General features: G+C 72.1%; 55 protein-coding genes (1 of these 55 cut by a window edge). 37 read left to right on the top strand and 18 right to left on the bottom strand.

All coding sequences use genetic code 11. From position 1 onward, the window contains the following. Window positions 1-67 precede the first annotated feature (67 nt). From bamA to GWK15_RS26560, 9 genes are read left to right on the top strand one after another with little or no spacing between them, the layout of a single operon-like run. Window positions 68-2,380, top strand: a complete 2,313-nt coding sequence (gene bamA / locus GWK15_RS09930; protein ID WP_168041123.1) for an outer membrane protein assembly factor BamA — start codon at window positions 68-70, stop codon at window positions 2,378-2,380. 18 nt (window positions 2,381-2,398) lie between these two features. Further along, window positions 2,399-3,163, top strand: coding sequence for an OmpH family outer membrane protein (locus GWK15_RS09935; protein WP_168041124.1), 765 nt, complete (start codon window positions 2,399-2,401; stop codon window positions 3,161-3,163). 4 nt (window positions 3,164-3,167) lie between these two features. Next, window positions 3,168-4,211, top strand: a complete 1,044-nt coding sequence (lpxD, locus tag GWK15_RS09940) for a UDP-3-O-(3-hydroxymyristoyl)glucosamine N-acyltransferase (protein WP_168041125.1) — start codon at window positions 3,168-3,170, stop codon at window positions 4,209-4,211. Beyond that, window positions 4,208-4,678, top strand: a complete 471-nt coding sequence (gene fabZ / locus GWK15_RS09945) for a 3-hydroxyacyl-ACP dehydratase FabZ (protein ID WP_168041126.1) — start codon at window positions 4,208-4,210, stop codon at window positions 4,676-4,678. Before lpxD ends, fabZ begins: the two co-directional genes overlap by 4 nt. Window positions 4,679-4,680: 2 nt before the next feature. Then, complete coding sequence (gene lpxA / locus GWK15_RS09950; RefSeq protein ID WP_168041470.1) at window positions 4,681-5,523, top strand: acyl-ACP--UDP-N-acetylglucosamine O-acyltransferase; 843 nt, start codon at window positions 4,681-4,683, stop codon at window positions 5,521-5,523. Beyond that, entirely contained in the window at window positions 5,520-6,374 is an 855-nt protein-coding gene (locus GWK15_RS09955) for a UDP-2,3-diacylglucosamine diphosphatase LpxI domain-containing protein (protein ID WP_168041127.1), read from the top strand. Before lpxA ends, GWK15_RS09955 begins: the two co-directional genes overlap by 4 nt. Continuing rightward, window positions 6,371-6,772 (top strand): lactoylglutathione lyase, encoded by a 402-nt coding sequence (gloA, locus tag GWK15_RS09960; RefSeq protein ID WP_168041128.1) that lies wholly within the window; start codon window positions 6,371-6,373, stop codon window positions 6,770-6,772. The genes GWK15_RS09955 and gloA overlap by 4 nt, the downstream gene beginning before the upstream one ends. 12 nt (window positions 6,773-6,784) lie before the next feature. Beyond that, entirely contained in the window at window positions 6,785-8,173 is a 1,389-nt protein-coding gene (locus GWK15_RS09965; RefSeq protein ID WP_168041129.1) for a YcjX family protein, read from the top strand. Further along, complete coding sequence (locus tag GWK15_RS26560; RefSeq protein WP_168041130.1) at window positions 8,170-9,030, top strand: DUF697 domain-containing protein; 861 nt, start codon at window positions 8,170-8,172, stop codon at window positions 9,028-9,030. Before GWK15_RS09965 ends, GWK15_RS26560 begins: the two co-directional genes overlap by 4 nt. Before the next feature lie 94 nt (window positions 9,031-9,124). Here GWK15_RS26560 and GWK15_RS09975 read toward each other — a convergent pair whose 3' ends face one another. Together GWK15_RS09975 and GWK15_RS09980 are read right to left on the bottom strand one after the other, a co-directional pair. Beyond that, window positions 9,125-10,108, bottom strand: coding sequence for a Bug family tripartite tricarboxylate transporter substrate binding protein (locus GWK15_RS09975; RefSeq protein ID WP_168041131.1), 984 nt, complete (start codon window positions 10,106-10,108; stop codon window positions 9,125-9,127). A gap of 28 nt (window positions 10,109-10,136) precedes the next feature. Further along, window positions 10,137-10,526: a flagellar FliJ family protein gene (locus GWK15_RS09980; protein WP_168041132.1), complete on the bottom strand. Its 390-nt coding sequence runs from the start codon at window positions 10,524-10,526 to the stop codon at window positions 10,137-10,139. A 126-nt stretch (window positions 10,527-10,652) separates the two neighbouring features. On the opposite strand from GWK15_RS09980, the gene GWK15_RS09985 reads away from it, so the two are divergent. Beyond that, the gene (locus GWK15_RS09985) at window positions 10,653-11,744 is read left to right on the top strand and encodes an isocitrate/isopropylmalate dehydrogenase family protein (RefSeq protein WP_168041133.1); all 1,092 of its coding nucleotides are present in this window, start codon (window positions 10,653-10,655) and stop codon (window positions 11,742-11,744) included. A gap of 7 nt (window positions 11,745-11,751) precedes the next feature. On the opposite strand, the gene GWK15_RS09990 is transcribed toward GWK15_RS09985, so the two are convergent. Together GWK15_RS09990 and GWK15_RS09995 are read right to left on the bottom strand one after the other, a co-directional pair. Next, window positions 11,752-12,228: a hypothetical protein gene (locus tag GWK15_RS09990; protein WP_168041134.1), complete on the bottom strand. Its 477-nt coding sequence runs from the start codon at window positions 12,226-12,228 to the stop codon at window positions 11,752-11,754. Between the two features lie 7 nt (window positions 12,229-12,235). Then, window positions 12,236-13,042 carry an SDR family NAD(P)-dependent oxidoreductase gene (locus tag GWK15_RS09995; RefSeq protein ID WP_168041135.1) on the bottom strand — a complete coding sequence of 269 codons (807 nt, stop codon included), beginning with the start codon at window positions 13,040-13,042 and terminating at the stop codon, window positions 12,236-12,238. 115 nt (window positions 13,043-13,157) lie between these two features. On the opposite strand from GWK15_RS09995, the gene GWK15_RS10000 reads away from it, so the two are divergent. Beyond that, the gene (locus GWK15_RS10000) at window positions 13,158-14,405 is read left to right on the top strand and encodes a flavin-dependent oxidoreductase (RefSeq protein ID WP_168041136.1); all 1,248 of its coding nucleotides are present in this window, start codon (window positions 13,158-13,160) and stop codon (window positions 14,403-14,405) included. A gap of 6 nt (window positions 14,406-14,411) precedes the next feature. Here GWK15_RS10000 and GWK15_RS10005 read toward each other — a convergent pair whose 3' ends face one another. Continuing rightward, window positions 14,412-15,482 carry a mandelate racemase/muconate lactonizing enzyme family protein gene (locus tag GWK15_RS10005; protein ID WP_168041137.1) on the bottom strand — a complete coding sequence of 357 codons (1,071 nt, stop codon included), beginning with the start codon at window positions 15,480-15,482 and terminating at the stop codon, window positions 14,412-14,414. 89 nt (window positions 15,483-15,571) lie between these two features. Here GWK15_RS10005 and GWK15_RS10010 point away from each other — a divergent pair, with 89 nt between their 5' ends. Further along, complete coding sequence (locus GWK15_RS10010; protein WP_168041138.1) at window positions 15,572-16,573, top strand: hypothetical protein; 1,002 nt, start codon at window positions 15,572-15,574, stop codon at window positions 16,571-16,573. 90 nt (window positions 16,574-16,663) lie between these two features. Further along, window positions 16,664-17,173, top strand: coding sequence for a GNAT family N-acetyltransferase (locus GWK15_RS10015; RefSeq protein ID WP_168041139.1), 510 nt, complete (start codon window positions 16,664-16,666; stop codon window positions 17,171-17,173). A 43-nt stretch (window positions 17,174-17,216) separates the two neighbouring features. Here GWK15_RS10015 and gltX read toward each other — a convergent pair whose 3' ends face one another. Beyond that, window positions 17,217-18,614 (bottom strand): glutamate--tRNA ligase, encoded by a 1,398-nt coding sequence (gltX, locus tag GWK15_RS10020; RefSeq protein WP_168041140.1) that lies wholly within the window; start codon window positions 18,612-18,614, stop codon window positions 17,217-17,219. 116 nt (window positions 18,615-18,730) lie between these two features. On the opposite strand from gltX, the gene GWK15_RS10025 reads away from it, so the two are divergent. Then, window positions 18,731-20,881 carry a ComEC/Rec2 family competence protein gene (locus GWK15_RS10025; protein WP_245211515.1) on the top strand — a complete coding sequence of 717 codons (2,151 nt, stop codon included), beginning with the start codon at window positions 18,731-18,733 and terminating at the stop codon, window positions 20,879-20,881. Between the two features lie 4 nt (window positions 20,882-20,885). Here the strand turns inward: GWK15_RS10025 and lexA are convergent, their stop codons facing one another. After that, window positions 20,886-21,608 (bottom strand): transcriptional repressor LexA, encoded by a 723-nt coding sequence (gene lexA / locus GWK15_RS10030; RefSeq protein ID WP_168041141.1) that lies wholly within the window; start codon window positions 21,606-21,608, stop codon window positions 20,886-20,888. 197 nt (window positions 21,609-21,805) lie between these two features. Here lexA and GWK15_RS10035 point away from each other — a divergent pair, with 197 nt between their 5' ends. Then, the gene (locus GWK15_RS10035) at window positions 21,806-22,669 is read left to right on the top strand and encodes a glycosyltransferase family 2 protein (protein ID WP_168041142.1); all 864 of its coding nucleotides are present in this window, start codon (window positions 21,806-21,808) and stop codon (window positions 22,667-22,669) included. Window positions 22,670-22,672: 3 nt separating this feature from the next. Here the strand turns inward: GWK15_RS10035 and GWK15_RS10040 are convergent, their stop codons facing one another. Together GWK15_RS10040 and GWK15_RS10045 are read right to left on the bottom strand one after the other, a co-directional pair. Next, on the bottom strand, window positions 22,673-24,265 hold the full coding sequence (locus GWK15_RS10040; RefSeq protein WP_168041143.1) for an ABC transporter substrate-binding protein: 1,593 nt from the start codon (window positions 24,263-24,265) through the stop codon (window positions 22,673-22,675). Between the two features lie 17 nt (window positions 24,266-24,282). Next, entirely contained in the window at window positions 24,283-25,887 is a 1,605-nt protein-coding gene (locus GWK15_RS10045) for a GMC family oxidoreductase (RefSeq protein ID WP_168041144.1), read from the bottom strand. A 55-nt stretch (window positions 25,888-25,942) separates the two neighbouring features. On the opposite strand from GWK15_RS10045, the gene GWK15_RS10050 reads away from it, so the two are divergent. After that, the gene (locus GWK15_RS10050; protein WP_168041145.1) at window positions 25,943-27,265 is read left to right on the top strand and encodes a peptidase C69 family protein; all 1,323 of its coding nucleotides are present in this window, start codon (window positions 25,943-25,945) and stop codon (window positions 27,263-27,265) included. Here the strand turns inward: GWK15_RS10050 and GWK15_RS10055 are convergent. The 5 genes from GWK15_RS10055 to GWK15_RS10075 are packed head-to-tail and all read right to left on the bottom strand — an operon-like array spanning window position 27,262 to window position 31,418. Next, on the bottom strand, window positions 27,262-28,479 hold the full coding sequence (locus tag GWK15_RS10055; RefSeq protein WP_338147225.1) for a molybdopterin molybdotransferase MoeA: 1,218 nt from the start codon (window positions 28,477-28,479) through the stop codon (window positions 27,262-27,264). The two genes, GWK15_RS10050 and GWK15_RS10055, sit on opposite strands and share 4 nt — an antisense overlap. Next, window positions 28,469-28,939: a cyclic pyranopterin monophosphate synthase MoaC gene (moaC, locus tag GWK15_RS10060; protein ID WP_168041147.1), complete on the bottom strand. Its 471-nt coding sequence runs from the start codon at window positions 28,937-28,939 to the stop codon at window positions 28,469-28,471. Before moaC ends, GWK15_RS10055 begins: the two co-directional genes overlap by 11 nt. 12 nt (window positions 28,940-28,951) lie before the next feature. After that, window positions 28,952-29,791 (bottom strand): indole-3-glycerol phosphate synthase TrpC, encoded by an 840-nt coding sequence (gene trpC, locus GWK15_RS10065; protein ID WP_245211516.1) that lies wholly within the window; start codon window positions 29,789-29,791, stop codon window positions 28,952-28,954. After that, window positions 29,788-30,813: an anthranilate phosphoribosyltransferase gene (gene trpD, locus GWK15_RS10070; RefSeq protein WP_168041148.1), complete on the bottom strand. Its 1,026-nt coding sequence runs from the start codon at window positions 30,811-30,813 to the stop codon at window positions 29,788-29,790. Before trpD ends, trpC begins: the two co-directional genes overlap by 4 nt. Window positions 30,814-30,818: 5 nt before the next feature. Further along, the gene (locus tag GWK15_RS10075) at window positions 30,819-31,418 is read right to left on the bottom strand and encodes an anthranilate synthase component II (RefSeq protein WP_168041149.1); all 600 of its coding nucleotides are present in this window, start codon (window positions 31,416-31,418) and stop codon (window positions 30,819-30,821) included. 110 nt (window positions 31,419-31,528) lie between these two features. Between GWK15_RS10075 and GWK15_RS10080 the strand changes: the two genes are divergently transcribed. Genes GWK15_RS10080 through GWK15_RS10090 form a run of 3 tightly spaced genes read left to right on the top strand, consistent with a single transcriptional unit; the run spans window position 31,529 to window position 33,878 of the window. Beyond that, window positions 31,529-32,482, top strand: coding sequence for a Bug family tripartite tricarboxylate transporter substrate binding protein (locus GWK15_RS10080; protein WP_245211517.1), 954 nt, complete (start codon window positions 31,529-31,531; stop codon window positions 32,480-32,482). Further along, entirely contained in the window at window positions 32,479-33,681 is a 1,203-nt protein-coding gene (locus GWK15_RS10085) for a mandelate racemase/muconate lactonizing enzyme family protein (RefSeq protein ID WP_168041151.1), read from the top strand. The genes GWK15_RS10080 and GWK15_RS10085 overlap by 4 nt, the downstream gene beginning before the upstream one ends. Next, window positions 33,681-33,878, top strand: coding sequence for a hypothetical protein (locus GWK15_RS10090; protein WP_168041152.1), 198 nt, complete (start codon window positions 33,681-33,683; stop codon window positions 33,876-33,878). Before GWK15_RS10085 ends, GWK15_RS10090 begins: the two co-directional genes overlap by 1 nt. 15 nt (window positions 33,879-33,893) lie before the next feature. Here the strand turns inward: GWK15_RS10090 and GWK15_RS10095 are convergent, their stop codons facing one another. The 3 genes from GWK15_RS10095 to GWK15_RS10105 are packed head-to-tail and all read right to left on the bottom strand — an operon-like array spanning window position 33,894 to window position 38,372. After that, complete coding sequence (locus GWK15_RS10095) at window positions 33,894-34,982, bottom strand: glycosyltransferase family 9 protein (protein ID WP_168041153.1); 1,089 nt, start codon at window positions 34,980-34,982, stop codon at window positions 33,894-33,896. Further along, entirely contained in the window at window positions 34,969-36,483 is a 1,515-nt protein-coding gene (trpE, locus tag GWK15_RS10100; RefSeq protein ID WP_168041154.1) for an anthranilate synthase component I, read from the bottom strand. The genes GWK15_RS10095 and trpE overlap by 14 nt, the downstream gene beginning before the upstream one ends. Continuing rightward, a complete protein-coding gene (locus tag GWK15_RS10105; RefSeq protein WP_168041155.1) occupies window positions 36,480-38,372 on the bottom strand; it encodes a peptidylprolyl isomerase in 1,893 nt (630 codons plus the stop codon). Before GWK15_RS10105 ends, trpE begins: the two co-directional genes overlap by 4 nt. A gap of 150 nt (window positions 38,373-38,522) precedes the next feature. Here GWK15_RS10105 and tpiA point away from each other — a divergent pair, with 150 nt between their 5' ends. From tpiA to eno, 11 genes are all read left to right on the top strand, one after another. Beyond that, complete coding sequence (tpiA, locus tag GWK15_RS10110) at window positions 38,523-39,242, top strand: triose-phosphate isomerase (RefSeq protein WP_211844011.1); 720 nt, start codon at window positions 38,523-38,525, stop codon at window positions 39,240-39,242. A gap of 35 nt (window positions 39,243-39,277) precedes the next feature. After that, window positions 39,278-39,601 (top strand): preprotein translocase subunit SecG, encoded by a 324-nt coding sequence (gene secG, locus GWK15_RS10115; RefSeq protein WP_168041157.1) that lies wholly within the window; start codon window positions 39,278-39,280, stop codon window positions 39,599-39,601. Between the two features lie 90 nt (window positions 39,602-39,691). Continuing rightward, the gene (locus GWK15_RS10120; RefSeq protein WP_168041158.1) at window positions 39,692-41,326 is read left to right on the top strand and encodes a CTP synthase; all 1,635 of its coding nucleotides are present in this window, start codon (window positions 39,692-39,694) and stop codon (window positions 41,324-41,326) included. Window positions 41,327-41,636: 310 nt separating this feature from the next. Continuing rightward, a complete protein-coding gene (locus GWK15_RS26300; protein ID WP_338147226.1) occupies window positions 41,637-42,020 on the top strand; it encodes a nuclear transport factor 2 family protein in 384 nt (127 codons plus the stop codon). Between the two features lie 58 nt (window positions 42,021-42,078). Continuing rightward, the gene (gene argC / locus GWK15_RS10130; protein ID WP_168041160.1) at window positions 42,079-43,056 is read left to right on the top strand and encodes an N-acetyl-gamma-glutamyl-phosphate reductase; all 978 of its coding nucleotides are present in this window, start codon (window positions 42,079-42,081) and stop codon (window positions 43,054-43,056) included. Window positions 43,057-43,363: 307 nt separating this feature from the next. Continuing rightward, window positions 43,364-44,185 (top strand): 3-deoxy-8-phosphooctulonate synthase, encoded by an 822-nt coding sequence (gene kdsA / locus GWK15_RS10135; RefSeq protein WP_168041161.1) that lies wholly within the window; start codon window positions 43,364-43,366, stop codon window positions 44,183-44,185. A 2-nt stretch (window positions 44,186-44,187) separates the two neighbouring features. After that, entirely contained in the window at window positions 44,188-44,385 is a 198-nt protein-coding gene (locus GWK15_RS10140) for a hypothetical protein (RefSeq protein ID WP_168041162.1), read from the top strand. Next, a complete protein-coding gene (locus GWK15_RS10145; RefSeq protein ID WP_168041163.1) occupies window positions 44,382-44,624 on the top strand; it encodes a hypothetical protein in 243 nt (80 codons plus the stop codon). The genes GWK15_RS10140 and GWK15_RS10145 overlap by 4 nt, the downstream gene beginning before the upstream one ends. A 41-nt stretch (window positions 44,625-44,665) precedes the next feature. Next, on the top strand, window positions 44,666-44,968 hold the full coding sequence (locus tag GWK15_RS10150; protein WP_168041164.1) for a hypothetical protein: 303 nt from the start codon (window positions 44,666-44,668) through the stop codon (window positions 44,966-44,968). 90 nt (window positions 44,969-45,058) lie between these two features. Beyond that, window positions 45,059-45,919, top strand: coding sequence for a hypothetical protein (locus tag GWK15_RS10155; protein WP_168041165.1), 861 nt, complete (start codon window positions 45,059-45,061; stop codon window positions 45,917-45,919). A 79-nt stretch (window positions 45,920-45,998) separates the two neighbouring features. Next, on the top strand, window positions 45,999-47,276 hold the full coding sequence (gene eno, locus GWK15_RS10160) for a phosphopyruvate hydratase (RefSeq protein ID WP_168041166.1): 1,278 nt from the start codon (window positions 45,999-46,001) through the stop codon (window positions 47,274-47,276). Between the two features lie 230 nt (window positions 47,277-47,506). On the opposite strand, the gene GWK15_RS10165 is transcribed toward eno, so the two are convergent. Then, window positions 47,507-48,061 carry an NADPH-dependent FMN reductase gene (locus GWK15_RS10165; protein ID WP_168041167.1) on the bottom strand — a complete coding sequence of 185 codons (555 nt, stop codon included), beginning with the start codon at window positions 48,059-48,061 and terminating at the stop codon, window positions 47,507-47,509. A gap of 188 nt (window positions 48,062-48,249) precedes the next feature. Here GWK15_RS10165 and GWK15_RS10170 point away from each other — a divergent pair, with 188 nt between their 5' ends. The 7 genes from GWK15_RS10170 to lpdA all read left to right on the top strand — a co-directional run. Next, window positions 48,250-48,570 carry an FtsB family cell division protein gene (locus GWK15_RS10170; protein WP_168041168.1) on the top strand — a complete coding sequence of 107 codons (321 nt, stop codon included), beginning with the start codon at window positions 48,250-48,252 and terminating at the stop codon, window positions 48,568-48,570. A 71-nt stretch (window positions 48,571-48,641) separates the two neighbouring features. Beyond that, window positions 48,642-50,360, top strand: a complete 1,719-nt coding sequence (locus tag GWK15_RS10175) for a mucoidy inhibitor MuiA family protein (RefSeq protein WP_168041169.1) — start codon at window positions 48,642-48,644, stop codon at window positions 50,358-50,360. A 279-nt stretch (window positions 50,361-50,639) separates the two neighbouring features. Beyond that, window positions 50,640-51,662 carry a pyruvate dehydrogenase (acetyl-transferring) E1 component subunit alpha gene (gene pdhA / locus GWK15_RS10180; RefSeq protein ID WP_168041170.1) on the top strand — a complete coding sequence of 341 codons (1,023 nt, stop codon included), beginning with the start codon at window positions 50,640-50,642 and terminating at the stop codon, window positions 51,660-51,662. Between the two features lies 1 nt (window position 51,663). Continuing rightward, a complete protein-coding gene (locus GWK15_RS10185; RefSeq protein ID WP_168041171.1) occupies window positions 51,664-53,046 on the top strand; it encodes a pyruvate dehydrogenase complex E1 component subunit beta in 1,383 nt (460 codons plus the stop codon). An 18-nt stretch (window positions 53,047-53,064) separates the two neighbouring features. Next, window positions 53,065-54,354, top strand: coding sequence for a pyruvate dehydrogenase complex dihydrolipoamide acetyltransferase (locus tag GWK15_RS10190; RefSeq protein ID WP_168041172.1), 1,290 nt, complete (start codon window positions 53,065-53,067; stop codon window positions 54,352-54,354). Window positions 54,355-54,439: 85 nt separating this feature from the next. Then, window positions 54,440-54,928: a GNAT family N-acetyltransferase gene (locus GWK15_RS10195; protein WP_168041173.1), complete on the top strand. Its 489-nt coding sequence runs from the start codon at window positions 54,440-54,442 to the stop codon at window positions 54,926-54,928. Continuing rightward, on the top strand, window positions 54,928-55,426 hold the start of the coding sequence (lpdA, locus tag GWK15_RS10200) for a dihydrolipoyl dehydrogenase (RefSeq protein WP_168041174.1). Its footprint extends 896 nt past the window's final position; 499 of the gene's 1,395 nt are visible here — the first part of the coding sequence; its start codon is at window positions 54,928-54,930; the stop codon falls past the right edge of the window. Before GWK15_RS10195 ends, lpdA begins: the two co-directional genes overlap by 1 nt.

The following is a 55,426-nucleotide window of genomic DNA, read 5'->3' on the forward strand; positions in this document are numbered from 1 at the left end:
GGCAGGGGGGTGGCACCTCGGTTAGTGTGCGGCCCCCTCGACCGCCCCAAGATCAGGTGTCGATTCGTTGTCCAGGCTGCGCATCCTCCTTCTCGTCGTCGCCGCGCTCGCGCTGGCACTCCCCTCCTCCGCGCAGGCGCCCGGGCGCATTGCCGCGATCGAGATCCAGGGGAACCAGCGCATCGAGGCGGACACCATCCGCTCCTACATGCTCGTGCAGCCCGGCGAGCCGGCCGACGCCGACCGGCTGGACCGCAGCCTGCGCGCGCTGTTCGCGACCGGCCTGTTCCGCGACGTCGAGATCCGTCCCGAGGGCACCCGCGTCATCGTGCGCGTGGTCGAGAACCCGATCGTGAACCGCATCGGATTCGAGGGGAACCGGCGCATCACCTCGGACACGCTGCGCGGCGAGGTGCAGCTGCGCCCGCGGTCGGTCTTCACGCCCGCCGCTGCGCAGGCGGACCGCCAGCGCATCCTCGAGATCTATGCCCGCCGCGGCCGCTTCGGCGCCTCGGTGGAGCCGAAGATCATCGAGCTCGACCAGAACCGCGTCGACGTGGTCTTCGAGATCACCGAGGGCGAGGTCGCGCTCGTCTCGCGCATCAGCTTCATCGGCAACGAGAACTACTCCGACAGCCGCCTGAAGGAGATCATCGCGACGCGCGAGCAGGCCTGGTACCGGCTGCTCTCGACCTCGGACACCTACGATCCCGACCGCCTCGCCTTCGACCGCGAGCTGCTGCGCCGCTTCTACCTGCGCCAGGGCTATGCCGACGTCGAGATCACTGGCGCGACGGCCGAACTGGCCCCCGACCGCAGCGGCTTCTTCCTGACCTACACGATCAGCGAAGGCCCGCGGTACCGCGTCGGCAGCATCGAGTTCCCGAGCACCATCCGCGGCCTCGACACCACCGGCCTGATCAACGAGATCCCGATCTCGGTGGGCGACTGGTACGACGGCGACGCCGTCGAGCGGTCGGACAACCTGCTGACCGACCTGCTCGCCTCGCGCGGCTTCCCCTTCGTCGCGGTCGAGCCGCGCGTCACCCGCGACCGCGATGCCCGCCGCGTCGACCTGAAGTTCGAGATCAACGAAGGCCCGCGCGCCTACGTCGAGCGCATCGAGATCACCGGCAACACCCGCACGCAGGACCGCGTCATCCGCCGCGAGTTCCGCCTCGCGGAAGGGGACCCGCTGGTGGCGCAGCAGGTGCGCCGCTCGCGCGACCGCATCCGCAGCCTCGGCTACTTCTCGGACGTGCAGATCAACACCGCGCCAGGCTCGGCGCCGGACCGCGTGATCCTGAACACGCAGGTGGCGGAACGCTCGACCGGCGAATTCACCCTCGGCGGCGGCTACTCGACGGATGCCGGCTTCCTCGTCGACGTCGGCCTGCGCGAGCGCAACCTGCTTGGCACCGGCATCGACAGCCGCGCCAACGTGACGCTCGCGCAGCGGCGCAGCCAGGTCGACATCTCGGTGACCGACCCGCAGTTCCTCGACCGCAACCTCGCGGCCGGCGCCGACGTCTTCCTGATCCAGCGCAACCTGACAGACACCTCGGGCTACCGGGAAAAGCGGGCCGGCTTCGCGCTGCGCATGGGCTACGAGATCAACGAGCACCTACGCCAGTCCTGGTCCTACTCGCTGGTCGATCGCGACATCTACGACGTGGCGGCCAACGTCTCCCGCTTCATCGCCGAGCAGGAAGGCCGGACGCTGCTGAGCCAGGTCTCGACCACCATCACCTACGACCGTCGCGACAGCCGCATCGAGCCGCGCAGCGGCTACGTGGTGCGCCTGGGCGGCGACCTCGCGGGCCTGGGCGGCGACGTGTCCTATGTGCGCGGCCGCGCCGACGGCCAGTACTACATTCCCTTCGAGCGGCTGCTGGGCGATCCCGAGTTCGTACTGGTGCTGGCGGCCGGCGGCGGCGTGCTCGCCCCCTACGGCGACAGCCAGACCCGCATCGTCGACCGCTTCTTCCTCGGCGGCGAGAACCTGCGCGGCTTCGCCCTCGGCGGCGCCAGCCCGCGCGACGTCTCGACCAACGACAGCCTTGGCGGCGAGATGCTCTGGACCAGCTCGGCGGAGTTCCGCTTCCCGCTGCCGGTGCCCGCCGAACTCGGCTTCGTGGGCCGCGCCTTCGTCGATGCCGGCGGCAACTGGCGCCTGCCGTCCTCGGTGAACGTCTCGGGCTGCCCCACGACCTTCCCGAACTGCCTTCGCGACGATTCCACGCCGCGCGTGGGCGTCGGCGTGGGCCTGTCCTGGCGCAGCCCGATCGGCCTCATCAACATCGACCTCGCCCAGGCCGTCGTGAAGCAGGACTACGACCAGACGCAGGTCTTCCGCATCGGCTTCGGCACCCGTTTCTGAACCAGGATAATGCCTGACATGTCCCGACTTCTCTCCTATGCCCTGGCGGGCGCCATGCTCGCCCTGCCTGCCGCCGCGCAGCAGCAGCAGTGGTTCGTCCCCGGCCAGGGCCAGCAACAGGGGCAGCAGCAACAGCAGCAGCGTCCGCCGCAGGGCCAGCAGCAGCGCCCGCCGCAGGCCCAGGCGCAGCGCCCGGCGCCGACGCCCCCGCCGCTGCCCCCCGGGCAGTCGCCGCCCGCGCCGGTCATCGCCATCGTGGATGTGCCCGAGATCCAGCGCGTCTCCACCGCCTTCACCCAGGTGCGCGAGGCGATCGAGCAGCGCCGCGCCCGGCTGAACGACGACCTGCAGCGCGAGCAGCAGCGCTGGCGCGACGAGCAGCAGCGCCTCGCGAACGAGCGCGCCGGGCTGACGCCGGAGCAGCTGCGCACGCGCGAGCGCGACCTGCAGGACCGCATCACCGACAGCCAGCGCGTGCTGCGCGACCGCGCCCGCGACGTCGAGCAGCTCGCCCAGACCTCGCTGCGCGAGATCGAGCAGGCGCTTGGCATCGTCATCCGCCAGGTGGCGACCAGCCGCAACGTCAACATCGTGCTGCCGCGCCCGCTCGTGATCTTCAACGAGCCGCAGTTCGACCTGACGGAAGAGGTCGCCGCGCAGCTGAACCGCATGCTGCCCAGCGTCACCCTTCCGCCCGAGGCCGGGGCCGAGCAGCCCGCGCGCCCCGCGCAGCAGCAGCCCCAGCAGCGCCAGCAGCAGGGCCAGCAGCAGCGCCGGAACTGAGGCCGTGGGGGCCGATCCGCGCTTCTTCCCGGCGCAGGGGCCCTTCAGCCTCGGCGCGATCGCCGAGGCGGCCGGGGCCCGGCTCGCCGCCGATGCGGCGCGGATCGTCACCGGCGTCGCGCCGCTCGGCCATGCCGGGCCGGACGACGTGGCCTATGCCGAGGGGCGGCGGAACCTTCCCGCCCTGCGCGCGACGCGGGCCGGGGCGGTGCTCCTCGCCCCGGGTTCGGAAGGCGAACTGCCCGAGGGCTGCGTCGCCCTGGTCTGCGACCAGCCGCAGCTCGCCTTCGCGCGCGTCGCCGCCCTGTTCCATCCCCGTCCGGCGCCGGTGCCGGGGATCCATCCGACGGCGGTGATCGCGACTGACGCCAGCATTGGCGCGGGTTGCGAGGTCGGCCCTGGCGCCGTGATCGGCGCGGGCGCCGAGATCGGCCCGGGTTGCATCATCGGCCCGCACGCCGTGGTCGGGCCGGGCTGCGTGCTCGGCGCCGGGTCGGTGCTGCGCGCCCATGCGTCCATGCTTCATTGCCTGGCCGGCGCGGCGGTGGTGCTGAACGAAGGCGCGCGGGTCGGCAACGAGGGCTTCGGCTTCGTCACCACCAAGGCCGGGCAGCACGTGACCGTTCCGCAGGTCGGCCGCGTCATCCTGGGCGACGGGGTGGAGATCGGGGCCAATTCCTGCGTCGACCGCGGGGCCGGCGGCGACACCGTGCTGGGCCCCGGGACGCGGCTCGACAACCTCGTGCAGGTCGGCCACAACGTCCGCACCGGGCGGGGTTGCGTGATCGTCGCGCAGGTGGGCATTGCCGGGTCGGTCGAACTCGGTGACTTCGTGGTGATCGCCGGGCAGGCGGGTATCGCGGGCCATCTCACCCTGGGCGATGGCGTGCGCGTCGGCGCGCAGGCGGGCGTCGCCTCCAGCGTGCCGGCCGGCACCGACGTGGTGGGCAGCCCGGCCTGGCCCGCCAAGGAATTCATGCGGGCGATCATGTGGCTGCGCCGCCAGGCGGCGCCGAAGGGAAACGGAAAGTCGGGCGGGACGCCATGAACGACGAACACACGACGCCGGCCGAGGTCGGCACCCTGCAGATCGCGCAGATCATGCACGCGATCCCGCACCGCTACCCGTTCCTGCTGGTGGACCGCGTCGTCGAGCTGGTGAAGAACGACAGCTGCATCGGCATCAAGAACGTCACGATCAACGAGAACTTCTTCCAGGGCCACTTCCCGACCATGCCGGTGATGCCCGGCGTGCTGATCATCGAGTGCATGGCCCAGACCGCCGCGGTGCTGGTGGTCGAGACGCTGGGCCCCGACTGGGCCGGCAAGCTGGTCTACTTCATGACCGTCGACCAGGCGAAGTTCCGCAAGCCGGTGGTGCCCGGCGACCAGATGCGGGTGCACGTGAAGAAGGAACGCCAGCGCGGGAACATCTGGAAGTTCAACGCCGAGGCGAAGGTGGACGGCAAGGTCGTGGCCGAGGCCACCTATGCCGCGATGATCCTGGACAAGTGAGCATGGCCGAAATCCATCCCACCGCGGCGGTCGCCCCCGGCGCCGTCATCGGTGCGGGCTGCCGCGTCGGCCCCGGCTGCGTCATCGGCCCCGATGTCGTGCTCGAGGACGATGTAGAGCTGATCGCCCATGTCGTGGTCGACGGGCATACGCGCCTCGGCAAGGGCGTGCGGGTCTTCCCGTTTGCCACCATCGGCATGGCGCCGCAGGACCTGAAGTACAAGAACGAACCGACGCGCTGCGAGGTCGGCGCCGGGACGCTGGTGCGCGAGGGCGCGACGATCCATCGCGCCAGCGTCGGCGGCGGCGGCGTCACGGTCGTCGGTGCCGGCTGCATGCTGATGGCGACCGCCCATGTCGCGCATGACTGCGTGCTGGGCGACGGCGTCATCCTCGCGAACAACGTGATGCTCGGCGGGCATGTGCATGTCGGCGCGGGCGCCTTCATCGGTGGCGGCGCCGCGGTGCACCAGACGGTGCGCGTCGGGCGGCTCGCGATGGTCAGCGGCCTCGCCGGCGTGACCAACGACATCCCGCCCTTCGGCTACGTCTTCGGCCTGCCGGCGCGCCTCGTCGGGTTCAACAAGATCGGGCTGCTGCGCCGCGGCGCGTCGCGCGACCAGCTGCGCACGCTGCGGTCGGTGCACAACCTGCTGTTCAAGGATGTCGGCGAGTTCGCCGCGAAGCTCGCCGAGGTCGAGACGCGCTTCGGCGCCGATCCGCTGGTGCAGGAACTCATCGTCTTCGTGCGCGACCCCTCGCGCCGCCGCCAGCTCGTGCGCCCCGGCCGCATGGCCGCGCCGGAACTGGGCGGCACGGATGAGGAGAACGGGGAGGGGTCGTGAGCCCCCCCGAGGGTCCGCTCGGCATCATCGCGGGCGGCGGCGGGCTGCCTGTCCGCGTGGCGGAGGCGGTCGCGGCCTCCGGGCGGCCGGTCGCGGTCGCGGTGCTCGACGGCCATGGCGATCCCGAGGCCTTCGCAGCATTTCCGTCGCAGGCCTTCCGCTGGGGCCTCGCGGCCCAGATGCTCGCCTGGCTGAAGGGCCATGGGGTGCGGCAGGTGGTGCTGGCGGGGACCGTCTCGCGGCCGTCGCTGCTCTCGCTGCGGCCGGATGCGGCGGGGATGAAGCTGCTCGCGCGCATCGGCAAGGCCGCCTTCACGGGCGACGATTCCATCCTGCGCGCGGTGATGAAGGTCCTCGCCGAGGACGGGTTCGAGGTGGTCGGCGCCCAGCAGGTGCTCGCCGGGCTCCTGCCGTCGGCCGCGCTGCTGGCCGGGCCGGCGCCGGACGACCTCGCGCGCGCGGACATCCAGCGCGGCCTCGCGGTCTGCCGGGCGCTCGGCGCCGCGGATGTCGGGCAGGGCTGCGTGGTCCAGCAGGGGCTGGTCCTGGCCGTCGAGGCCATCGAGGGCACGGACGCCATGCTCGACCGCTGCGGCGCGCTGCGGCGCGACGGCCCCGGCGGCGTGCTGGTGAAGTGCGTGAAGCCCGGCCAGTCGCGCTTGGCCGACCTGCCAACCATCGGGCCGCGGACCGTGGAAGGTGCCGTCGCCGCCGGGCTCCGCGGCTTGGCCTTCGAGGCCGACGGCACCATCCTCCTGGATCGCGAGACCACCATCGCCCGGGCGGCGGCAGCGGGGCTGTTCCTGCTCGCCTTCGATCCGGGGGAATTCACGGAAGGAACGACAGCATGAGCCAGGGCCGCTTCCTGCACACGATGATCCGCGTGGGCAACCTCGACCGCAGCATCAAGTTCTACACCGAGCTGCTCGGCATGAAGGAACTCCGTCGCCGCGACGTGCCCGACGGCAAGTACACCCTTGCCTTCCTCGGCTACGGCGAGGGCAACGCCGAGGGCCAGGGCGAGATCGAGCTCACCTACAACTACGGCGTCGAGAAGTACGAGCAGGGCAACGCCTTCGGGCACCTCGCGGTCGGCGTGCCGGACGTGGCGGCGGCCTGCGAAGCCGTGCGCGCCGGCGGCGGCAAGGTGACGCGCGAGGCCGGGCCGGTGAAGTTCGGCACGACCATCATCGCCTTCGTCGAGGATCCGGACGGCTACAAGATCGAGCTGATCCAGCGCATGTCCTGACGCGGGGCGGGGGTGGACCCGCTCTCGCTGCTCCGCGGCCTCCTCGACACCACCGAGGATGCCGCGCGCGCCCTGGTCGGCCGCGAGCGCATCCGTCTCGCGGTCACCGGCCTGTCGCGCGCGGGCAAGACGGTCTTCCTCACCTCGCTCATCGCGAACCTGATTGCCGCGGGGCGCGGCGCGCGGACGCTGCCGGCGCTGTCCGACGCGACCGGCGGGCGGATCCGCCGCGTCTTCGTCGTCCCCGCCGGCACCGAGACCGTGCCGCGCTTCGACCCCGAGGCGCATCTCGGCGCGCTCGCCGCCGATCCGCCGCGTTGGCCGGAACGCACCGAGGACTTCTCCACCCTCTCCATCGCGATAGATGTCGAGCGCCGCACCTCCCTCGGCGGCCTGCTGCCGGAGCGGCGGCTGACGCTCGACCTCATCGACTATCCGGGCGAATGGCTTCTCGACCTGCCGATGCTGCGGCAGGACTACGCCACCTGGTCGGGCGAGACGCTGGCGCGCTTCCGGCGCGGCGTGCGCGCGGCGGCGGCGGCCGAGTTCCTCGCCTTCCTCGATGCCTTGCCGGCCGACGCGCCGGCCGAGGATGCGCTCGCGAAGCGCGGCTACACCCTCTACCGCGATGCGCTGCGCGCCTGCCGCGACGCGCATGGCCTGCGCTTCCTCCAGCCCGGACGCTTCCTCAACCCCGGTCCGCGCGGGGAGGCGCCGCTGCTGTGGTTCTTCCCGCTGCCCGAGGGCGCGCGGGGCGGCCTCGCCGACCTCTGCGCGCGGCGCTACGCCGCCTATCTCGACGACCAGCGCAGCACCTTCCTCGATCCGTATTTCTCGCGCTTCCATCGCCAGGTGGTGCTGGTCGACGTGCTCGGCGCGCTGCATGCGGGGGAGGAAGCCTTCCGCGACACCGGCGATGCGCTTGCCGCCGTCGCGTCGATCATCTCCGGGGCCAACTGGCTCGAACGGCTGCTCGGCGCGGCGCCGACGCGCGTCGCCTTCGCCGCGACCAAGGCCGACCACGTGCCGACGCGCGCGCGGGATGCGCTGGCCGCGCTGGTCGAGCACATCGCCTTCGGCGCGCGCGGCCGCGCGGCGCAGTCGGGGGCCGCGGTGTCCTGCCACGCGGTGGCCGCCGTCCGCTGCACCGAGGACGCGGTCGCCCGGCTCGAAGGCCAGGCCGTCGCGGCCGTGCGGGGGGTGCTTTTGCAGGACGGCCGCGGCGCCACCATCTATCCGGGCGAGGTGCCGATGAAACCGCCCGAACCCGATTTCTGGGATGCCGGCCTGTTCACCATGCCGGAGTTCCGCCCGCCCCGCCTCGACCCGGCGGGGACCTCCGGCATGCCGCATCTCGGCCTCGATGCGCTGCTGGCTTGGCTGATCGGGGATTTGCTGTGAGCGGCCGCCCGACCCCGCGCGTCATCCTCGACGAGGGAACGGCCCCGGCGCCGCGCCTCGATTTCGGCTGGGAGGTGCAGGTGGCGCCCCCGGTGCCGCCGGCGCGCGGCTGGTCGACGATGGCCCTGATCGGCCTCGGGGCGGCGGTGCTGGTCCTGGGTTTCTCGCTGCTCGAAGCCGGGAACTTCGTCGCGGCGCAATTCGCGCAGGCGGCGTGGCTCGGCTGGTTGACCCTGGCCGTTGCGACGGCCGGGTTCGGCCTGGTCTTCGTGGCGATCGGGCGGGAATTACGGGGCTACCTCGCGCTCGGCACCGTCGATCGCGCCCGGGCCGCCGTGGCGCGCGGCGATCCCGCGGCCCTGCGCTCAGCGCTTGCTGCGTGGCAGGCCGGCCTGCCGGAAGGCCGCGCGAAGCCCGGGGATCTCGGCAACATGCCGATCAACGCGGCCTGCGCGCTGGTCGAGGCCAAGACGCTCGCCCCCATCGCGCAGGACGCGGCCGCACTGGGCCGCGCCGCGGCGGTGCAGGCCTTCGCGGTGACGGCGGTCAGCCCCTCGCCGGCGCTCGATGCGCTGGTCTTCGGCTGGCGCGGCATCCGCCTGGTGCGGCAGGTCGCGGCGCTGCACGGCTTCCGGCCCGGGATCGCGGGCACCGTCTCCCTGTTGCGGCGCGTCGCCGTCGATGCGGCGACGGTCGCGGCGACCGATGTCGCGGTGGATGCGGCGGTGCGCGGGCTGCTCAGCTCCAGGCTGGCGGAGCATGTCGCAGGGGAGGCCGCGGCGGGGGCCGTCGCCGCGCGGCGGATGATGCTGCTCGCGCGCGCGGCGGATGAAGCCTGCCGCGTTCTTCCACGCTGAACATCGGGGAGGGCTTTGCCCTCCCCGGACCCCACCCACCAAAGGCCGAAAGGCCTTTGGAAACCGGGACGAAGGACGTACGGCGCCTTCGGCGTCAGCCCTCCAGGCGCACGTTTGCGGCCCGCGCTACCTCGCGGAAGGTCGCGATCTCGGTGCGGATGAAGGTGGCGTATTCCTCGGGCGTCATCGGGTCCGGGACCGCGCCCATCTGAAGGATGCGATCGGCGATCGCCGGCTCGCGCAGGATGGCGACGACATCGGCGTTGATGCGACGGATGATCTCGGCCGGCGTGCCCGTCGGCGCCACCAGCCCCGACCAGCCGGCCGCCTGGTAGCCCGGCACCAGCGTCTCGGCGATGGTCGGCACCTGCGGCAGCTGCGGAACGCGCCGCGCGCTGCACAAGGCGATCGGCTTCACGCGGCCGTCGCGGATATGCGGCAGCGCCGACGCGACGGAATCCGTCATCAGCTTCACATTGCCCGCGATGACGTCGGCGATCGCCGGCCCGCTGCCGCGGTAATGCACGATGTTGAAGCGGATATTGGCGCGCAGCATCAGCAACTCCGCCGCCATGTGCTGGCTCGTCGCCGGCCCGGCCGAGGCCATGTCCAGCGCCCCCGGCTGCGCCCGCGCCGCGGCGGCGAGTTCCGGCATGGTGTTCCACGGCACCGAGGGATGCGCGATGACGAGCAGCGGCACCATCGCGACATTGGTGATGGCGGCGAAGTCCTTCTCGGCATCGTAGGGCACGCGCGGCAGAACCGACGGATTGACGCCGAGCGTGCCCGACGTCCCCGCCGTCAGCGTGTAGCCATCGGCCGGGGCGCGGGCGCCGGCCTCGAGCGCCGGGGCGCCGGCACCGCCCGCGCGGTTCTCCACCACGACGCGCTGCGGCCACCGCTTGGACAACTCGTCCGCCACGAGGCGGGTGATGATGTCGGATGCCTGGCCCGGCGGGAACGGCACGATGATGCGCACGGGCCGGTTCGGCCAGTCGGACTGCGCGTGGGTCACGACGGGCAGCAGGGGCAGGCTGGCGGCGCCGAGCAGCGCCCGGCGGCGGATGGTGTGGGACATGCGGGTTTCCTCCGGAACGGGCCGGAGACTAACCCCGGGCGATCGCATCCTCCAACCGCGCCTGTTCGCGGCGCAGGCCGTCGCGGCGTTCGGCGGCGGCGCGACGGTCGCGCAGCGCGTCCAGCACCTTCTCTTGCGTCCGTGCGGCGGCGAGCGCCCTGCGCTCGGCCTCCAGCGCCGCGCCGGCGCGCACCATAGCGGCCGCCTGCCGTTGCCGCGCGGCGAGCATGCGGGCGAGGAAGTCGCCATAGGTCCGCGGCGCTTCCTCCGGGCGTTCGGCCTGAAGGTCGCGCTCGATGGCCGCGGCGGCGTCCTGCTGCGCGGCCAGCTGCGCCTGTGCCTCGGCAAGGCGCAGCCGGGCGGTGTCCGTGTCGATCTGGCGCAGCCTGGCAAGAAGGGCGAGTGGGTCTCTGGGCACGGGTCGGGTCCTCCGTCCGTGCTTCGCCTGTAGCGGGCGAAAAGTTGCGCCCCGGTGAAGGCGCGACCCTGGCGCGGGGGCGGGACGCGTGGGAGAAGGCCGCAAAGCCGCCCCGAGGAAGCGCCCATGCCCACGCCTGCCAACACCCTCCGCATCGCCGTCCTGCCCGGCGACGGCATCGGCACGGAAGTGACCCAGGCGACGCTCGCGGTGCTCGAGCCGCTGGCGAAGCGGCACAATCTCGGCCTCGACTTCGAGCATCTGCGCGCCGGCGCCTTCTGCTACCGCGACACCGGCACGGCGATGAGCGAGGAGACCTTCGACAAGGCCGCCAAGGCCGACGCCATCCTGCTCGGCGCCATGGGCTGGCCGGAAATACGCACCACAGACGGGACCGAGATCGCCCCGCAGCTCGACCTGCGCTTCCGTCTCAACCTTTATGCCGGCGTGCGGCCCTTCCGCGCGCTGCCGGGCGTGCCGGTCGCCCTCGCCGATCCGCGTGCGCGCGACATCGACCTGGTGATTGTGCGCGAGAGCACCGAAGGCCTGTTCTTCTCCCGCGACCGCGGCACCGTCACGCACGACATGGCCGAGGAGACGCTGCGCATCACGCGTCCGGTGACCGAGAAGCTCGCGCGCTTCTCCTTCCGCCTCGCGCAGCAGCGCGCCACGCGGCGCGGCCGCAAGGGCAACGTGACGCTGGTCGACAAGGCCAACGTCTTCCGCGCCTTCGCCTTCATGCGCGGCATCTTCAACGAGGTCGCGACGGAATACCCCGATGTCGCGCATGGCGCGCACTACGTCGATGCGATGGCGCTCGACCTGGTGCGCAAGCCCTGGGCCTTCGACGTGCTGCCGACCGAGAACATGTTCGGCGACATTCTGTCCGACCTCGGCGCGGGGCTGGTGGGGGGCATGGGCTTCGCACCATCCGCCGACATCGGGGACACCCATGCGGTGTTCCAGCCGGCGCACGGCACGGCGCCGGACATCGCGGGGAAGGGGCTGGCGAACCCGACGGCGACGATCCTGTCCGCGGCGATGATGCTGGACTGGCTGGCCGGGAAGGGCGCGGGCCAGGCCTATGCCGATGCGGCGGCCGAACTCGACGCGGCCGTGGACGGCGCCTTCGCGGAGGGGCTGCGCACCGCCGATATCGGCGGCAGCGACGGCACGGCGGCGGCGGCGCGGGCCGTGGCGGCGCGCATCGGCGGCTGACGACGCGTCACGGCTGCAGCGGAGTGATGTGCGGGCCACGCACCCCATCATCCAGCGCGCGCAGCACCTCGGGGAACAGGGCGAGCAGTTCGGCGGCGACCTCCGTCGCCGGGCGCAGCGCGCCGCGGCCGACCAGCCGCTGCAGCAGCGTCCTGTCCTGCCGGAACCAGGCGCCCGGACCCAGGCCGCGGCCGGGCTTCAGGCGACCGGAGCCAGGCAGCCAGCCGGCGAAGACCTCCTCGGGCGGGAAGATGCGGCCGTCGATCGCGAAGCCCCCGCCAGGGCAGGCGCCGTAGTCGAGGACGAAGCGCGGACGGCCGTATTTCTCCCACTGGATTTCGAGGATCTGCACCTGACCGCCGACGGTCCGTCGGAAGGTCAGCGTGGCGGGCATCCGGCGGCGGTCGGGGCGGAACCCGGCCGCCTCGGCCACTGGAAGGAAGGCGTCGGCGACGGCCCGGCGCAGCTCCGTCGTCCGCCCCATCGCGGGGTCACCGCTTGGCCTGCAGCCAGACTGCGTCGGCGGCCAGTTCCGGCCAGCCGATCGGGCGCATCGCTGCCGGGGCCTCCGGCGCCGCCGCATCCCACCGCCCGGCGGTGATCCGCTGACCCGTGATGCCCTGCGCGGCGTCCGACAGCAGCCAGGCGAGCGGCGGGCCCATCACCGCCGGGCGCAGCATCTGCTCGCGCGGCCAGCTCGCCCCGGCGCCGATGAAGGGCGTATCGGTCGGCCCGCCCGGGATGAGCACGTTCACGGTGATGCCGGTGCCCGCCAGTTCCTCCGCCCAGACCGCCGAGGCCGCCTCCAGCGCCGCCTTGGTCGACCCATAGGGCAGCACGCGCAGCATGGTGCGGAAGGAGGTCGTGTTGTTCACGACCCGTCCCCAGCCGGCGGCGCGCATCATCGGCAGCGCTTCCCGCAGCAGCAGCATCGGCGCGCGGACGTTGATGGCGAAGAAGCGGTCCCAGGTGGCGGCGTCGAGCTCCTGGATGGAGGGCAGCCGCGTCTCGGCATCGGGGCGGAGGCTCGAAACGCCGATGCCGGCGTTGTTCACCACCGCATCGACCCGCCCGAAGCGCGCAGCGGCGGCGGCCACGCCCTCCCGGCAGCCCGCTTCCGTCCCAAGATCGGCGAGGATCGGGTGCAGCGCCGCCCCCGGATGCTCGGCGGCCAGGGCATCGAGCCCCGCCTGGTCGCGGTCCAGCGCCGCGACGGCGTGCCCCGCCGCCAGCGTCGATTCCACCATGGCCTTGCCGATGCCGCCCGCGGCGCCGGTGATCAGGACGATGCGCCCCATGACCCTTGTTCCCTCCGCAATCCACCCCAGCCTGGATCAGGCGCGGCGATTGGGCCAGGGCTGACCCGGCGCGGCCGCGCGGCTATTGTCCGGCGCGAAAGGGAAGAGGCCGATCATGCGCGTACTCATCGCCGGTGGTGGTATCGGGGGGCTGACCCTCGCGCTGTCGCTCCACCAGGCCGGGATCGATTGCGAGGTCTTCGAGCAGGCGCCGGAGATCCGCCCCCTGGGCGTCGGCATCAACGTGCTGCCCCATGCGATGCGGGAACTGACCGAGCTCGGCCTGCAGCAGCGTGTCGCGGCGGCGGGGATCGTCACACAGGAACTCGCCTACGCCAATCGCCTCGGCCAGATGATCTGGTCCGAGCCGCGCGGGCGGCTCGCCGGCTATTCCTGGCCGCAGGTCTCGATCCATCGCGGCTTTCTGCATCTGGAATTGCTCGCGGCGGCGCAGGAGCGGCTGGGCGATGCGCGCATCCATCTCGGCGCGCGGATGGCCGGCTTCGAGCAGGACGAGGCGGGCGTGACGCTGCGCCTCGATGACGGGCGCGCGGTGCGCGGGGATGTGCTGATCGCCGCCGACGGCATCCATTCCGCCGCGCGTGCGCTGTTCTACCCGAACGAGGGCCCGCCGATCTGGAACGGCGCGATCCTGTGGCGCGCGACCAGCATCGCCGATCCCTTCCTGACCGGGGCGACCATGGCGGTGGCGGGCAACCGCAACGACAAGTTTGTCGTCTACCCGATCAAGGACCTGCCCGACGGGCGGAAACTGACCAACTGGATCGCCGAGCGCCGCGTCGACCCGAACCAGGAATGGAAGCGGGAGGACTGGAACCGCCCCGGCCGCATCGAGGATTTCGAGCAGACCTTCGCCGACTGGCGCTTCCCCTGGCTCGATATCCCCGCGCTGATCCGCTCGGCGCAGTCGGTCTACGAATTCCCGATGGTGGACCGCGACCCGCTGCCGCGCTGGACGCATGGGCGGGTGACGCTGCTGGGCGACGCGGCGCATCCGCTCTACCCGATCGGGTCGAACGGGGCGTCGCAGGGCATCCTCGATGCGCGGACGCTGGCGCTGAAGCTCGCGACGGTCGCTGACCCCGTCGCGGCGATGGAGGCCTATGAGGCGATCCGCCGCCCCGCGACCGCCGCGCTCGTCGCCGCGACGCGCGGCGATGGCCCGGACAGCGTGCTCGACATCGCCGAGGCGCGCGCCCCGGAGGGCTTCGCCGACATCGAGGCGGTGATGCCGCACGCCGAGCGCGCCGAGATCGCCGCGCACTACAAGCGCCTCGCGGGCTTCGAGCCCTCGACGCTCAATGCCCGACCGAGCCTCACGCCGCCGCGCAAGGCGGCGTGACGCGGGTCAGGGGATCGGCTCGTAGCCCAGCCCCGGCGCCGTCGGCACCGGGATGACGCCGCCGCGCGGCACCAGCGCCTCGCCATAGGGCGCGCGCGCGAGGTCGGCGAAGTAGATCTCGATCGGCTCGGCTTCGTCGGTCGCGGCGAGGAAATGCAGCGTCGCGAGCAAACCCGGGCCGAAATAGGGGCAGTGCGGCACCAGGCGCACGCCCGTCTCGCGTGCCAGTTCCGCGATCTCGAGCATCGCGGACATGCCGCCGATCTTGGTGATGGAGGGCTGCGCGACATCGACCGCGCGCGTTTCGAACATCCGGCAGAAATCCTCGACCGTGCCGTTGCACTCGCCGGCCGAGATCGGCACCGGGGAGAGGGCGCGGATGCGCGCGATGGCGGGGATGTCCTCGGGCGGCCAGATCGGTTCCTCGACCCAGGCGGGATCGACCGCGGCGACGTCCTCGCAGAACTGCACCGCCTCGGCCTCGGTGTCCCAGGCGCAGTTGATGTCGAGCATCAGCGGCACGCCCGGTGCGGCGTCACGCGCGGCGCGGATGCAGCGCAGGTCGACCTCGTGCAGCTTGATGTGGCGGTAGCCGCGCGACAGCGCTTCGGTCGTGTTGCGCGCGACGTCCTCGGGCACGCCATAGCGCAGCAGGGAGGCATAGGCCGGCACCTCCCGCCGCGCCGCCTGCCCGAGCAGCGCGTGCAGGGGCTTGCCCGCGGCCTTGGCGCGGATGTCCCACAGCGCGATGTCGATCGCCGAGATCCCGAAGGTGACCGGCCCGTTGCGCCCGAAATTGTGGAAGCGGCGCGCGAGCATGCGCGTCAGACCCGCGATGTCGCGCGCATCCTGCCCGATGCAGGCGGGGCCGATCAGGCGATCGACGGCGTCCTTGGTGGTCTCGACCAGGGTGAAGCCGAAGCCTTCGCCCCAGCCATGGAGGCCGGCATCGGTCTCGACCCGCACCAGCAGCGTGTCCATCGCCTTGAGGTGCAGGTTTCCGCCGACGCCGCCGGCGCTGGCGCCATAGGTGAAGTCGGTGCGGTGATGATGCGTGGTGACGCGCGTGATCTTCATGGTCGTTCCCTTCCGCGTGGCGCGGCTTGCCCCGATACTGCCGCCATGCGCCGGCGGGCAGAAGCCGGGGGCAGAGGGAATTCGTCGGCATGAACGACCGCGAGGCCTGGGAAGCGGTGGGCGACTGGTACCACGCCTGGTTCACCGGGATCGTGCTGACGGCCGTGTCGCGTCGCGGCACGCGCGATGCGGCGGAACTGGTGTTCCGCATCTTCCGCCGCCAGCAGCAGGCGACCTTCCTGCCCGGCTTGAAGAAGCTCGGTCTCGATGGGCTGCCGCCGGCGGTGGCGGCGGCGCGCTACCACTACCTCTCGAACTTCATCGGCGGCGTGGGCGTCGAGTATGTCGAGGAGAGCCCGACCAAGGCCTGGATCCGCTACCCGCCGCCACGCTGGATCTGGCCCGGTGCGACCATCTGCGGCATCCCCTCCGAGGTGAACGCCGCGATGCTGCGCGGCTGGCATGCGAACAACGGCGTGATGCTCGGCCGCCTCGGCCTCGGCTTCGTCTGCACCGGGCAGACGGTGGACGGCGATCCGGGGCTCGAGGGCTACTACGTCGAGCACGACCGGGACCTCCCGCCCGAGGAGCGGCTGCGCTTCGCGCGCGGCGAGCGCATGGCGCGCTTCGATCCCGCCACGGCGCCGCGCCTGCCCGCCGCCGACTGGCCGGCCGAACGGATCGCCAAGGCCAAGCGCGGCTATGCGATGGAATACTGCCGCACCGCGCTGCAGGAGGCGGTGGCGCTGTTCGGGCCGATGGAAGGCGGGCATCTGCTCGGCCTCGCGGCGCGGCTGGTGGCGATGCAACTCCATGCCGAGACGGCGCAGCGGCTGGGCGCGACCTCCTTCGCGGAATTCATGGTCGCCATGGCGATCGCCGAGGGCGACGGGGCCGAAGCGGTGCCGCAGCCGGATGGCAGCGTCATCGTCACGCGGGAGGGGTGCGCGCTGTTGCGCGGTATTGCCGATCCGGACGGGATCATGGCGGCTGCCTGGGGTGAGACCCTGGTCGGCGCGCTCGCGGCAGATGACCGTTTCGCGCGGCTCGAGCGCATCAGCCCGACGACGTGGCGCATCGGCGGGGGCTAGGGCGCCCACGCCACGGCCGAACCCGGCTGCGGCGTTTTGAGCGTGGCGCCGCCCAGCCCAAGGACGTTACCGTATCGAAATCGGGAGGCGATGATGCACGACATCCACCAGGTCACGACCGGTGCGCAGCTGGCCGATACCCGGTCCCTGATGCGGGACTTCGTCGCCTGGCACCGGGAACGGCATGTCGAGGACCTCGCACTCATCGACCGGTACTTCGACGCGGCCGAGTTCGAACGCGAACTTGCCGGACTGCCGGGGAAATACGCACCGGATCGAGGAACCCTCCTGATCGCCTATGCCGATGGCCAGCCGGCGGGCTGCGTTGCGATGCGCGACCTCGGAGGCGGCTTCTGCGAGATGAAGCGGATGTTCGTGCCGGGCGCCTTCCGCGGCCGCGGCATCGGCCGCGCGCTGGCGGGCCGGGTGATCGCCGATGCCACCAGCGCCGGCTACCGGGCCATGCGCCTCGACACCAGCCGGCGCCAGGACGAGGCGATGCGCCTTTACGAAAGCCTGGGCTTCCGACGGATCGAACCCTACTACGCGCTGACCGACGACCTGCGGGACTGGCTGGTCTTCTTCGAACGTCCGCTGTGAGCGGCGGCGCCCGGCAGCCCTGCCGGCGGGCGCCGCGCGCGCGTCACTCCCCTGCCGCGGCCAGGATCCGCAGCGTCGCCTCATCCTTGCCCAGCGCCCAGAGCACCGAATTGATCGGCGGGCTGGTCAGGCTGCCGCAGAGCGCGGCGCGGAGCGGCTGCGCCACGTCCTTCAGCTTCACGCCCTTCACCTCGGCATAGTCGCGCAGCCACTGCTCGAGGTCCGCCTTCTCCCACGGCGCCCCGCTCAGGAACTCCGCGATGTCGCGCAGCCGCGCCTTCACCTCCGGGGTCAGCAGCGCGAGTGCCTTCTCGTCGATCGCGGGCAGCCCCTCGGAGGCCGCGAAGGCCGCGGAGCCAGCCAGTTCCTCCAGCGTGCGCGCGCGTTCCTTGAGGTCGGGCATCAGCATCCCGATGCGCTCGGCGCCGTCGGTGCCGAACAGCACGCCGCGCTTCGCCATCAGTTCGAGCACGGCGCGCGTCAGCCGCGCGTCATCCGCCTGCCGGAGGTAGACGCCATTGAGATGCGTCAGCTTCGCGTAGTCCATGCGCGAGGCGGCGCGGCCGACATCCTTGAGGTCGAAGAGCTCGATGGCGCGGTCGCGCGGCACCACCTCCTCGTCGCCATGGCCCCAGCCGAGGCGCATCAAGTAGTTGCACACCGCTTCCGGCAGGTAGCCCTGGTCGCGGAAGTCGAGCACCGACACCGCACCGTGGCGCTTCGACAGCTTCGCCCCGTCCGCGCCGTGGATCAGCGGGATGTGCGCGAAGTGCGGCCGCCGCCAGCCCATCGCGTCATAGACCATGCACTGGCGGAAGGTGTTGGTCAGGTGGTCGTCGCCGCGGATGACATGGGTGATGTCCATGTCGTGGTCGTCGACGACGACGGCATGCAGGTAGGTCGGCGTGCCGTCCGAGCGCAGGATGATCATATCGTCGAGCTCGGTGTTCGCGACGCGGACCTCGCCCTGCACCAGGTCCTTCACCACCGTCTCACCCTCGATCGGCGCCTTGATGCGGATGGCGTAGGGCTTGCCCTCCTGCTCGGGGCCCGGCTCGCGGTCCCGCCAGCGGCGGTCGTAGCGGGGCGGGCGGCCCTCGGCCATCGCCTTCTCCCGCATCTCGGCCAGTTCCTCGGGCGTCGCCCAGCAGCGATAGGCCTTGCCCATGGCGAGCAGGGCCTGGGCGATCTCGGCATGGCGCGCCTCGCGCGCCGCCTGGAAGACCGGGGGTTCGTCCGGCATCAGGCCGAGCCAGGTCAGGCTTTCCATGATCTGGTCGACCGCCGCCTGGGTCGAGCGTTCCTTGTCCGTGTCCTCGATGCGCAGCAGGTAGGTGCCCTTGTGGTGCCGCGCGAAGAGGTAGTTGAACAGCGCGGTGCGGGCGCCGCCGATGTGCAGGTAGCCGGTCGGCGAGGGGGCGAAGCGGGTACGGACGGTCATGGTGCCTTGGCTCGAACGCGGAGGCGCCCCTTAGACCAGATCGGCGCCCGGCGGTGAACCCGCGGCTGCAAACCTCTCCCGCGCCGTGGGCGGGGCGGGTAGGATGAACGTCCAGGTTGCGGAACCATTCCCTGTCCAGCACCGTCGCGCGAGATCCTGCCCCGATCGCCGCCGCCGCCCTGCGCATCGAGGCGCTGCTGGCGGCCGAGCGGGGGCGGCTCGCGCCCTGGCTCGCGGTCGCGATGGGGGCGGGGATCCTCGTCTACTTCGGGCTGCGGGAGGAACCCGCGGTCTGGTGGGCGGCGCCGGCGCCGCTGCTGGTCGCACTCGCCTGGTGGGTGGCGCGGCGGGCGCCCCATGCCGGCTGGGCGATCGGGCTGGTCGCGGCCGGGTGGCTCGGCTTCGGGGCGGCGCTGCTGCATGCCGCCACGGCCGCGCCCATGGCTGCCCCGCCGGTCCGCGCCATCGTGCTGACCGGCGTGGTGCAGGACGTCGACCTGCTGCCGGAAGGCCGCCGCGTCACGCTGGGCGAGGTGCGCTTCGCGCCGGAGGACCCGCCCCAGCCCCGGACCTTCCGCGTGCGGCTGCGCGCCAACGACCCGGCCCGCCCGGCGCCGGGGGATACGCTGACCGTCCGTGCCCTGGTGCGCGCGCCCTCCTCCCCGGCCTATCCGGGGGCTTGGGATTTCCAGCGCGCGGCCTTCTTCGCCGGGCAGGGCGGCGCCGGCTTCGCCATCGGCCCGGCCGAGGTCGCGGCGGGGGAGGGCGCAGCGCCGCCGCTCGCTGGCCTGCGCGCATCCATCGAGGCCCGCGTCACCGCCGCTGTTCCGGGCGCCTCGGGAGCTGTCGCCGCCGCGCTGTTGACCGGCGGGCAGAGCGCCATCCCCCGCGCCGACCTCGCCGCGATGCGCGATTCCGGGCTGGCGCATCTGCTGTCCGTCTCCGGCCTGCACATCGCCATCGTGATGGGCGTGGCCTTCTGGCTGGTGCGGCTGCTCATCGCCTGCTGGCGCTGGCTGGCGCTGCGCGTGGACGGCAAGGCCTGGGCGGGCGTGGCCGCGCTCGGCGCTGGCGGCTTCTACATGCTGCTCACGGGATCCGAGGTGCCGATGCAGCGCTCCTTCGCCTCGGCCGCGCTGGTCACGCTGGCGCTGCTCGCGGGGCGGCAGGCGATCTCGCTGCGCAGCCTGGCGCTCGCGGCCGCGGCGGTGATGGCGATCGCGCCGGCGCAGTTGCTCGGCCCGTCCTTCCAGATGTCCTTCGCGGCCGTCCTGGCCCTGATCAGCGGGTGGGAGGCGCTGAAGGGACCGATGGCGCGGCTGCGCGGGGAGGGGCAGTGGTGGCGGGGCGCCCTGGTCGCGGCGGCGGCGCTGATCGGGACTTCGGTGCTGGCGGGGCTGGCGACGGCGCCCTTCGGCCTCGCGCATTTCGGGCGGCTGCAATGGTACGGCGTGGCGGCCAACGCGGTGGCGGTGCCGCTGACCTCGGTGCTGGTCATGCCGGCGGGGATGCTCGCCGCGGCGCTGATGCCGCTCGGCCTGGAAGGCCCGGCGCTGGCGCTGATGGGCTGGGGCTGCGAGGCGGTGCTGGCCGTCGCGCGCGAAGTCGCGTCCTGGCCGGGGGCCGCGACCGGGGCACGGCCGATCCCGGCCTGGGGGTTGCTGATCTTCGGCGCGGGGATGCTGTGGCTGTGCCTGTGGCGGGCGCACTGGCGCTGGCTCGGCCTGCCCGCGATGCTGCTGGGGTTGATGAGCCCGGCCCTGCACCGCCCGCCGGACCTGTTCGTGTCGGGCGATGCGCGGCTGATCGGCTTCGCGGCGGATGGCGCGCTGTGGCTGCAGCGGCAATCCGGCGCGTCCAACCTGACGCGCGATTCCTGGCTGCGGGCGCACGGCTTCGCCGAGGCACGGCCGCTGCCGGCGCAGGGCGAGGCCGCGGCGGGCGCGATCCGCTGCGGCCCCGCCGCCTGCACCCTGCGCGCCGTGCCTGACGGGCCGGAGGCGCTGCTGCTGCGCGGCACGCCATCGCCCGAGGCCTGTGGCCGCGCCGCGGTGATCGTCGTGGCCGAACCCGTCCGCGGCCGCTGCTCGGCGAGCCTGGTCGTGGACCGCTTCGCCGTCTGGCGGAACGGTCCACATGCGATCTGGCTGGGCCGGGATGGCGCCGTCGTCGTCTCGGACCGCGCCTGGCGGGGGGCGCGGCCCTGGGTGCCGCCGGTGCCGACGCCCCGGGCGCGGGAGGAACTGCCGCCCGCGCCGGTCGAATAGCGCCTCAGTAGCGGCGCAGCAGCCCCACCAGGCGGCCCTGCACCTTCACCCGGTCGGGGCCGAAGATGCGGGTCTCGTGCCGCGGATTGGCCGGTTCGAGGGCGATGGAATTGCCGCGCCGGCGCAGGCGCTTCAGCGTCACCTCGTTCTCGTCGACCAGGGCGACGACGATGGCACCGTTCTCGGCCGTGTCGGCGCGGTTGATGATGACCGTGTCGCCGTCGAGGATACCTGCGTCGATCATCGAATCGCCCGCGACCTCGAGCGCGTAGTGGTCGCCGCTGCCGATCAACGCGGCCGGCACGTCGACGCTGGCGCCGTTGTCGCGCAGCGCCTCGATCGGCACGCCGGCGGCGATGCGGCCATAGAGCGGCAGCGTGACCGCGGCGTTGTCGTTCGTCTCGGGCGCGGGGCGCGGGGCGACGGTGGCGGCGAAGGGGCCGCGGATGACATTGGGGCCGAGCGGCGCCTCGGGCGCCCTGGGCGCGGCGCGGGCGGGCTTGGGCGCGAGATTCTCCGGCAGGCGGATGACTTCGAGCGCGCGGGCGCGATGGGCGCGGCGGCGCAGGAAGCCGCGTTCCTCGAGCGCCGTGATCAGCCGGTGGATGCCCGACTTCGACTTGAGCGCGAGCGCGGCCTTCATTTCCTCGAAGGACGGGGAGAAGCCCGTCTCACGCAGATGGCGGTCGATGAATATCAGCAGCTCGTGCTGCTTCCGCGTGAGCATCCAGCCCCCTCCTCCTCCGGCCGGCCGCGCGAATCGGGCGGAACAAACCGGCAACTGATATCGCGTTCTAGAAAGGTTCCGAAGTCACAGTCAATTGCATTCGGATGTGGAAGACCTGTGGACAGGTTGCGGGGTACGGCTTTGCGTCTCGCCGCGCCTGTGGGTATTCGCGGGGAATGTCCTGTGCCGATTTATCCTTGATCATTGCCGCGCACCGCCTGCAGGCGATGGTGCCGGCGGCCGTCGCCTCGGTGCTGGACCGGGCCGGGGGGGCGTCGGTCGAGGTCGTCATCGCCTCGGATGACGGCACCGACTACGCCCCGCTGCTGCCGCTGGATCCCCGGCTGCGCTTCACCGCGGTCGGGCCGGTCCGCAGCGGCGCCCATGCCGCGCGGAACCGGGGGCTTGCGGTCGCGACCGGCGCCTTCGTGATGATCCTCGACGGCGACGACGCGCTGGAAGGCCCGCCGGATGGCATCGCGCAGGTGCTGGTCCTGGCGCGCCAGGCCGGGGCGGTGGCGGTGCCGAGCATCGTGCGCGATCCCGCGGGCGCCGAGGTCCGGCGCATGCCGCCTGCGGGCATCGCCACCTTCGGCTTCGCGGCTTGGCGGGAGGCCTTCTCCTCCCTCCACCTCATCGCGCGGCGCGACCTGGTGCAGCCCTTCTCGGACTTCCGGCTGATCGACGACGTGCTGTTCGACCTGCGAGCCCTGGCGGCGGCAGGCGGCGAGGTGCCGGTCGCCGCCGCGCTCGCCTATCGCTACCAGCTGCGGCTGGGCCAAGCGACGGACACGCCCTGGGAACGCTTCGATGCCGAGTACGCCCGTGCGCTCGCCGCGATCCGGGCCGACGGCTTCGGCTTCGGCAGCCATGCCGGGGCGGCGGCGAGGGTGCTGCGGCGCTGGCGGGCGATGAACCGGGTGATCGGGACGCGGCCGGGGCTGGGCGACTATCACCGCGTCGTCGCGGATTATCTCGGCCGCCCTGCGGGGAAGGCCGGTCCCGACGGGCGGCCCTCCACGGGGGATGCGGAGGCCGAGGGGCCGGGCCTCCGCGTCTGACCTTCAGCGCCCGGTGCGGCGGATGTTCCAGAACACCGGGATGCCCGAGGGGATCACGCCCTCGAGGTTCGAGCGATAGGCGATCGGCTGGCTGAACTGGCCCCAGACCACCGCCGGCACGATCTCATAGGCGATGCGCTGGATGTCGGCGGCGATGGCGCGCCGTTCCTCGAGCGACGCGGCCTGCGGGAAGCGTTCCAGCAGCGGCGTCAGGCGTTCGTCGCAATGCCAGCCGGGGAAGTCCTGGCAATTGGTGCCGATGTAGAAATGCGTGAGGGGCGAGGCCAGGTCGAAGCCCTGCGCATGGACGCCGAACAGCGACCACGATGCATCGCGCCGCGCGCGGCGCGCGACCACCGTGCCCCAGTCCATCGCCTGCATCTCGACGTTGAAGCCGACCTCCCGCAGGCGGGCGGCGACGACCTCGCTGCCGACGCGCGGGGCGTCGATGTCGGTCGCCTGCATGATGATGACTGGCTCGCCGCGGTAGTTGGTCTGGCGCAGCGCCTCGCGCGCGCGGGCAACGTCGGGCCGCGCGGCGATCTCGCTGCCGGCAGTGGTCTCGAGCGCGCCGCCGCACATCCAGAAGGTCAGGCATTGCGGGATGGAGAGATCGCCCGTCGCACCCAGCGCCTGCGGGCCCTGGGACTGGTCGACCGCCATCATCAGCACGCGCCGCACAGCCGGATCGGCGAAGGGACCGGCCGCGGAGTTCACACGCACGAAGCCCTGCCACATGGACGGACCCGCGAGCGGCACCACCGTCACGTTGCGGTTGCGGCGCAGCAGCGGCAGCAGGTCGAAGGCCGGCATCTCGATGAAGTCGACCTCGCCGGTCGTCAGCGCATTGGCGGCCGTCGCGGCATCGGGGATGACGCGCCAGATCACGCGGTCCACATGCACGTGCTTGCCACCCGAGAGGAAGTTCGCGGGCTCGTTGCGCGGGCGGTAGTCGCGGAAGCGGTCGAAGACCTGCGTCGCGCCGGAGACCGACAGGTCGCGCCGGAACACGAAGGGGCCGGAGCCGATCAGCTCGCTGTTCTGTTCCGTGCGCGGCCGCTGCGCGAGGCGTTCCGGCATGATCGCCGGCACCAGCGAGGACGGCTTGCCGAGCGCATCGAGCACCAGGCCGAAGGGCCGGTTCAGCACGATGCGGAAGGTGCGTGCGTCGACCACGTCCATCGACGCGGTGGCCGCCATCAGGTGCCGCCCGAGCCCGTCGCCCGGACCCCAGCGCCGCAGGCTCGCGATGACGTCGGCCGAGGTGACGGGCTGGCCGTCATGGAACTTCAGGCCTTCGCGCAGCGTGAAGGTCCAGGTCATCCGGTCGTCCGAGACGGTGTGGCTGTCCACCATCTGCGGGCGGATGTTGCCCTCGCTGTCCATCGCGAACAGCGTGTCCCAGATCATGTAGGCGAAGTTGCGCGTGATGTAGACGGTCGAGACATGCGGATCCATGATCCGCACATCGGCCTGCATCACGGCGGTGATCTGGCTGGCGGGCTGCTGGCCCGCGGGCACCTGCGCCTGCGTCCCCGCTGCCGGCAATGCGATCGCCGCGGCCAGCGCGGCGCGGCGTGTCCAGGTTGCGATCATGTCCGTTTCTCCTTCGCTCAGGGGGCCTGCGTGATGAGCTCGGCGGCCTTCTCGCCGATCATCAGCGCGGTGGCGTTGGTGTTGCCCGCGATGTGGCGCGGGAAGATCGAGATATCGGCGACGCGCAGCGCCGCGACGCCGTTCACGCGCAGGTCGGGTGCCACGACGGCGCGGGCATCGGCGCCCATGCGGCAGGTGCCGGCCGGGTGGTAGAAGGGCCGCGCGGCGGAGCGCAGGAAGGCGATGTCTGCCTCGCGCCCCGCATTCGCCGGCGGCACGCCGATCAGTTCCTTCACCGTCGTCCCGAAGGGCGGCGTCGTCGCCATGCGCCGCACCCAGCCGAGGCCGCGCAGCAGCGTCTCGACATCCTGCTCGTCGTCGAGCAGCCGCGGATGGATCGCGATGGGTGCCGCCGGATCGGCCGAGCGCAGCGCGAGGCGCCCGCGCGAGCGCGGATGGTTCACGTTCACCAGGATGGTCGCGAGGTTGCGGCGCGGGATGATCCGCTTGCCGTCCTTCAGCATCGAGCCATAGGGAAACAGGTGGAACTGCAGGTCCGGTTCCGCCGCCGCTGGCTGGCTGCGCAGGAAGGCGAGCACCTGCGCGGTCGGGACGCCGAAGGGGGAAGGAAGCCCTGCCGCCCAACGCAGGAACTGCCAGGCGGCGCGCAGCGGCGCGGCCTCGGCGTTCACGGTCGGCACGGTGAGCTCGGCCTGCACGTAGAGGCCGGGGTGCTCCATCAGGTTGCGCCCGACCTCGGGGCTGTCGGCCACCGTCGCGATGCCATGCGCGGCGAGGTCGCTCGCGTCGCCGATGCCCGAGAGCATCAGCAGCTGCGGCGAGTTGATCGCGCCGGCGGTGAGGATCACCTCGCGCCGCGCGCGGATCGTCAGCGCCGTGCCGTCGCGCGTGGCGGCGAGGCCGGTCGCGCGGCGCCCGTCGAAGGTGACGCGCCGGACCAGCACGCCGTCCATGGTGCGCAGGTTCGGCCGCGCCAGGTTCGGCCGGATGAAGGCGTCCCAGGCCGAATGGCGCAGACCGTTGCGCGTCGATCCCTGGTTCCAGGCGATGCCTTCGTGGGATGCGCCGTTCAAATCGTCATTCGCCGGGATGCCGGCGGCGACGCCGCTCGCGATGAAGTCGGCCGAGACCGGATGCCGCCAGGCCAGCGCCGAGACGCGCTGCGGCCCCATGCCACCGCGCGTCGCATTGTCCGGCGCATCCGCGGTCTCCATCCGGCGGAACAGCGGCAGCACGTCGCGCCAGCCCCAGCCGGCGCAGCCGAGCGATTCCCACGCGTCGTAATCCGCTGCCGCGCCGCGGATGAAGATCATGCCGTTGATGGCGGACGACCCGCCCGGCACCTTGCCGCGCGGCCAGTCCTCGACCAGGCCGTTGCGCGTGGGATCGGGCTCGGAGCGATAGCCCCAATCGTAGCGTGGATTCCCGATCGTGCGCATCAGCGCTGCGGGCATCCGCGTGAGGCCGATGCGTTCGCGCGTGCCGGCTTCGACGAGCAGCACCGAGACGCCGTGCTGTTCCGACAGCCGCGAGGCCAGGACGCAGCCCGCGCTGCCGGCGCCGACGACGACGTAGTCGGCCTCGATCGTCTCACTTGGCATGGCCTGACGTTGGCATGGCCTCCGGGACCTGGGAAGATCGCGGCGGAGGTGCGCGATGTGCGACACGATGGTGGCGCTGCCGCCGGCGACGGCGGCGGGCGGCGTGCTCTTCGCGAAGAACAGCGACCGCGAGCGCAACGAGGCGCAGGCCGTCGAATGGCATCCGCGCGCGACGCACGCGCCGGGGGCGCTCCTGCGCTGCACCTACATCGACATCCCGCAGGCGGGCGAGACCCACGCGGTGCTGCTCTCGCGCCCCTTCTGGTGCTGGGGCGCGGAGATGGGCGCGAACGAGCACGGCGTCGTCATCGGCAATGAGGCCGTGTTCGGCACCGTCCCGCCCTCGCGCACGCCGGCGCTGATCGGGATGGACCTGCTGCGCCTCGGCCTCGAGCGCGGGGCCACGGCCGCCGAGGCGGTCGAGGTCATCGTCACGCTGCTGGAAGCGCACGGGCAGGGCGGCGATTGCGGTCACCTGAACGAGCATTTCTACGACAACGGCTTCATCGTCGCGGACCGGCGCGAGGCCTTCGTGCTCGAGACCATGGGCCGGCACTGGGCCGTGGAACAGGTGCGCGGCCTGCGCGCCATCTCTAACGCGCTGTCGATCGGCGCCGCGGATCGCGCCAGCCCGTCGCTGCTGGCCCTCGCCGGCGTCGCGGCGCCGCAGGCGCTGGACATGGCGGGACGCTTCCTGGACGAGGCGCGCGACGCGGTCGCGCGCGGGCGGCTCCGCTGCGACCGCGCGACGACGTTGCTCTCCGCGCGGTCGGGCGCGCTGACCATCGCCGACATGATGCGCACGCTGCGCGACCACGGCGCCGATGCAGGCCTGCACTGGCATCCGGTCGATACGGCCGGGCGCACCATCTGCATGCATGCGCTGGACAATGAGCGCCGCGGGCAGACGGTGGGATCGCTGGTGTCCGACCTGCGCGCTGACGGGCGCGCGGTGCATTGGATGACGGCGGCCTCCGCGCCCTGCACGGCGCTGTTCCGGCCGCTCGTCGCCGGCCTGCCGCTGCCTGCCATGGGCCCGCCGCCGAGCGACCAGGCCGATCCCACGACGCGCTGGTGGCAGCATGAGGCGATCCACCGCGCGGCGGTGACCGGCGACTTCGCCGCCTGGCTCGCTGGCCATGCCGAGGACCGCGACGCGACCGAAGCCCGCTTCGCCGCGCGCATCGAGGAAGCGCTGCGCCCCGGCGGCGATCCCGCCGCGGCCGTCGCCGCCTGCTGGGCCGAGGCCGACGCTATCGAGCGCCGCTGGGCCGATGCGCGCCCGAAGCCGGGCCTTACCGCGGAATTCGTCGAATCCTGGGCTCAGCACGACCGCCTGGCGGCCGCGCCGACGCGGCGGGCGCCGCGCGCCGCCTAGACGCCGAGATCGGCGAGGAGGATCGCCTCGACCTCCGCCCCTGCCGGCAGGGCGCGGGCGAAGGGCGCGCGCAGCACCAGCGCATCGGCGCGCGCCAGCGTCGCGAGCATGGAGGAATCCTGCACCGCGGCCGGCGTGACGCGCATCCGCCCTTCGGAATCGTAGGAGATCGCGGACCGCAGGTGATCTGCGCGCCGGTCGTTCTCCGCAATCGGCACGGCCGTGATGAGCCGCCGCGTCGGCGGCGGATCCCCCGGCAGGCCGGACAGCCGCGCGATGGCCGGGATCAGGAAGACCACGCCGCAGACCATGGCCGAGACCGGGTTCCCCGGCAGTCCCAGCACGGGCGTTCGGCCCAGCCTGCCCCAGATCAGCGGCTTGCCCGGCCGCATCGCGATCTTCCAGAAGCCGAGTTCGAAGCCTTCCCCGCCCAGCGCCTTCTGGATCAGGTCGTGCTCGCCCACGCTCGCGCCGCCGGTGGTGACCAGCAGGTCGAAGGCATGGGCGGTGCCGGCGACCTCGGCGATGGCATGCGTGTCGTCGGGCGCGATCGGTAGCACGACCGGATCGCCGCCGGCGCCCTTCACCAGCGCGGCGAGCGCATGCGCGTTGGAGGAGACGATGCCCCCCGGCGGGATCGGGTCGCCCGGCAGCGCGATTTCGTCCCCGGTCGCGAGGATGCCGATGCGAGGGCGGCGGTGCACGGCGAGCCACGGATTGTTCGATGCCGCGGCGAGGCCGATGTCGCGCGCCGTCAGCTTCCGCCCGGCGGGCAGGACCTCGTGCCCCTCGGCGAAGTCGAGGCCGCGGCGGCGGATCCAGCGGCCGGCCTTCACGGTCTCGTTCACGCGGACCGTGGCGCCGTCCGCGGTCGCGTCCTCCTGCAGCAGGATCGCGTCGGCGCCGGCGGGCACGAAGCCGCCGGTGAAGATGCGCACCGCCTGGCCGGGACCGACCTCGCTCGCGAAGGGGCGCCCGGCCGGGGCCGACCCGATCATGGATAGCGTCGCGCCCTCGACCGCATCGGCCACCCGCACCGCATAGCCGTCCATCGCCGAGACATCCGCCGGCGGCTGGGTCAGCCGCGCGACGACGGGGCTTGCCAGCACGCGGCCCGCGGCCTCGGGCAGCGCGACGGTCTCGGCCGCGGTCGGCGTCAGCGCGGCGAGGATGCGCGCGCGGGCCTCCTCGACGGGGAGGAGGTCACTCGCCACGGAACTCGCCCGACTTGCCGCCGGCCTTGTGCACCAGGCGGACATCCTCGATGCGCATGGACCGGTCGACGGCCTTGACCATGTCGTAGACGGTCAGCGCCGCGACGGTGACGGCGGTCAGCGCCTCCATCTCCACGCCCGTCCGGCCGGACAGCTTCACCGTCGCCTCGATCGCGACCGCGTCCTCGCCCTCGGGCTCGAGGTCGACCGTCACCTTCGAGATCATCAGCGGATGGCAGAGCGGGATGAGCTCCGATGTCTTCTTCGCCGCCATGATGCCCGCGATGCGCGCGATGCCGAGCACGTCGCCCTTGCCCGCCCGGCCTTCCCGGATCAGCGCGAGCGTCGTGGGCTGCATGACGATGCGCCCACGCGCGGTCGCGGTGCGGGAGGTCTCGTCCTTGGCCGAGACATCCACCATCGCGGCCCGTCCGGCCGCGTCGAAATGGGTCAGCGCCATGGCGCCGGTCCCTCAGCGTGCGTCGACAAGCTCGCGCGCCGCGGCAGCGACGTCGGCCTGCCGCATCAGGTGCTCGCCGACCAGGATGCAATGCGCGCCGGCGGCCGCCATGCGGCGGACATCGGCCGCGGTGCGGATGCCGCTCTCGGCGACCGGCAGGCGGTCGGCGGGCACCAGCGGGGCCAGTTCCTCGGTCGTCGCGATGTCGGTCTGCAGCGTGCGCAGGTTGCGGTTGTTGATGCCGATCAGCCGCGTGTTCAGGCCGAGCGCGCGGTCGAGCTCGCGCTTGTCGTGCACCTCGACCAGCACCGACATGTCGAGCGAACGGGCGATGCCGAGCAGTTCCGTCGCCATGTCGTCCGACAGCGCGGCCATGATCAGCAGGATGCAGTCCGCGCCCATCGCCCGGGCCTCGAAGACCTGCCAGGGGTGGATCATGAAGTCCTTGCGCAGCACCGGCAGGGCGCAAGCGGCCCGCGCGGCCTCGAGGTCCTCGCGCTTGCCCTGGAAATAGGGCGCGTCGGTCAGGATCGACAGGCAGGCGGCGCCGCCTTCCTCGTACGCCTTGGCGAGGGCCGGCGGGTCGAACGGATCGCGGATCAGCCCGCCCGAGGGCGAGGCGCGCTTGATCTCGGCGATCAGGCCGGTGCGGCCTTCGCCGATGCGGTGGCACAGAGCGCCGACGAAGTCGCGCACGGCCGGCGCATGGGCCGCGGCCCGCTCGATCTCGGACTGGGAGGTCGCGGCCATGCGCTCGGCGACCTCCTTCTCCTTGTCGGCGAGGATGCGGACCAGGACGTCCGGCACCGAGGTGGCGTCGGCCGGGGCGGTCATGATGTGGGGCGCGTTCATGCGGCGGCGTCCTTGGGGGGGCAGGCGGCGCGGAGGCGCGTCAATACGCCGAGCGCCGCTCCTTCGTCGATGGCGCGGGCGGCGATGGCGGCCCCCTCGCGCAGGTCATGGGCACGGCCGGCGACGATCAGCGCCGCGGCCGCGTTCAGCAGCACCACGTCGCGATAGGCGCCGGGCGCGCCGTTCAGCAGGGCTTCCAGCGCCATGGCGTTCTGCGCCGGGTCGCCGCCCTTCAGCGCCTCGGCCGTGGCGCGCGGCAGGCCGGCATCCTCGGGGGCGACGGTGAATTCGCGGAAGGTGCCGTCGGCCTCGAGCGAGACGACGTGGCTTTCCCCCGCGAGGGTGAGTTCATCGAGGCCCTGGCCATGCACCAGCCAGGCGCGCTCGGTGCCGAGGCGCGCGAGCGTCTCGGCCATCGGGCGCAGCCATTCGGCGGCGAAGGCGCCGGTCATCTGGCGCCTGACCCGCGCGGGGTTCGCGAGCGGCCCGAGCAGGTTGAAGATGGTCCGCGTGCCGAGCTCGACCCGAGGGCCGGCGGCATGGCGCATCGAGGCGTGGTGGCGCGGCGCCATCAGGAACACCATCCCGGTGTCCCTCAGCACGCCGGACAGGCGTTCGATCGGCACGTCGAGGGAGATGCCCAGCGCCGCGATCGCATCCGCCGCACCGGACTTCGACGACAGCGCGCGGTTGCCGTGCTTGGCGACCGGCACGCCGCAGCCTGCGACGACCATCGCCGTGGTGGTCGAGATGTTGAGCGTGCCCGCCGCATCCCCGCCGGTGCCGACGATGTCGATCGCATCCGCGGGGGCTTCGATCGCGGTCATGCGGGCGCGCATGGCGCGCACCGCGCCGGTCATCTCGGCGACGGTTTCCCCGCGCACGCGCATCGCCATCAGCAGGCCGGCGATCTGCGCGGGCGTCGCCTCGCCCTCCATGATGATGCCGAAGGCTTCCTCGGAGGCAGCCTCGTTCAGGCGCTCCGCGGCGGCGAGACGCGCCAGGATCGGTTTGAGCGACATCGCCGTCAGGCCGCGACGGGGGCCGCCATCGTGGCACCCGCGAGCGTCAGGAAGTTCCGCAGCAGGTCGTGGCCATGGGCGGAGGCGATGCTCTCCGGATGGAACTGCACGCCCGAGATCGGCAGCTCGCGGTGCCGCAGCCCCATGACGATGCCGTCCTCGGTCCAGGCGGTGACGTCGAGGCAGTCGGGGAGGCTCTCCCGCTCGACGATCAGGGAATGGTAGCGCGTCGCGGCGAAGGGCGAGGGCAGGCCGGCGAAGACGTCCCGACCGTCGTGATGGACCTGCCACACCTTCCCGTGCACCGGTTCGGGCGCGCGGACCACCTTGCCGCCGAAGGCCTGGCCGATCGCCTGGTGGCCGAGGCAGACGCCGAGCAGCGGCAGCCGGACCTCGGCCGCCAGCGAGATCAGCGGCAGGCAGATGCCCGCCTCGTTCGGCGTGCAGGGGCCGGGCGACAGCACCACCGCCTCCGGCTTCATCGCGAGCACGCCCTGCGGATCGATCGCGTCGTTCCGGCGCACCTCGACCCGGGCGCCGAGGTCGCCCAGGAAGTGGAAGAGGTTGAAGGTGAAACTGTCGTAGTTGTCGATCAGCAGGATCATGGCGGACGATCCTTGGACCCGACCGGGCGGGGAATCAAGGCCGCCGCGTGGCGGTGGGTTCCCGGCCCCGCCCGGCCTTGCGGCGAAGAATGAAGGAGGACGGCCAAGTGATGATGAAGCGAGCGTTCCTTGCCCTCGCCCTGCTGCTGCCGGGGGCGGCGCGGGCGGCGGACCTGCCGGACCGCCCGGTGCGGATCATCGTCCCCTTCACCCCGGGCGGCACCAGCGACATCGTCGCCCGCCTGCTGGCCGAGGCCGCCGGGCCGCATCTGCCGCGCGGCGCGGTGGTCGAGAACCGCGGCGGCGCCGGCGGCAACATCGGCATGGCCGAGGCGGCGCGCGCGGCGGCCGACGGGACGACGCTGGTGCAATGCGCCTTCGGGCCATGCGGCGCCAATCCGGCGCTCTACGCCAACCCGGGCTACGACCTGCTCCGCGACTTCGCGCCTGTGATCCTGACGGGCGCTGTCCGCAACGTGATGACCGTCCGGCGTGACCTTCCGGCGCAGAACGTGCAGGAGTTCCTCGCGCTGGCGCGTCGGGACCGGCTGACCTTCGCCTCCTCCGGCGTCGGGGCGTCGAACCATCTCGGGCCGGAACTGCTGCGGAGCATCACGGGCATCGAGATGACCCACGTCCCCTATCGCGGATCGGGCCCCGCCATCACCGACCTGGTGGCCGGGCGGGTCGACGTCTTCTTCGACAACCTGCCCTCGATCCTGCCGCATATCCGGAGCGGGTCGGTGCGGGCCCTTGCGGCCGTGAGCGACGCGCGCATCCCCGAACTGCCGGATGTCCCGACCTTCGCCGAGCAGGGCGTGCAAGGCATGGCGATCGATTCCTGGTTCGGCTTCATGACGCCGGCGCGCACGCCGCCCGCCGCGGTCGCCGCGCTCAACGCCGCCTTCGGCCGGGCGCTGCAGGACCCGGCCGTGCGTGCCCGCATGGCGGAACTGGGCGCCGCGCCGCTCGGCGGCACGCCCGAGCAGATGGGCGCCCATGTCCGCGCCGAGGCCGCCCGCTGGGCCGAGGTCGTCCGCAAGCAGGGAATCCGGGCCGAATGAGCCGCATCCAGTCCATCCGGACCATCCGCATCGGCGAAAGGCCGAACCTGCTCTGGGTGGAGGTCACGACGGATGAGGGCCTGACCGGCCTCGGCGAGGCCTTCCGCGGCGCCGCGGCGGTCGAGGCCGTGATCCACGAAAGCGCCGCGCCGCTGCTGCTGGGCAAGGACTCACGGGACATCGAGGCCTTCTCCCGCGCGCTGCTCGCGCCCTATGTCGGCTTCGGCGGGTCGTCCGCCGAGGTCCGCGCGGCCTCGGCCATCGACATCGCGCTGTGGGACCTCAAGGGCCAGCGCCACGGAATTCCGGTGCACGAGGCGCTCGGCGGCAAGGCGCGGGATCGCGTGCGCAGCTACAACACCTGCGCCGGCTACGACTACAACACGAAGTCCGCGCAGCGCCGCGACATCGGCGCCGCGGACGAATCGCGCGGTCCCTACGACGACCAGGTCGCCTTCATGCGCGACGCCGGCGTGCTGGCGGAAAGCCTCCTCTCGGAAGGCTTCAACGCCATGAAGATCTGGCCCTTCGACATCTACGCACCGGCGACGCAGGGCGTGTCCATCACCTTGAGCGACCTCAAGGCGGGGCTCGAGCCCTTCGCCAAGATCCGCCGCGCCGTGGGCGACCGGATGGAGATCATGGCGGAACTGCACAGCCTGTGGTCCTACCCGGCGGCGCTGTCGATCTGCCGCGCGCTCGAGGATTACGGCATCACCTGGGCCGAGGACCCGCTGGCCAAGATGGACGACGCGGCCTCGCTGGCCGAGTTGCGGCGATCCGTGCGCGTGCCGATCTGCGCGAGCGAGACGCTGGGCGGCAAGGTCGCCTTCCGCGACCTGCTGATCGCAGGCGCCACGGACATCGTCATGCTCGACCTCGCCTGGTGCGGCGGGCTGACCGAGGCGCGCAAGATCGCCGCGCTGGCCGAGGCCTGGGCGCGGCCGGTCGCGCCGCATGACTGCACGGGGCCGGTCACGCTGATCGCCTCGGTCCACCTCGCGATGCACGCGCCGACGGCGATGTTCCAGGAAGTGGTGCGGGCGACGCTTGCGAGCTGGTATCGCGACCTCGTCACCGCCTTGCCGAAGGTGGATCGCGGCTGGGTGCTGCCGATGGAAGGCCCTGGCCTCGGCGCCGCGCTGCTGCCGGGCGTCGCGCAGCGGGAGGATGCGATCGTGCGGGAGAGCCGCCGGTGATGGACGTCCTGCCGCTGCTGTCCTGGCACCTCGCGGGCGGGTTCCTCGCCCTGGTGCTGCTCGGCCTGGCGCTGCGCCGCTACGGCGGCGGCGCCGTGGCGAGGGTGGGCGCGGTCCTGGTCTGGCTCGCCGTGATCGCGACCGCGGCCTGGGCCGGCGCCTCGCTCTATGACGGGCTGATGATCCTCTACCGCTAAGGCCAGGGCGGCCTTTCAGGCCGGCGCCGGCAGGTCGCCCGTCCGGATGAGGAAGGCTGCGCGCGCGGCGGCCTGGCGCCAGTCCGCGCCGTCCCCAGGGCAACGAACCAGGCGAAGGGTCGGGTACCAGACCGTATCCTCGCGTCCCTGCAGCCAGCGCCAGTCGGTATGCCGCCCATGGGCCAGCATCAGCGCCGGCTTGCCGAGCGCCCCCGCGAGGTGGACGACGGCGGTATCGACGCTGACCACGAGGTCGAGCGCCTCGATCGCCGCTGCGGTATCGAGGAACCAGTCCGGCCCGTTGTCGAGTTCCGGGCCGAGGCGGTCGAGCGGGAAGGGCGCCTCCTGCTCCTCCCCCGGGCCCTTCTGCAGCGAGATCAGCCGCACGCCCTGCATCCCGGCGAGCGGTGCGAAGGCTGCAAGCGGCGCCGAGCGGTACGGGTCGACGGGCGCGGCCGGGTTGCCCTGCCAGACGATGCCGACGCGATAGCCCTCCGTTCCGATGCGCTGGCGCCAGCGCGCGACCCGGTCGGGCTCCGCGGTCAGGTATGGGATCCGCCCCCGGAACTGCTGGGGCCAGAGTCCGAGGGCACGCGGCAGGTTCAGCAGTGGCAGCCAGGCGCTGACCGCGACCCCATCACCCTCGGCGGAGGAACGCAGGTCGATCCCTTCGCAGAGCGGGGCGAGCAGGCGATGCAGGCGGGGATCCAGCACGGCATGAACGCGGGCGCCGCGTTCGCGCAGCAGCGGCAGGTAGCGCGCGAACTGGATGGTGTCACCGAGGCCCTGCTCGCCCATCACCAGCAGCGCCGGCGGCACCTTGCCGCCGCGCCAGGGGGGCACTGGCTCCGGACCATGGGCGCCTTGGCGCATGACCTGCGGATACGCCTCCGGCATCAGGCGGAAGCGGACCTCGTAGGCGTCCCAGCCCTCGTTCCACAGGCCGGCACAGAAGCAGGCCCGGGCGAGGGCGATCTGCACCCCGGTATCCTCCGGTGCCAGGCCGCGCAGCGTGCGCAGCGCCGCGGCGGCTTCAAGGAAGCGCCCCGAGTCGCGGGCGTCCTCGATCAGCCTCAGGATTGGGTCGAGATCAGGCGTTGCCACGCTTGCGGCGGTCGGCGGCGAAGCGCACGGCCTCCTCGGCGGCACGGAACAGGGCGCGCGCCTTCTGCACGGTTTCCTCGTATTCGGCCTTGGGGTTGGAATCGGCGACGACGCCGGCGCCGGCCTGGACGTACATCACGCCGTCCTTCACCAGCGCCGTGCGCAGCGCGATGCAGGTGTCCATGCCGCCATCAGCGCCGAAATAGCCGATGCCGCCGGCATAGAGGCCACGCCGCGAGGGCTCGAGCTCCTCGATGATCTCCATCGCCCGGATCTTGGGCGCGCCGGTCAGCGTGCCGGCCGGGAAGCCCGCGCAATAGGCGTCGAGCGCGTCGAGCCCCTCGCGCAACCGCCCCTGCACCTCGGACCCGATGTGCATGACCTGCGAATAGCGCTCGACCTGGAACTGTGCCGTGACCTTCACCGTGCCGATCGCGGCGACGCGGCCGACATCGTTGCGGCCGAGGTCGAGCAGCATCAGGTGCTCGGCGCGTTCCTTCGGATCGGCCAGCAGTTCGGCCTCGAGCGCGCGGTCCTCCTCGGGCGTGGCACCTCGGCGGCGCGTGCCGGCCAGCGGGCGGACGGTCACCGTGTTGTCGCGGCAGCGGACCAGGATCTCCGGGCTCGCCGCGACCACCGAGAAGCCGCCGAAATCCCCGAACACCAGGAAGGGCGCGGGGTTGATCCGCCGCAGCGCGCGATACAGCGCGAAGGGCGGCAGGGCGAAGGGGGCCGAGAAGCGCTGCGAGGGCACGATCTGGAAGGCGTCGCCGGCGCGGATGTACTCCTTCGCCTTCTCCACCGCGGCGATGTAGCCGGCCTCGGTGAAGTTGCTCTCGGGTGCGGGCTGGGCGGGCAGGGCGGCGGGCGGCGCCGGGCGCGGCACCGGGCGGTCGAGCGCGGCCTCGGCCTCGTCGAGCCGGGCATTGGCCGCCTCCCACGCCGTGGCCGGGTCGCTGCCGGGCCAGACCGGGGCGCAGAGCGTCAGCGTGTCCCGCACATGGTCGAAGACGGCCATGATGGTCGGGCGCGTCATCACCGCGTCGGGGATGCCGAGCACGTCGGGATTGGTCTCGGGCAGCCGCTCGATCAGCCGCACCATGTCGTAGCCGAGGTAGCCGAACAGCCCCGCGGCCATCGGCGGCAGGCCGGGCGGCACCGGCATCCGGCATTCGTTGATCAGCCGGCGCAGGCTCTCGAGCGCCGGCCCATCCTCGGGGGCGAAGCCGTGCGGGGCGGACAGCGCATGGCGGTTGATCTCCGCCTTGCCGCCGCGGCAGCGCCAGACCAGGTCGGGTGCGAGGCCGATCGCCGAATAGCGGCCGCGCGCCGCACCCCCTTCGATCGATTCCAGCAGGAAGGCATTGGGCTGCGCGCCGCCCGTCAGCTTCAGGAAGGCGCCGACGGGGGTGTCGAGGTCGGCCACGCGCTCGCGCACCACGATGGTGCCGCGCCCGGCCGCGAGTGCATTGCGGAAGGCGGCGAAGGAGGCGTCGTTCATCGGCCGGTGACCTGTTCGAGCAGGGTGCGGTTGACCTGTACGCCGGCACGGTTGCGCAGCGCGATGGCGAACTGTTCCTCGAGCTCGTTCTGCATCGACTGCTCGACCTCGCTGCGCAGGCGGCCGAGGCCGAGCGGATCGCTCGCGGGGTCGAAGGGCACCACCTGGACCACCTGCGCGACCGCGAAGCCGGTCCGCGTCTCGACCATGGTGGGCTCGTTGGCCTTCGCCTCGAACAGCGGGGCGATCAGTTCCGGCGGGATGCCGGCCGCGGCCTGCGGGTTGCGGCCGAAGGGGCCGATCCGCTGGGGCGTCAGCCCGGCTTCCTCGGCGGCCTGGGCCATGGTCTTGCCGCCGCGGATGGCGGCGAGCAGCCCGGCCGCCTTCTCCTCCGCCGCACGGCGGCGAGCGTCCGAAAGGAAGGCGATGCGCACCTCGTTCTCCACGCTCTCGAAGGGGCGGAGCGCGGGCGGGGTGACGGCGCGCAGGTCGATGGCGACGAAGGCGTCGCCCATCTCGGTCATGCGGGCGGGATCGCCCTGGCGGGCGGCGAAGACCGCGCGCAGCAGCGCCTCGCGCTCGGTGTCGCCGACCGGCAGCGCGACGCGTTCGTTGGCGGGCGAGCGGCCGGAGGAATCGATGGTCGCCGTGGTCACGTCGGCACCCAGGCGCCGGGCGACGGCGTCGAGGGGCTCGCCGCCGGCCAGCGCGTCCTCGATCCGGTTCGCGCGTTCGTAGGCGAGGTCGAGGGCGCGGTCATGCGCGACCTCCTGGCGGAGCTGGTCGCGCACCTCGGCGAAGGAACGGCTGGTGGCGGGTTCGATGCGATCCACCTTCAGCACGTGCCATCCGAAGGGGCTCTGGACGGGGTCGGTGACCGCGCCCTCGGCCGCGGTGAAGGCGGCCTCGGCCACGTTCGGAAGCGGCATGGTGCCGCGGTCGAGCAGCCCGAGGTCGGCGGCGCTGCCGCCGGCCGCGCTCGCCGCCTGCTCGATCGCCGCGAAATCGGCACCGTCGCGCCAGGTGGTCGCGAGGGTGCGGGCGGCCTCCTCGGTCGGCAGCACGGCCTGGCGCAGGGCGCGACGCTCGCCGGTCTCGAACTGGTTGCGGCGCTGCTCGTAGGCCTGCTGGAGCTCGGCGTCGGAGACCTCGATCTCGCGCGACAGGCCGGCGGGGGAGACGACGGCGATCGAGACCTCCCGGTATTCCGGGGTCGAGAAGCGCTGCGGGTTGTTCTCCTGGTACCGGCGCAGCTGCGCCTCGGTCGGCGCCTCGGGCTCGGGGATCGAGGCGAGGGGGATGTTCACCACCTCGGCGATGCGGCGTTCCATCAGCCAGGCGAGCAGCGGGGCAGTGATGGCGTCGGGGCCGGCGGCCCCCGAACGGACCGCGCCGGCGAGCTGCTGGCGCAGGATGTCGCCGGCGATGACGTTGAGGAACTGCGGCTCGCTGAGCTCGTTCTGGCGCAGCAGCGTGTCCAGCGTGGCGCGGGAGAAGGAGCCGTCCGGCCCGCGCAGGCCGGGGATGGCGAAGACCGCGTCGCGCACCGTCTCGGGCGGGGCGACGAGACCGAGGCGGCGGGCCTCCACGCGCAGCGCGCGGTCGGAGATCAGCTGCTCGATCGCGGTCGCGGCGACGGCGCGGCGGATGTTGTCGTCCGGCTCGAAGCGGTTGCCGAGCTGGCGGGCGATGCGCGCCATCTCCCGCCGCGCGGCGGCCTGGGCCTCCGGCAGTTCGATCTTCTCGCCGCCGACGGTCGCGACGGCGGTCTCGACGCCGAAGTTCCGCACCACGTCGCCCACCCCCCAGATCGCGAAGGAGAAGACGAGGATGATGAAGAGGATCCTGGCGGGCCAGGTGCCGGCGAGGCGGCGGAGCGCGGTGAGCATGGGCGCGTCCTTACCGCCCGGGGCGCGGCGGCGGAAGGGGCTGGGCGGAATGTGGGCCCCGGCGCGCACCCCCGTCCGGGTTGGAGCCCGGGCGCATTTCCGTTACCTCGCCCCGAGCATGGTTTCGAGGAGACGCCGATGACCCCCGGAGTGCGCCCGCTGATCGCCGGCAACTGGAAGATGCACGGCCTCGCCGCCGACGGCCTGGCGCTGGCGCGGGCCGTGGCGGCGGGCGGGGAAGGGATCGCGGCCGAGATCCTGGTCTGCCCCCCGGCGACGCTCGTCATGGCGGTGGCAGCGGCGGTGCAGGGCGGGCCGGTCGCAGTGGGCGGCCAGGACTGCCACCTGGTCGCCAAGGGCGCCCATACCGGGGATGTCTCGGCCCCGATGCTGGCCGATGCCGGGGCGCGCTACGTCATCGTGGGCCATTCCGAGCGCCGCGCCGACCACCATGAGACGGACGCGGTGGTGAAGGCCAAGGCGGCCTCGGCCATCGCCCATGGCCTGGTCCCGATCGTCTGCGTGGGCGAGACGCTGGCCCAGCGCGAGGCCGGGGAGGCCGAGTCCGTGGTCCGCGTCCAGGTCGCCGGCAGCCTGCCCGAGGGCTTCGTCGCCGCCGGCGGGGTGGTGGCCTATGAGCCGGTGTGGGCCATCGGCACCGGCCGGACGCCCACCGAGGCCGACATCGCGGCCATCCATGCCGCCCTGCGCCAGGCGGTCGGCCCGGCCACCCGGCTGCTCTACGGGGGGTCGGTGAAGCCGGGGAATGCGGCCGCCATCCTCGCCCTGCCGAACGTGGACGGGGCCCTGGTGGGGGGTGCGAGCCTGGTCGCGGAGGATTTCCTGGCGATTGCGCGCGCGGCGGGGTAGCCCCCGCGCCTGCCAGCCGCTAGATACGCGCCGCCATGACAACCGTCCTGCTCGTCGTCCACCTTTTCGTCACCCTCGCCCTGATCGGCCTCGTCCTGCTGCAGCGCAGCGAGGGCGGCGGCCTCGGCATCGGGTCCTCGGGCGGCATGGGCTCCTTCATGGGCGGGCGCGGCACGGCAAACCTGCTGACGCGCGGCACGGCGATCCTCGGCACCTTGTTCTTCGTGCTGGCCCTGGCGCTGGCGCTGCTGAACCGCGGCGCCAGCCAGCAGAACCGCTCGATTCTCGATTCGCCGCCCCCGGCGAGCGCTCCGGCCGCCCCGTCGCTGCCCGCCGCGCCGGCCGTCCCGAACAACTAGCCCCGTCGTTTCAACCACTTCCGGGCGCGTGGCCGCCCCGCGTCGTGCGCGGGTGGCGTCCACGCGCGCGGCTTGTTATGGAGGGCGCCCATGGCGCGGTTCGTCTTCATCACCGGCGGCGTGGTCTCCTCCCTTGGCAAGGGTATCGCTTCCGCCTCCCTCGGCGCGTTGCTCCAGGCACGCGGCTACAAGGTCCGGCTGAGGAAGCTGGACCCCTACCTCAACGTCGATCCGGGGACGATGTCCCCGTATCAGCACGGGGAGGTCTACGTCACCGACGACGGTGCGGAGACCGACCTCGACCTCGGCCATTATGAACGCTTCACGGGCGTCGCCGCCCGCAAGGCGGACAACTGGACCACGGGGCGGCTGTATCTCGACGTGATCGCGGCGGAACGTCGCGGCGACTACCTGGGCGGCACCGTCCAGGTCATCCCGCACATCACCGACAAGATCAAAGAGATCATCCAGGCCGAGACCGACCCCTACGACTTCGTGCTGGTCGAGATCGGCGGCACGGTCGGCGACATCGAATCGCTGCCCTTCCTGGAAGCGATCCGCCAGCTCGCGAATGAGCTCGGGCCCCAGCGCAGCCTCTTCATGCACCTTACGCTGGTGCCCTACATCCCTTCGGCCGGGGAGCTGAAGACCAAGCCGACGCAGCACAGCGTGAAGGAACTGCTCGGCCTCGGCATCCAGCCGCAGATCCTGCTCTGCCGCTGCGACCGGCCGATCCCGGAGAATGAGCGGCGCAAGATCGCGCTGTTCTGCAACGTGCGGCCCGAGAGCGTGATCCCCGCCCTCGATGCCAGCACGATCTACGAGGTGCCGCTCGCCTACCACCGCGAGGGGCTGGACCAGGAAGTGCTCCGCCATTTCGGCCTCTCGGCCTATGGCGAGCCCGACATGGGCCGCTGGGAGCGGATCGTGCAGTCGGTGAAGCAGCCCGAGGGCGAGGTCACCATCGCCGTCGTCGGCAAGTACACCAACCTGCTCGACGCCTATAAGTCGCTCTCCGAGGCGCTCGCCCATGGCGGCATCGCGCACAACGTGAAGGTCAAGCTGGACTGGGTCGACAGCCAGATCTTCGAGGACGACGCGGCGGCCGTCGCGCGGCTCGAGAAGGTCAACGGCATCCTGGTTCCCGGCGGCTTCGGCGAACGCGGCACCGAGGGCAAGATCGAGGCCGTGAAGTTCGCCCGCGAGCGCAAGGTGCCCTTCTTCGGCATCTGCTTCGGCATGCAGATGGCGGTGATCGAGGCAGCGCGGAACCTGCTCGGCATCAAGGGCGCCTCCTCGACCGAGTTCGGGCCCTGCCCCGAGCCGATCGTCGGCCTGCTGACCGAATGGCTGCGCGGGAACGAGCTGGAACGCCGCAGTTCCAAGGGCGACCTTGGCGGGACCATGCGCCTCGGCGCCTATCCCGCGCGGTTGGCCGAAGGGTCGCTGGTGCGCGAGGTCTATGGCGACGCACCCGAGATCGAGGAACGCCACCGCCACCGCTACGAGGTCAACATCGCCTACAAGGACCGCCTCGAGGAAGCGGGGCTGCGCTTTTCGGGTCTGTCCCCGGACGGCGTGCTGCCCGAGATCGTGGAATACCCCGACCATCCCTGGTTCATCGGCGTGCAGTACCACCCGGAACTGAAGTCGAAGCCCTTCGAACCGCATCCGCTGTTCTCGGGCTTCGTCGGCGCCGCGGTGAAGCAGGCGCGGCTGGTGTGAGCCTCGCGGAGGGGCCGCGCCCCTCCGCCGCGGCGGCCCAGGCCGGGGCCGGCGATACGCCTGCGTTGACATCCGTTCCGGCGGGCCTCTAGCGTCCGCCCCATGGATGGCCTGCACCTCCGCACCGCGAACCGACGCCGTCGCTGCATCCCAGCGGCGGCCTTCGTGGCTGCGTGCAGACAGGCCCCTCCCGCGGTGCGGCCCGCTCCCTAGCGGCCCACCCTCCGAGGCGGCATCGGCCCGCATCTCCGAACCCCCGCAGCCCCCCGGCTTCGGAGGTTTTTCTTTGCCCAGTCCACAGGAGAATCCCGTGCACGACCACGATCGGACAGCGCCGGAATGTCCCGTCCGGCAACAGCTCGACGCCTACAACGCCCGCGACATCGACGCCTTCATGCGCTGCTGGGCCGACGACTGCCTGTACTACGCCTTCCCGGACCAGCTTCTCGCCGCCGGCGCGGTCGCTATCCGGGAACGGCACGTCGCGCGCTTCCGGGAGCCCGATCTGCACGGGCGCCTTCTGTCCCGTGTCCGCGTCGGGAACGTCGTCGTGGATCACGAGCTGGTCACGCGCACATTCCCCGAAGGGCCCGGCGAGGTGGACGTCATCGCCATCTACGAGGTGGAGGGCGGCAGGATCGCGAAGGCCTGGTTCAAGATGGGCGCGCCCCGCCTCCACGCCGGCCCGGCCTGAGGCCGCCGCGCCCTTCCTCTCCATCTTCCCTGTCTCAGCCCAGCAACAGGACACACTCATGACCCTTCGCGTCGGCATTGTCGGAATCAGTGGCTTTGGCGGCGGCGAGGCGCTGCGCCTGGTCGCGGGCCACCCGTCCTTCGAACTGGTCTATGCCGCCGGCGAGGGCAGCGCCGGCAGCCTCCTGGTGGACCGGTTCCCCGGCGTGCCGGCCAGGCTGGCCGGGCTGGTGATCGAGAAATGGGACCCGGCGAAGCTGCCGCAGCTCGACCTGCTGTTCGCCTCGCTGCCGACGGGCCGTTCGGCGGAGGCGCTGGCGCGCATCCCGAAGGCGGTGAAGATCGTCGATATCGGCGGCGACCACCGTTATGCCGAAGGCTGGGCCTATGGCCTCGCCGATGTCTGGCCCGACCGGATCGCGGGCCACGCCCGCATCGCCAATCCCGGCTGCTTCCCCGCCGCGGTGCTGACCACGCTCGCGCCGCTGCTGGCGAACCGGCTGATCGAGCCCGGCAACATCATCATCGATGCCAAGACCGGGATTTCCGGCGCCGGCCGGGGCGGTGCGGACAGCCGGTTCGGCTTTGCCGAGAGCAACGAGAACCTGCAGCCCTACGGCCTGCTCCAGCACGTCCACATGCCCGAGATGGCGAAGACCATCGAGCGGCTGAGCGGCGGCAGCGCGGCTGGGCTGGTGTTCACGCCACATCTGGTGCCGATGACCCGGGGCGTGCTCGTCACCATCTACTGCCGCGGCAGCGCGACGACGGAGCAGTGCCTGGACACGGCCCGGCGCTTCTACGCGGGGCGGGCCTTCGTGCGGGTGACGGACAGGCCGCCGCAGACCAAATGGGCGACCGGCTCGAACCTCTCCTTCGTCAGCTATGCGGCGGATCCGGAGCGCAAGCTGGTGATCGCGATGGGCGTGGTCGACAATCTCGGCAAGGGCGCCGCGGGGCAGGCGGTGCAGAATGCGAACCTGATCTGCGGCCTGCCGGAGACCGCGGGGCTGGATGGACTTCCTGTCTGGCCATGAGATCTCTCGCGAGCGCGCGTTGTCCTTCTCCGGCTTGCCCGGGCCGTGTTCCGGAGCGGGCGCGAGGGACATCGCGCACGATCTTGCGCGGCGAATCTGCCCTGGGCTGGACCCTCGGGAACCGGGATTGCAATCGGCAGACCGAGGGAATATAGGAAAAACATCACAGAAACCCTGTGCCCGAATCATGGTTTGCAAAGGCCTTTCGGCCTTTGCCGGGGAGAGTCCGGGAGGGGCGGAGCCCCTCTCGCCGCCTCCGCCGCGAAAAGCCTAGAACCGCCATCGCCCGAAGTAGCAGAGACCCCTGATGCACCACGTCAAAGTCGGCTCCGTCGCCATCGGCAACGACCTGCCGCTCGTCTTCCTCTCCGGCCCCTGCCAGATCGAGAGTCGCGCCCATGCGCTGGAAACCGCCGCGGCGCTGAAGGAGATGGCGGCCGCCGCCGGCGTGCCGCTGATCTACAAATCCTCCTTCGACAAGGCGAACCGCACGAGCGTGAAGGCCGCCCGCGGCATCGGCATGAAGGAAGGCCTCGCCATCCTGGCCGAGGTGCGCGAGGCAACGGGCCTGCCCGTGCTGACCGACGTGCACGCCCCCGAGCAATGCGCCCCGGTCGCCGAGGCGGTGGACGTTCTGCAGATCCCGGCCTTCCTCTGCCGCCAGACCGACCTGCTGGTCGCCGCCGGCGAGACGGGCCGGGCGATCAACGTGAAGAAAGGCCAGTTCCTCGCACCCTGGGACATGACCAACGTGGCGGCCAAGATCGCCTCGACGGGCAACGAGAACATCCTGCTCTGCGAGCGCGGCGCCTCCTTCGGCTACAACACGCTGGTCGCGGACATGCGCTCCCTGCCGATCATGGCGGCGACCGGCTATCCGGTGGTGATGGACGCGACGCACGCCGTCCAGCAGCCGGGCGGGCAGGGGACATCCTCGGGCGGGCAGCGGGAATTCGCCCCGGTGCTGGCGCGCGCGGCGGTCGCGGTCGGCGTCGCTGCGGTCTTCATCGAGACGCATCCCGATCCCGACCACGCGCCGTCCGACGGGCCCAACATGATCCCGCTGCGCGAGATGCCGGCGTTGATTGCGCGGCTCAAGGCCTTCGACACGCTGGCGAAGTCGGGCTGACCATGCGGCGCTTCGGCTTCTTCGTCATGGTGGCGGGCCTCGGCGTGGCGGGGATGGCCTTCGCCGGCATCGCCGGGGAGGAACTCGGCGTGGTGGGCGGCATCGCGGCCTCGGTGCTCGGCGCCGGGGCCGTCGTGGCCGGGCCGGATGCCGACCTTGGCCTGCCCAGCACCGGCGAGGACGGCGGCGGGGCCGAATGAGCCGCCCGCCGGGCCTACCGCCCATCCCCCGCCGCCCGGTGCCGGCGCTGCTGATCGCGGCCATGCTGGGCGTCTTCCTCTGGTATTCGCTCCCGGCCGGCTGGGCGACGCTGCGCGCCTCGGACTGGCATTGGGAGACGGTGCTCGCCGTGCTCGGCGCCCATGCCGCGATCCTCGTCCCGCTCGGCTGGATCGCCTGGCTGTTCTGGGCCGGGCGGCGGCCTGGCGACGGCGGCTGACGGGCAGGGGCTTCTTCACCTTCGACGCGCATCCTCGGCCGATGCGCATCGCCTACCTGCCCGACGGCACGCCCATGCCGGTCTTCGAACCCGGGGACCTCGTGCGGCTGATCCGCGACGAGCCCGGGGATGTGGTGACCGCCCGCGCCGGCGAATGGGGGGAGGTGCTGCGCAATGGCGGGGCGGAGGGCCTCGACATCCGCTTCGCGGGGTATTCCCGCCCGCGCACCACCGACCTGCCGCTCGCCCTGAACGTGCCCTCGAGCCGCGTCGTCCCCTGCGACCGGCGCGGCCTGCGGATCGAATTGCAGCGGGACTTCCGCCAGGCGGCGCGCAAGGCGTGACCGCGGCGCGGGCGACCTCACCGCATCGCGCAATCCCGGGGCGGCGGGTTCCGGTCTAGGGTGCGGCCCCCGCTGCGGAGACCCAGGCCGATGCGTCGATCCTTCCTGCTGCTGCTCGCCACCCTGCCGCTTCCGGCCTGCACCGTGGTGCCCTTCGCCCCGCAAGGGCCGGCGCAGCGGATCGCCGCGCTGACCACCGCCGCGGACCAGGCGGCGGGCCGGATGGTGGACCATCTCGGTCAGCGGGAGCGGTCGGAGATCGACCAGGCGGCCTCCCTCCGCTACGCGGCCGGGGGCGCGCCGAACACCAACCTGCCGCGGCCGGCCACCCCGGTGGCGGGCGCGGTGCTCGATCCCGGCATGGACCTGATGGTGCTGGAGACGCGGCGCATCGCGGCACTCGCCGCCGGTGCCGCCCCGGCCGAGGGCCAGGAGGGCGCGCTGGCGTTCGCCCGCGTCCAGGACGCCCTGGCCGGTCTGCGCGCGGCCCCGGCGCGCTGGCCGTCCGACGCGGTGCGCCGCCGCGGGCTCGAGGGCTTCCGCGTGCTGTCCGAGCCCGCCCCGCAGGGCGTCGACGCGGCAGGCCTCGCTGCCGCCCGCCAGGGTGCGATGGACGACGCGGTGACGCTGATGCAGGCGGTGGTCGGCTTCGACGCGCGCAGCGGCCTTCGCGGCGTGCTGGCCCAGCGGCACGAGGCCTGGCAGGCGGCGCAGCGGGGCGTGCTGGCCTCGGGGCGGACCCTGACCCCGTCGGAGCGCATGGCGCTGTGGAACCGCGTCCAGGCGGCCCTGGCCGCGGATGGGCCGGACCTGCCGGCGGCCGAACTGGTCCGCCTCTTCGCCGCCCTGCCGCCGGCGCACGCCGCCGCCGGGGCGGGCGATGCCGCGGGGGCAGCGGCCTTCGAGGCGGCGCTGGCCCGCTTCCAGGGCGTGCTCGCCCAGGCGCGCTGAACCCCGGCCCTTTCCCCGCGCGGCGGCCCGGTGTAGCCAGCCGCCGCACCCGATCCCTTCCTGCCGGAGTTCGTCCCGCATGGCCGCCATCGCCGACATCATCGCCCGCGAGGTCCTCGATTCCCGCGGCAACCCGACCGTCGAGGCGGAGGTCGTGCTCGACAGCGGCGCCGCCGGCCGCGCCATCGTCCCCTCCGGCGCCTCGACCGGCGCGCATGAGGCGGTGGAACTGCGCGACGGCGACAAGTCCCGCTACGGCGGCAAGGGCGTGCTCAAGGCTGTCGCGAATGTCGAGGGCGAGATCTTCGACGCCATCTCCGGGCTCGATGCGCTCGACCAGATCAAGATCGACGAGACGATGATCGAGCTCGACGGCACGCCCAACAAGGCGCGGCTCGGCGCGAATGCAATGCTTGCCGTCTCGCTCGCGGTGGCCAAGGCGGCGGCGACCGACCTCGGCATCCCGCTCTATCGCCATGTCGGCGGCGTCTACGCCCGCACCCTGCCGGTGCCGATGATGAACATCATCAACGGCGGCAAGCACGCGGACAATCCGATCGACATCCAGGAATTCATGATCATGCCGGTCGGCGCCGGCACGGTCGCGGACGCGGTGCGCATCGGGTCCGAGGTTTTCATGGCGCTGAAGAAGGCGCTGCACGACGCGGGCCATTCGACCAATGTCGGCGACGAGGGCGGCTTCGCCCCCAACATCGGTTCGGCCGACGAGGCGCTGGGCTTCATCGCCAAGGCCTGCGAAGCCGCCGGCCATCGCGTGGGCGAGGACGTCGTCTTCGCGCTCGACTGCGCCGCGACCGAGTTCTTCCACGACGGCAAGTACGTGATGGAAGGGGAGGGCAAGACCCTCGATGCCGGCGGCATGGTCGACTACCTCGCCGCGCTCTGCGCCAAGTGGCCGATCGTCTCCATCGAGGACGGCATGTCCGAGGACGACTGGGCGGGCTGGAAGGCGCTGACCGACCGGCTGGGCGCGAAGGTGCAGCTGGTGGGCGACGACCTGTTCGTGACCAACCCCGAACGCCTGCGCATGGGCATCGAGCGCGGCACGGCGAACGCGATCCTCGTGAAGGTGAACCAGATCGGCACGCTGACGGAGACGCTCGAGGCGGTGGAGACGGCGCACCGCGCCGCCTATCGCGCGGTGATGTCGCACCGGTCGGGCGAGACCGAGGACGCGACGATCGCCGACCTCGCCGTCGCGACGAATTGCGGGCAGATCAAGACCGGGTCGCTGTCGCGGTCGGATCGCCTCGCCAAGTACAACCAGCTGATCCGCATCGAGCAGGACCTCGGCCCCGCGGCCCGCTACGCCGGACGCGGCGCGATCCGGCGGTGATCGCACCTGGGCCACGGGTAGTAGCGCGGCCCCGGACTTGCCGCGCGAACCAGCCACGGCGTCCCGAGAGCCCGCGGCCCGAGGCCCTGCCTCGGGCCGGGAGCGCAAAGCGCGGCCGCGCGCTACCGCCCGTTGGGCCGGGTGTTCCAACGGCGCGCGAAGCCAAGGCCGGCGGATGCCGGCCGCCCGGCGTCTGAGGGGCACGAAGGCTCAGCCTTCGTGCGCGACAATCAACCAGCCAACCGCCGCACCCAGGCGGCGTAGCGGTCCATCCAGCCCTGCAGGAACTTCGCCGTCCGTTCGTCGGCGATGCTGCCGTCCTCGGCGATCAGCCCCTCCTTGAACTGGAGAAACACCTCGGGCGAGGGCAGCACTGCCACGTTCAGCGTCGCGAGGACGTTGCGCAGGTGCTGCTGCGCCATCGCGCTGCCCGCCGCGCCGGGGGAGGTGCCGACGATCCCCGCCGGCTTGCCGCCCCAGACGCTCTGCCCCGCCGGGCGCGAGCCCTGGTCGATCGCATTCTTCAGCACGCCGGGGATGGAGCGGTTGTATTCCGGCGTCACGAACAGCACGCCCTGGGCGGCGCGGATCTGGTCGCGGAATCGCTGCAGGGCGGGCGGCGGGCTCGCTTCGTCATCCTGGTTGTAGAGCGGCAATTCGCCAATCGGTGCCTCGGCCAAGGTGAATTCGGCGGGGCCGAGGCGCATCATCGCCATGGCCAGGCGGCGGTTGAAGGACGCCTTGCGGAGGCTGCCGATGACGACGGCGATGGCGGGTCCGGCCATGGTGGATGTCCTTCCTCGATGAGGCCGGACGATGGGCCTGGCGCGCGGGCGCGGGCAAGCGCGGCGCGGGCGCGCCGGCCCCGCAAAAAGAAAATTGACGCAGCCATGCGAAACGCCGAACGAAGCGGGTGACACCGAGTCGCCTCGGTGTCTAGAATTTCGTGTCGTGTCGCTATCGGAAGACTTTTGTGCGGTTTCTCAAGCGCGTCTTCAACGCCCTGGCGCTGCCGGTCCTGTTCTCGGCGGTCTCCGGCTACTTCGTCTGGCACGCCATGCATGGCGAGCGCGGATTGATCGCGCGCGCCGAGCGGCTGAACGACATCGCCGCCGCCCGCCGGGAACTCTCCGACGCCGAGCGCGAGCGCGACCAGATCGAGCGCCGCGTCGCCGGCCTGCGCGGCGAGCGGCTCGACCGCGACCAGCTCGACGAACGCGCCCGCTCGCTGCTCAACATGGTCGGCCGCGACGAGGTCGTCGTGCCCTACGGCCCTGAGCGCCGCCTCTACTGACCTGTGATCCGGCGCGGTTGCGCCGGCCCGGTCCGCGGCAGGATGCTCCCGGCACAACGCCGGAGGACGCCATGCTGCGCAGGTCCATTCCCGTCCTACTGCTGATCGGCGTGCTGGCGCCGCATCCGGTGTTCGGCCAGGGCGCGCCGGTGCGCGTCGAGGTCGCAGCCCCGCCCGCCGCGGTCACCGTCTATCCGGACCAGGCGACGGTGACGCGCCGCGGGGCGGTGGACCTGCCGGCGGGTGACAGCGTGCTGGTCCTGCCCAACATCCCGACCGCCGTGCTGCGCGACAGCGTCACCGCGCGCGGACGGTCGACGGGGGCGGTCGCGATCGGCAGCGTCGAACTGCGCCAGGCGCGCTTCGACCGTGGCGCCGTCGATGCCCGCCGTGCGGCGCTGGAGGCCCGGCTGCGCGAGGCCGAGGAGGCGGTGACCGCCTTCGACCCCGCCTTGGCCGCGCAGGCCGCGCAGTTGCGGCTGATCGAGCGCCTCGCCGGCGGCTTCGTCACCGCGCAACGCCAGCCCACCGCGGCGAACGAGCCGCCGCCGCGCCTGTCCGCCGATCCCGCCGCCTGGCGCGCCGCCTGGGAGGCGGTGCGCGCCGGCACCGAGGAGGCGAGCGAGGCGATGCGCCGCCTGCAGGCCGAACGGCGCGTGGCGGAGCAGCGGCGCGATGCGATCAAGGCCGAGATCGGCGCGCTGGGCGGCCCGCCGCCCGGGGCGCTCGAGATCGCGGTCGCCGTCCGCGCCGAGCAGCCGGCGCGCCTCGATCTCGAGGTCGCCTACCAGCTCCGCGGGGCGCGCTGGCAGCCGGTCTACGAGGTCCGCCTCGATACCCAGTCCTCGCGCATCGCCCTGCGGCAGGAGGCGATCGTCACGCAGCAGACCGGGGAGGATTGGAGCGATGTGGCGCTGACCCTCTCGACGGCGCGGCCGGCCGATGCCTCCGGCCCGCCGCGGCTGCAGCCCTGGCGCATCGCCCTGATCGACCCGGCCGAGATCGCCCGCCGCGCGCGCGAGCAGGCCATGCGCGATGCGGCCGCGGACCGCCAACAGGCGACGCGTGGCGCGGCACCGCCGGCCTCGGTCGCCGCGCCGGCGCCGGTGGTGGCGCGGGAGGCGGAGGTGGTCGCAGCCAATGTCCAGACCGCGGGCTTCGCGGTGGAATACGTCATCCCCGGCCCGACCAGCGTCACGGCCGATGGCGCCGACCGGCGCGTGCGCATCGCCGACCTCTCGGCCGAGGCGACGATGTCCGCCCTCGCCATCCCGCGCCTCGCGCCGCGGGCCTTCCTGCGCGCGCGCTTCGCCCATGCGGCGCCGGCGCCGACCCTGCCGGGGACGGCCTCGCTGCACCTTGACGGGGTCTTCGTCGGGCGGACCGCGCTGCCGCTGTTGCGGCCCGGCGAGGAGACGACGCTCGCCTTCGGTGCCGACGACCGCATCCGCGTCGCCTACGAGCCCCAGGCCCGCCGGCGCGCGCAGGAAGGCAGCCTGCTGACCGGGCGCACCAGCACCGAGGCCTTCGAGGCGGTGATGACGCTGCGATCCTTCCACGCCCGCCCTGTCGAGGTGACCGTCGAGGACCAGGTGCCGGTCTCGGGCGACGCCGACCTCACCGTGACCCTGCAGGCGGACCCGGCACCGACCGCGCGCGACGTCGAGGACCGGCCCGGCGTCCTGGCCTGGACTTTCGCGCTGGCGCCGGGGCAGGAGCGGCGGATCAGGCTCGGCTACACCGTGACGGCGCCGCGGGACCGGCAGGTCCAGGGGCTTCCGGGGCGCTGAGCGTGAAATAGCAAGCCTATGGCGCGGCGACCCCACGCCGTGCAGGATTGTTTCGTTCCGGGCGTCCGGCCGGGCTGAACCCGCAATGGCGGCGGCCCGGGCCGGAAGGTGCGGGCCCATGCGGCCCGACCGACGATCGCGTCGTATCAGCGACTTAACCGATTTTCAGTTAACCGTCTTATTGCATTGCGAAAGAACGGTTTTTTCGTCGCGCCGCTTGCGTGCGAGGCCATCTGCGTCCTAATTCGCAACGAGAGTGCCTTCCGAGGGAGACGCCATATGGCCCAAGCCGCAGAGACCAGCCCCAAGCGCCGCGGAAAGGCCAAGGAGCCATCCATCGGCCGGGAGGACCTCCTCAAGGCCTATCGCGACATGTTGCTGATCCGCCGCTTCGAGGAGAAGGCGGGCCAGCTTTACGGCATGGGCCTGATCGGCGGCTTCTGCCACCTCTACATCGGCCAGGAAGCGGTCGTGGTCGGCATGCAGATGTGCCTCAAGCCGGGCGACCAGGTCATCACCTCCTACCGCGATCACGGGCACATGCTCGCGACCGGCATGGAGGCGCGCGGCGTGATGGCGGAGCTCACGGGGCGCATCGGCGGCTATTCCAAGGGGAAGGGCGGGAGCATGCACATGTTCTCGCGCGAGAAGGGCTTCTACGGCGGGCACGGCATCGTCGGCGCGCAGGTCTCGCTCGGCGCCGGCCTCGCCTTCGCGAACTGGTACCGCGAGGACGGCCGCGTCGCGGTCGCCTATTTCGGCGAGGGCGCGTCGAACCAGGGCCAGGTCTATGAGAGCCTGAACCTCTCCGCCCTGTTCAAGCTGCCCTGCATCTTCATCATCGAGAACAATAAGTACGGCATGGGCACCTCGGTCGAGCGCGCCTCGGCCTCGCGCGATCTGTCGCAGAACGGCGCGGCCTGGGGCATCCCGGGCGAGCAGGTGAACGGCATGGACGTGATCGCGGTGCGCGAGGCCGGCGAGCGCGCCGTCGCCCACTGCCGCGCCGGCAAGGGCCCCTATCTGCTCGAGATGAAGACCTACCGCTACCGCGGCCATTCCATGTCCGACCCCGCGAAGTACCGCACGCGCGAGGAAGTGCAGAAGATGCGCGAGACGTCGGACTGCATCGAGACCGCGCGCAAGATGCTGGTCGACCAGTTCGCCGTGACCGAGGCGGAGCTGAAGGTGATCGACGACGAGGTGAAGGCGATCGTGCAGGACAGCGCGGACTTCGCGCAGCAATCGCCCGAGCCGCCCGAATCCGAACTGTGGACCGACGTCCTGGTGGAGGCCCGCTGAGATGGGTGCCGTTATCCTGATGCCGGCGCTCTCGCCGACCATGACCGAAGGCAAGCTGGCGCGCTGGCTGAAGAAGGAAGGCGATGCGGTGAAGTCCGGCGACGTCATCGCCGAGATCGAGACCGACAAGGCCACGATGGAAGTCGAGGCGGTGGACGAGGGGACGATCACCAGGATCGTCGTGCCCGAGGGCACCGAGGGCGTGCAGGTGAACAGCCCGATCGCCGAGCTCGACGGCGGCGCCGGCGGCGCGGCCGCGCAGACCATGCACGGCATCACCAACAAGAACCCGCGCGAGAACGAGAAGATGATCGCCGAGACCGGCACCGCGCAGCGCACGGAAGTGCATGCGCCGGCGACGGCCAAGGCGCCCGCCGCCCCGGCCGAGAAGGATTGGGGTCCGACCGCCAGCATCACGGTGCGCGAGGCGCTGCGCGACGCCATGGCCGCCGAGATGCGCGCCGACAAGGACGTCTTCCTGATCGGCGAGGAGGTCGCGCAGTACCAGGGCGCCTACAAGATCTCCCAGGGCCTGCTGGACGAATTCGGCCCGAAGCGCGTGATGGACATGCCCATCACCGAGCACGGCTTCACCGGCATGGCGGTCGGCGCCGCCTTCACCGGCCTGAAGCCGATCGTCGAGTTCATGACCTTCAACTTCTCGATGCAGGCGATCGACCAGATCATCAACTCGGCGGCCAAGACGCTCTACATGTCGGGCGGGCAGCTCGGCTGCCAGATCGTCTTCCGCGGGCCGAACGGGGCGGCGTCGCGCGTCGCCGCGCAGCATTCGCAGTGCTACGCGTCCTGGTACGCGCATTGCCCGGGGCTGAAGGTGGTCGCGCCGTGGTCGGCGGCGGATGCGAAGGGCCTGCTGCGCGCGGCGATCCGCGATCCGAACCCGGTCATCGTGCTCGAGAACGAGATCATGTACGGGCATTCCTTCGAATGCCCGACCGATCCGGACTTCATCCTGCCGATCGGCAAGGCGAAGGTGGAGCGCGCGGGGACCGACGTCACCATCGTCGCCTTCTCGATCATGGTCGGGCTCGCGATGCAGGCGGCCGAGAAGCTCGCCGAGCAGGGCATCAGCGCGGAGGTGATCAACCTGCGCTCGCTGCGTCCGCTGGATACCGAGACGATCGCCAATTCGGTGCGCAAGACCAACCGCCTGGTGACGGTCGAGGAAGGCTGGCCCTATGCCGGCATCGGCGCCGAGGTCGCGATGCAGATCATGGAGACCTGCTTCGATCACCTGGATGCGCCGCCGGTGCGCGTGCATGGCCTCGACATCCCGATGCCCTACGCCGCGAACCTCGAGAAGCTCGCGCTGCCGCGCCTCGAGCAGGTGGTCGATGCGGCGAAGAGCGTGACCTACAAGTAAGGGGCGGGGGAACGATCCATGGCCACGAACATCCTGATGCCGGCGCTCTCCCCCACCATGACGGAGGGCAACCTGGCGCGCTGGCTGAAGAAGGAAGGCGAGCGCATCAAGGCCGGCGACGTTATCGCCGAGATCGAGACCGACAAGGCGACGATGGAAGTCGAGGCCGTGGATGAAGGCATCCTCGGCAAGATCCTGGTGCCGGACGGCAGCCAGGGCGTGAAGGTCAACGACGTCATCGCGGTGCTGGTGGACGAGGGCGAGGCAGTGCCCTCAGGTGCGCCGGCGGCCGCCCCCGCACCTGTCGCCGCGCCGCCGGCCGCAGCACCGGCACCGGCGGCAGCCGCGCCGGTTGCGCTGAACCCGCAGCCGCTGCCGCCCTCGGGCGGGGACCGCGTCTTCGCCTCGCCGCTCGCGCGGCGCATGGCGCAGCAGGCGGGGCTGGATCTTGCCGGGGTGAAGGGGTCGGGCCCGAACGGGCGGATCGTGAAGGCGGACATCGAGGCGGCGCTGTCGCGCGGCCCGGCGGCGGCCCCTGCCGCTGCGCCGGCCCCGGCCGCCGCTGCGGCGCCGGCGCCGAAGCCGGCCGCCGCACCGGTCGCCATCACCGCCCCGCACACTGCGGTGCCGAACAGCACGATGCGCAAGGTGATCGCGCGCCGCCTGTCGGAATCGAAGGCGACCATCCCACATTTCTATGTGACCATGGACATCGAGATCGACGCGCTGCTGAAGCTGCGCGCCGACCTCAATGCGCGTTCGCCCAAGGACGGGCCGGGCGCCTACAAGCTCTCGGTCAACGACCTGGTGATCAAGGCGACGGCGGCGACGCTGCGGCGCTTCCCGGCCTGCAACGCGACGTGGACGGACGACGCGATCATCCAGTACCACGACGTCGACATCTCGGTGGCGGTGTCCATCCCCGACGGGCTGATCACGCCGATCGTGCGCAGCGCCGACAAGAAGGGCCTCGCCGCGATCAGCAACGAGATGAAGGACCTCGCCGCGCGCGCCAAGTCCGGCAAGCTGAAGCCCGAGGAATTCCAGGGCGGCGGCTTTTCCATCTCCAACATGGGGATGTATGGCGTGTCGGACTTCTCGGCGATCATCAACCCGCCGCAGGCCGGTATCCTCGCGGTCTCCGCCGGGCTGCAGAAGCCGGTGGTGAAGGATGGCGCGCTGGCGATCGCGACGGTGATGACCTGCACGCTGTCGGTCGACCACCGCGTCATCGACGGTGCGCTCGCCGCGGAGTTCATGCAGGCGCTCAAGCGCACCATCGAGGATCCACTGAGCCTGATGCTGTGACCGGGCATCCGATCGCCGCAGGGCGCAGGCGTCGCGCGCCGCGTGCGCGCAACGCATGGCGCCGAGCACCGGAGGCGTGAATCGGATGCCCCAACTCAGCATCCGGGAGGCGGTTCCCGCCGACGTGCCGACCATCGCGCGCTTCGTGCGCGCGCTGGCCGAGTACGAGCGCCTGGCGCACGAAGCGGTGGGCACGGAGGCCGACTTCCATGCCGCCATCTTCGGCGCCACGCAGCGCGCGGGCTGCCTGGTGGCGGAATGGGAGGGCGAGCCCGCGGCGATCGCACTCTATCACTGGACCTTCTCCACCTTCCTCGCGAAGCCGGGGCGGTGGCTCGAGGACCTCTGGGTGGAACCGCGGTTCCGGCGACGCGGCATTGCCAAGGCTCTGTTCGCGCGACTGGCGCAGGACACGCTGGCTGAAGGTGGCGGGCGGCTTGCCTGGAACGTGCTCGATTGGAACACGCCGGCCATCGCGACCTATGACGCGATGGGGGCGGAGAACCTGAAGGAATGGATCACGCGGCGCCTTGCCGGCGACGCGCTCGCAACCCTTGCGAAGGAGGCCGCGTGATGGCCGAGACATTCGACCTGGTGGTGGTGGGCGGCGGCCCCGGCGGCTACGTCGCGGCGATCCGCGCATCGCAGCTCAAGATGAAGGTCGCGCTGGTGGAGCGCGAGCACCTCGGCGGCATATGCCTCAACTGGGGCTGCATCCCGACCAAGGCGCTGCTGCGCGCCAGCGAGATCAACCACCTGCTGCACAGCCTCGACCACTACGGCTTCGCGGCGGACAACGTCCGCTTCGACTTCGCGAAGGTGGTGAAGCGGTCGCGCAATGTCGCGAACCAGCTGTCCATGGGCGTGAAGGGGCTGCTGAAGAAGAACAAGGTCACCGTCTTCGACGGGCATGGCGCGCTCGCCGGCCCCGGCAAGCTCGCCGTGACCAAGGACGGCAAGCCGGTCGCGGAGATCGCGGCGAAGCACATCATCCTCGCGACCGGCGCGCGGGCACGCGTGCTACCCGGGATCGAACCCGACGGCAAGCTGATCTGGACCTACAAGGAAGCGC

The organism is Neoroseomonas oryzicola (assembly GCF_012163135.1).
GTDB lineage: Bacteria > Pseudomonadota > Alphaproteobacteria > Acetobacterales > Acetobacteraceae > Neoroseomonas > Neoroseomonas oryzicola.

Bases quoted from the DNA above. Each gene is read 5' to 3' on its own strand.
- GWK15_RS09935 (WP_168041124.1), top strand. From the start codon at position 2,399: ATGTCCCGACTTCTCTCCTATGCCCTGGCGGGCGCCATGCTCGCCCTG.
- fabZ (WP_168041126.1), top strand. From the start codon at position 4,208: ATGAACGACGAACACACGACGCCGGCCGAGGTCGGCACCCTGCAGATC.
- lpxA (WP_168041470.1), top strand. From the start codon at position 4,681: ATGGCCGAAATCCATCCCACCGCGGCGGTCGCCCCCGGCGCCGTCATC.
- gloA (WP_168041128.1), top strand. From the start codon at position 6,371: ATGAGCCAGGGCCGCTTCCTGCACACGATGATCCGCGTGGGCAACCTC.
- GWK15_RS09975 (WP_168041131.1), bottom strand. From the start codon at position 10,108: ATGTCCCACACCATCCGCCGCCGGGCGCTGCTCGGCGCCGCCAGCCTG.
- GWK15_RS09985 (WP_168041133.1), top strand. From the start codon at position 10,653: ATGCCCACGCCTGCCAACACCCTCCGCATCGCCGTCCTGCCCGGCGAC.
- GWK15_RS09990 (WP_168041134.1), bottom strand. From the start codon at position 12,228: ATGGGGCGGACGACGGAGCTGCGCCGGGCCGTCGCCGACGCCTTCCTT.
- GWK15_RS09995 (WP_168041135.1), bottom strand. From the start codon at position 13,042: ATGGGGCGCATCGTCCTGATCACCGGCGCCGCGGGCGGCATCGGCAAG.
- GWK15_RS10000 (WP_168041136.1), top strand. From the start codon at position 13,158: ATGCGCGTACTCATCGCCGGTGGTGGTATCGGGGGGCTGACCCTCGCG.
- GWK15_RS10005 (WP_168041137.1), bottom strand. From the start codon at position 15,482: ATGAAGATCACGCGCGTCACCACGCATCATCACCGCACCGACTTCACC.
- GWK15_RS10010 (WP_168041138.1), top strand. From the start codon at position 15,572: ATGAACGACCGCGAGGCCTGGGAAGCGGTGGGCGACTGGTACCACGCC.
- GWK15_RS10015 (WP_168041139.1), top strand. From the start codon at position 16,664: ATGATGCACGACATCCACCAGGTCACGACCGGTGCGCAGCTGGCCGAT.
- gltX (WP_168041140.1), bottom strand. From the start codon at position 18,614: ATGACCGTCCGTACCCGCTTCGCCCCCTCGCCGACCGGCTACCTGCAC.
- lexA (WP_168041141.1), bottom strand. From the start codon at position 21,608: ATGCTCACGCGGAAGCAGCACGAGCTGCTGATATTCATCGACCGCCAT.
- GWK15_RS10040 (WP_168041143.1), bottom strand. From the start codon at position 24,265: ATGATCGCAACCTGGACACGCCGCGCCGCGCTGGCCGCGGCGATCGCA.
- GWK15_RS10045 (WP_168041144.1), bottom strand. From the start codon at position 25,887: ATGCCAAGTGAGACGATCGAGGCCGACTACGTCGTCGTCGGCGCCGGC.
- GWK15_RS10050 (WP_168041145.1), top strand. From the start codon at position 25,943: ATGTGCGACACGATGGTGGCGCTGCCGCCGGCGACGGCGGCGGGCGGC.
- moaC (WP_168041147.1), bottom strand. From the start codon at position 28,939: ATGGCGCTGACCCATTTCGACGCGGCCGGACGGGCCGCGATGGTGGAT.
- trpC (WP_245211516.1), bottom strand. From the start codon at position 29,791: ATGAACGCGCCCCACATCATGACCGCCCCGGCCGACGCCACCTCGGTG.
- trpD (WP_168041148.1), bottom strand. From the start codon at position 30,813: ATGTCGCTCAAACCGATCCTGGCGCGTCTCGCCGCCGCGGAGCGCCTG.
- GWK15_RS10075 (WP_168041149.1), bottom strand. From the start codon at position 31,418: ATGATCCTGCTGATCGACAACTACGACAGTTTCACCTTCAACCTCTTC.
- GWK15_RS10080 (WP_245211517.1), top strand. From the start codon at position 31,529: ATGATGAAGCGAGCGTTCCTTGCCCTCGCCCTGCTGCTGCCGGGGGCG.
- GWK15_RS10085 (WP_168041151.1), top strand. From the start codon at position 32,479: ATGAGCCGCATCCAGTCCATCCGGACCATCCGCATCGGCGAAAGGCCG.
- GWK15_RS10090 (WP_168041152.1), top strand. From the start codon at position 33,681: ATGGACGTCCTGCCGCTGCTGTCCTGGCACCTCGCGGGCGGGTTCCTC.
- trpE (WP_168041154.1), bottom strand. From the start codon at position 36,483: ATGAACGACGCCTCCTTCGCCGCCTTCCGCAATGCACTCGCGGCCGGG.
- GWK15_RS10105 (WP_168041155.1), bottom strand. From the start codon at position 38,372: ATGCTCACCGCGCTCCGCCGCCTCGCCGGCACCTGGCCCGCCAGGATC.
- secG (WP_168041157.1), top strand. From the start codon at position 39,278: ATGACAACCGTCCTGCTCGTCGTCCACCTTTTCGTCACCCTCGCCCTG.
- GWK15_RS10120 (WP_168041158.1), top strand. From the start codon at position 39,692: ATGGCGCGGTTCGTCTTCATCACCGGCGGCGTGGTCTCCTCCCTTGGC.
- argC (WP_168041160.1), top strand. From the start codon at position 42,079: ATGACCCTTCGCGTCGGCATTGTCGGAATCAGTGGCTTTGGCGGCGGC.
- kdsA (WP_168041161.1), top strand. From the start codon at position 43,364: ATGCACCACGTCAAAGTCGGCTCCGTCGCCATCGGCAACGACCTGCCG.
- GWK15_RS10140 (WP_168041162.1), top strand. From the start codon at position 44,188: ATGCGGCGCTTCGGCTTCTTCGTCATGGTGGCGGGCCTCGGCGTGGCG.
- GWK15_RS10145 (WP_168041163.1), top strand. From the start codon at position 44,382: ATGAGCCGCCCGCCGGGCCTACCGCCCATCCCCCGCCGCCCGGTGCCG.
- GWK15_RS10150 (WP_168041164.1), top strand. From the start codon at position 44,666: ATGCGCATCGCCTACCTGCCCGACGGCACGCCCATGCCGGTCTTCGAA.
- GWK15_RS10155 (WP_168041165.1), top strand. From the start codon at position 45,059: ATGCGTCGATCCTTCCTGCTGCTGCTCGCCACCCTGCCGCTTCCGGCC.
- eno (WP_168041166.1), top strand. From the start codon at position 45,999: ATGGCCGCCATCGCCGACATCATCGCCCGCGAGGTCCTCGATTCCCGC.
- GWK15_RS10165 (WP_168041167.1), bottom strand. From the start codon at position 48,061: ATGGCCGGACCCGCCATCGCCGTCGTCATCGGCAGCCTCCGCAAGGCG.
- GWK15_RS10175 (WP_168041169.1), top strand. From the start codon at position 48,642: ATGCTGCGCAGGTCCATTCCCGTCCTACTGCTGATCGGCGTGCTGGCG.
- pdhA (WP_168041170.1), top strand. From the start codon at position 50,640: ATGGCCCAAGCCGCAGAGACCAGCCCCAAGCGCCGCGGAAAGGCCAAG.
- GWK15_RS10185 (WP_168041171.1), top strand. From the start codon at position 51,664: ATGGGTGCCGTTATCCTGATGCCGGCGCTCTCGCCGACCATGACCGAA.
- GWK15_RS10190 (WP_168041172.1), top strand. From the start codon at position 53,065: ATGGCCACGAACATCCTGATGCCGGCGCTCTCCCCCACCATGACGGAG.
- GWK15_RS10195 (WP_168041173.1), top strand. From the start codon at position 54,440: ATGCCCCAACTCAGCATCCGGGAGGCGGTTCCCGCCGACGTGCCGACC.